Here is a 57,671-nt window from a genome sequence, read left to right on the forward strand (position 1 = left end):
GCTAAGGCGGTGAATTTCATCAATAAAAATTAAAGGCTTATAAAGACTATTTTTATAATTATCTAAAATTTTTCTTAGTTCTTCGAGTTTAAAATTTCCTCCATCAAATTCATAAAAATCTAAGCCAAATTCTTTTGCTACAACTCTAGCAAAAGTTGTTTTTCCAGAACCTGCTGTTCCAAAAAAAATACTATGAGGAAGTTTTTGTAAAGCAGTAAATTTTTTGAAAATTTCTATAAGCTCATATTGTCCTAAAATATCATCAAAATTTTCAGGGCGAAAGGTCAAAGCTAGGCTCATTAATTTAAATCCATATTTGAAAATTCACTACCATTAATTTTTAGTTGAGGATTGGCCAAGCTATCATAAGATAAATTTAGAAAAAAGTTATTATTTTCTTTTAAAAAATATTGATTTAAACCTCCATAATCCTTTGTCCAAGGAAAAATTTCATCAGGCTCATCTGAACTGATAACTTGTAATTTTGCTTGATAAGAGTTGTTAATATTTAAATTGCCTTGTAAACTGATATTTTGTTTATTTTTTTCAAGAATTAAATTTTGTATTTCTAGATCAAGATTTTTTTGAATAAAATGAGAGATATTGAAATTTGAGTTAAGAAATTTATTTATGGTTATATTAAATTTTGTTTTGTCAAAATTTAAATTCTGACCCAATAAAGATTTAAGATCAATATCAATTTCATTGGATTTTCCTTGTATGTTTAAGTTTATTGTTGAATTTTCTTCATTAAAATTTACTAGATTTTTGCTATAAAAAGAATTGATTTTATTGTTATCTAACACAAGATAATCAAAGTTGATTTGTTGTTGGCTTTTGCTAAATAAATTTAATTCATAAAATTGTACAGGATTGTTAAAAAATTGTTCGTAATTTAAATTTTGCAACACAAATTTAGTATAAAATTGAGAAAAATTAATCATATCAAAATGTATTTTAATGTTTTTAATTTCTAAATTTTTATTCATTAAAGCTTCAATATATCCGCCGTTTATGATGGTATCTCCACCTTCATTGCTTAAATTTATATCTTTAATATTTAGAAATATTTTAGAGTTGTTATCGTGTAATTTGAGAGTAAAAGTTCCTAATTTATTGTTTTTTAACACTTTATCTAAAAAATCAAAAGGATTTGTAAAATTTCCTTTTATAATTTTATTTAACAAAAAATAATTATTAAATTTAAGGTCGATTTTGGTTGAAAGCTGTGTATGAGAGTGATTTAAAGTAAAACTTCCCTTAGAAGTTAAAAAACCTTTTTTGAAGTAAATATCTGTAATTGTATAATCAGGATTGCTGTTTTTAATAAATTTATTAAATAAAAGTTCGTTAGTGTATCCTATATAAAATATATGAATAATAAAACCTAATATAAAACAAAAAACAATAAAAATCCATTTTTTCATTATTTGCCTTAGATGAAAATATAAGTGTTATTTTATAAATTGCTTGTTAAAAAAGAGTTTAAATTTTTATTTAAGAGTAATGAAGTAGTTTGCCGAAGAATGATTTTTATAAATCCCTTGTTAAGGGATTTATATTAATAAGCTTTTTTATAACATTGAATTTCAATTTTTCTAGCTACTGGAATAGCCTGAGTATTTGGTGTAGCAGGTGTTCCATAAGAAATTTTACTTTCTAAAAAATTTCCAACCTGTAAATCTTTAAAAGTTCCATCTTTATCTGTTCCAAAAATACCACAATCATCCATTTCTATTTCGGTATTTGGTAGAACTTTTATAGCCATTTGTCCGCCATAAATAGAGTCAATAAGCAAGGTTTTATTGTTATCATAAATTTGTGCAATAGTACCTTCAAGTTTTAGACTATCTGCAAAAAGCATTGAGCTAGCTAAAAGTGCTGATGTGAATAAAATACTTTTTTTCATAATTATTTCTCCTTAATGTAAAGTGATGACATTATAAAATTTTTAAGTGAAGTGAATGTGAAATTAAAAATTTTTGACTTTCATAAAATTAATACGCTTTAATTATTTTCAAAAAAAGCTTGTGGAAAAAGATATAAACCTTCATTAAAAGGAGCTTTGATTAGAGTATATTGAAGATGAAATGGGGTAATGGAGTTAATAGATTGTTCTAAAAAAAGTAGTGCAGTAAAAAGCATCTTTATCTGTACTTATGATAAATTTTCTGCCTAAATGTTCCAAAGCTTTAGCAACTATTTTTTGTTTGGTTTTTTCATCAAATTTTAATCTTTTAATAGCAATTTTATGACTCAGTTTTAAAAAATCATCCATAGAGCTTAAGATAACTTGGTCTTTAGCATTTTTGTCATCATCTGTTGTAGCATGTATGAGTATAGTTGGAGAAGTTTTAACTACCATAGCGATATGAGAATAAGGGCTTTGACTTAAATTTTCTATTAAAAAACTTTCACTTCCTATTCCTGCACGAAAGACAAGATCACCTATTTCAAGAAAAGGTAGATAGGGTTTTTTGATGATTTGATTTGAAGGATTGGAATTTATAAAGAAACCCAAAATTCCAATCAATAAAAATAAAATTAAGAAAAAATATAAAATTTTATTTAAGTAAAACAAGCTATTTTCTATCTTTTTTAGCAAGAAAAACATTGCTGCTTTGATTATTATCATTGTTAAATAACACTAAAACTCTGATTTTAGCAGAATCTTTATTGATTGTTTTTTCTTCAATTTGAATATTTTTAACACCACCCATTCTTTTTGCTTTGGCTGCATTTTCAGCAACAACTTGAGTGATTTTATCACTAACAAATGTTTTTTCTTCATCGCTTTTAGCTTCGCTAAGATCAATGTAACTCATAACAGATTTAGTATTACCACTGTAAAGATCTTTTGTAAAATTTTTAGCTAAATCTTCAGGATTTGAAGAACCGCAAGCCACTAAAAAAAGGCAACTAAAGCCAAGAAAGAAAGTTTAAAAAATTTCATTTTTTTCTTTTGATAGTATAAATTAAAATATTCATAATTATAGCAAAATAATTCAAAATTATTTTTTTATTCTTGTTTATAATGGTTACATTAGAAAATATATTTTTTTTAAAAAGCTATAAATTTAAACACATATAAGTTGGAGTTAAAATATCCTATTTTATTATCGAATAAAAATGATACAAAAGGATAGGATATGGAAATTTTTTTAGCTTTATTGGGTTTTTTCTCGTTAGGATTGATAGTTTGGCTTTTGCTAAAAGATTATACTACTCCAGCACTAGCTTTTATAAGTGTAAGTATTAGTGTAGCTTGTATTTTACTTATTCTTGAACGGCTTGGTTTTGGCGTGGGTGTAGCTTTAGGGGTTAAAGGAGGTGTTTTTGATATTAAAACATTGGTTGTTTTTATTAAAGATGGAGTCAAAAGCGTAACGGATACGGCAGCTTTGTTTGTTTTTTCTATACTCTTTTTTAGTGTTTTAAATGCAAGTGGTTTTTTACTAAAATTTTAAATGCATTTTTATCAAAAATGAAAGCTAATATATATCAAGTTTGCATTCTTACTGTTTTTATTGCTGCTGCTGTACATTTAGATGGTTCGGGTGCTTCTACTTTTCTTATTGTAATACCTGCATTATTACCTATTTATGAGCGTTTAAGTATAAGAAAGACTTCAATGTTATTGATTATTACTTCAGCTATGGGGGTTATGAATGTTATTCCTTGGGGTGGTCCTACTTTAAGAGCGGCTACTAATATAGGAATGGATGCAAATTTGCTTTGGCACCATATTATACCTATTCAGATTGTAGGTTTAGTATTATCCCTTCTTTTGGCAATTTGGATTGCTAAGATAGAAATAAAAAGAGGCGCAGGCGCAGGTAACTTGTCGGGAATAAAATTAAATATAGAAAAAAGCGAGCACCATAATGAAAAATGGTTTTGGTTAAATTTACTTGTAACTATTGGGGTTATTGGGCTTTTAATTAGTGGTATTATTCCTAGTTATATTTGCTTTATGATAGGGCTTGTAATAATTTTACCGCTTAATTATCCTAATTTAAAAATAGCTAAAAAAGTTTTAGATCGTGCAAGTGCTGGTGCAATGCTTATGTATATTACTTTAATTGGTGCTGGGATATTAATAGGCGTATTTGATAAAAGTGGTATTATGGAGAAAATGGGTGTTTTGATTTTAAATTTCGTTCCAGATTATTTAGGTGCTTATATTCCTTTAATGGTAGGGATATTGGCTGTTCCAATGGCAATTATTTTTTGTACGGATTCTTATTTTTATGGAGTGATGCCTATAGTTTTGAGTGTAACTAAGGCTTTTGGTGCTGAACCTTTGACTATAGCTATTATCATGGTGATAGCAAGAAATTGTGCGACATTTATTTCTCCTGTTGTGCCTGCAACTTTGCTAGGTTGTGGTTTAGCAGAGGTTAATATTAGAGATCATATCAAAAGAAGCTTTTTTTATATATGGGGTATAAGTATTATTTGCTTGATTTTTGCTGAGGTAGCTGGGATAATATAATTAAAATAAAAGAACTTTTGATTTTTCAATGATTAGCTCATTGTTTTATGATATTTTTGAGTCAAAAATTTATAAAAATATAAGCGTTTTTTTGTATTATTTTATTTTACTTTAGAGAAAAATTATAAATTTAAACTTATAAGAATATTTTTTAAGTTGAAGGTAAATTTTAAAACGGAGAAATGATGTACAAAAAACAAAATTTACCAGAACTTACCTTAAGGGGTTTGATTTTGGGAAGTATTTTAACTATTATTTTTACAGCTTCAAATGTATATTTGGGGTTAAAAGTGGGACTTACTTTTTCATCATCAATTCCAGCTGTGGTCATCTCCATGGCGGTTTTGAGTCTTTTTAAGACTTCAAATATTTTAGAAAATAATATGGTTCAAACTCAAGCTTCAGCAGCAGGAACTTTATCATCAGTTATTTTTGTTATCCCAGGGCTTTTTATGTGTGGGTATTGGAGTGAATTTCCACTTTGGCAAACTTTTATGATATGTCTTTGTGGTGGCGGACTTGGAGTGCTTTTTACTATACCATTAAGAAGGACTATGGTGGTTGAAAGCAAGCTTGCTTATCCTGAAGGTAGAGCTGCAGCTGAAATTTTAAAAGTAGCCAATAAAGATCAGAGTAGTAAAAAAGGAAAACAAGGCATTAAAGAAATAGCATTAGGCTCTTTTATAGCTGCTATTTTTAGTTTGTTAAGCAATGGTTTCAAGCTCGCTGCAAGTGAGAGTAATTTTGCTTTTATTTGGAATAAAATGGCTTTTGGTTTTTCTATGGGATATTCTTTGGCACTTTTAGGGGCAGGTTATTTAGTTGGTTTAGCAGGTGCTATAGCTCTTTTTGTAGGTATGTTTTTAGCTTGGGGTATTTTTACTCCCTATCTTTCAAATTTTGAATTCGATAGTGCAAAAAATGCTGTAGATTTAGCTTCTAGTGTATGGAGTTCTAAAGTAAGGCTTATAGGAACAGGAGCTATTGCTATAGCAGCGCTTTGGACTTTAATAGAACTTTTAAAACCCGTTATTGAAGGTATTAAAGAAATTGTTAAAAATGTTAAAATTACTAATCAAGAAAAAAATGAAAGAACAAATATAGACCTTTCTTTAAAAAGTATTTTTATACTTTTTGTTTTAATGGTTGTGGGTTTATTTATTACTTTTTATAGTTTTGTTGAAGATGCTAACTTAAGTATTTATTATCAAATGCTATTTTCATTTGTTGGAACTTTAGTTTCTGTTTTAATAGGTTTTTTTGTTGCAGCAGCTTGCGGATATATGGCAGGACTTGTAGGATCTTCTTCTAGTCCTATTTCTGGAATCGGACTTATTGGTGTTATTATTTCTTCTATTGTTTTTTTGGTTTTAGGTGTGGAACTTTTTCAAGATCCTATGCTTTCTAAATTTGCAGTAGCATTAGCTATTTTTACTACTAGTGTTATTTTAGCTACAGCTGCTATTTCGAATGATAATTTACAAGATTTAAAGACAGGACATTTAGTCGGAGCTACTCCTTGGAAACAACAAGTTGCTTTACTTGTAGGCTGTGTTTTTGGTGCTTTGGCTATAGTTCCTGTTTTAAATTTGCTTTATCAAGCCTATGGTTTTGTCGGAGCAATGCCAAGAGAAGGTATGGATGCTTCATCAGCTTTAGCAGCACCGCAAGCAAATTTAATGAGCACTATCGCCCAAGGAATTTTTCATCACAATATAGAGTGGGGTTATATGGCTTTTGGTGTATTTGTAGGAATTTTAATGATTATTATAGATAAAATTTTAAAAGGAACACAGAAAATGTCTTTGCCGCCTTTAGCCGTTGGAATAGGTATTTACCTTCCCCCTGCTGTAAATATACCTTTAGTTATAGGCGGAATTTTAAAATATATTGTAATGCAACACTTGACTAAAAAATATGCAAAAAATTCTCATAAAGAAGAAAAACTTGCAAGTTGTGAGCAAAGAGGCACGCTTTTTGCTTCAGGGCTTATAGTGGGTGAAAGTATTTTTGGGGTAATTATCGCAGGAATTACTGTATTTTCAGTAAGTATGGGTGGTAGTGAAAATCCTTTAGCTTTAAATTTAGCAAATTTTCATGATAGCGAGCTTTTCGCACTTATCTTTTTTGTGGGAGTTGTATTATATTTCATTAAGCGTATTGTTAAAAAAGATGCTTAATTTTTGGGGTTAAAACCCCATTTAATCCATTCTGATATAATTTTTCTTTTGCAATTATCATTCAAGGATTAAAATGGAAAATTTATATGCTTTAATACTTGGAATTATAGAAGGTCTGACTGAGTTTTTACCTATTTCTTCAACAGGACATATGATTTTAGGTACGACTATTTTAGGTATCGATATAGATGAGTTTTGGAAAAGCTTTTTGATTATCATCCAGCTTGGTTCTATTTTGGCGGTCATTTTTGTATTTTGGCGTAAATTGTTTCAAGGGCTTGATATTTGGTTAAAACTTGCAGTTGGATTTTTTCCTACCGGAGTTATAGGGCTTTTTGTGGCAAAATACTTAAATGCTTTATTTAATGGTTGGGTTGTGGTTGGAATGCTCATTTTTGGCGGTGTTGTGTTTATTCTTATAGAACTTGCACATAAAAATAAACAATATCGTATCAATTCTTTAGAAGAAATAAGTTTTAAACAAGCTTTTTGCATAGGTATTTTTCAATCTTTAGCCATGATTCCTGGTACTTCAAGAAGTGGAGCAAGTATTATTGGTGGACTTTTGCTAGGATTTAATAGAAAAGTTGCGGCTGAGTTTAGTTTTTTGCTTGCCATTCCAACGATGATTATCGCTACAGCTTATAGCATTTATAAAGAGCCTGAGCTTCTTAGCAATGCAAATTCTTTAATTCCTTTAGGCATAGGTTTTATCACTGCTTTTATTGTTGCAGTTTTAGTTATAAAATTTTTCTTAAAATTTATTTCTAAATTCGACTTTATCCCTTTTGGAATTTATCGTATTATTTTAGGATTTGTTTTCTTTTATTTGTATTATAGTGGGATTTTAAATGCTGGAAGTGAATTTAAGCTATAAATAAATATTAAATTTATTCTAAGATTTTTTTAAAAATAAGCTGAATTTCAAAAATAATTAAGTCTTAGAAAGTTAAAATTAGAACTTTATAAACACTCACAGGGTAAGTGAGCGACAAAGGGTTAAAAATATGGAAAAAGAAGTTATTGCGTATTTGGACAATGAGACAATAATTGACTCTCAAAGTGTGAAAAATACAAATTTAAAAGAAATTTATTTTGATAATTCTAAAGAAAGTTTAGAAGTAATCCGTCATTCTTGTGCGCATTTAATGGCACAGGCGATTAAGAGTTTGTATCCTGAGGCTAAATTTTTCGTTGGTCCTGTTATAGAAGATGGATTTTATTATGATTTTCGTGTGGAAAGTAAGATTGGCGAAGAAGATTTAGTAAAAATTGAAAAAAAGATGAAAGAACTTGCTGAAGCAAAGATTGAAATTTTAAAATATGAAATCACAAAAAACGAAGCTTTGGCTAAATTTCAAAATGATGATTTAAAACAAGAAGTTTTATTGCGTATTCCTGATGGAGCTGTAAGTATTTATAAACAAGGTGAATTTGAAGATTTGTGTCGTGGTCCTCATGTGCCAAATACGAAATTTTTACGCTTTTTTAAACTCACTCGTGTTGCAGGAGCGTATTTAGGTGGTGATGAAAAAAGAGAAATGCTTACTCGAATTTATGGTACCGCTTTTGCAGATAAGGAAAGTTTAAAAGAGTATTTAACCATTATTGAAGAAGCTAAAAAACGCGATCATAGAAAGCTTGGAACAGAGCTTAAGCTTTTTACTTTTGATGATGAGATCGGAGGAGGTCTTCCTATTTGGTTGAGTAACGGTGCAAAACTTAGATCTAAACTTGAACATATGCTTTATAAGATCCATCGTTTACGTGGTTATGAGCCTGTGCGTGGGCCTGAACTTTTAAAAGCAGATGCATGGAAAATCAGTGGGCATTATGCAAACTATAAAGAAAATATGTATTTTACACAAATTGATGAACAAGAATATGGCATTAAGCCTATGAACTGTGTGGGACATATTAAAATTTATCAAAGTGATGTAAGAAGTTATCGTGATTTGCCTTTGAAATTTTTTGAATACGGCGTGGTACATCGTCATGAAAAAAGTGGCGTTTTGCATGGACTTTTTAGAGTGAGAGAATTCACTCAAGATGATGCACATATTTTTTGTATGCCAAGTCAGATTAAAGAGCAGGTTTTAGAAATTTTAGCTTTTGTGGATAATTTGATGAAATTATTTGATTTTAGCTATGAAATGGAAATTTCAACTAAACCTGAAAAAGCCATAGGTGATGATGAAATTTGGGAAATAGCGACTAAGGCTTTAAAAGAAGCTTTAGATGAACAAGGTTTAAAATACGGTATTGATGAAGGTGGCGGGGCTTTTTATGGGCCAAAGATTGATATTAAAATCACCGATGCTTTAAAAAGAAAGTGGCAATGTGGAACCATACAAGTAGATTTTAACCTGCCAAGTCGTTTTAAACTTGAATACACTGATAGTGATAATGAAAAAAAACAACCTGTAATGTTGCATCGTGCGATTTTAGGTTCTTTTGAAAGATTTATAGGAATTTTAACCGAGCATTGTGCGGGTGAGTTTCCGTTTTTTATCGCACCAACTGCGGTGGGTATAGTGCCAATAGGCGAAGCACATATTGCTTACGCAAAAGAAATTCAAAAAGAATTATTAGAGCTTAATATCGATAGCGAGGTGTATGAAAAAAATGAGAGCTTAAGTAAAAAAATTCGTATCGCTGAAAAGCAAAAATTACCCATGATTTTAGTTTTAGGCGATGATGAGGTGGCAAAGCGTAGCGTTGCTTTAAGAGATAGAAGAGCTAAAGAACAAAAAAATCTTAGCTTGGACGAATTTATTAAATTAGTTAAGGAGAAAATGAGTGAGGTACACTTTTGAGTAAAGAAAAAGAAGTATTGCTCAATGAAGAAATAAGAGCGGATGAAATCAGATGTGTTGGCGATGATGGCAAAGTTTATGGTATTATCAGTAGTGATGAAGCTTTAGAAATTGCAAATCGTTTAGGACTTGATCTTGTAATGATAGCTGCAGATGCTAAGCCACCTGTTTGCAAGATCATGGACTATGGTAAATTCCGTTATCAACAAGAGAAAAAACAAAAAGAAGCAAAGAAAAAACAAAAAGTGATTGATATAAAAGAAATCAAACTTTCTGTAAAAATTGCTCAAAATGATATTAATTACAAGGTAAAACATGCTTTAGAATTTTTAGAACAAGGTAAGCATGTGAGATTTCGTGTGTTCTTAAAAGGACGTGAAATGGCAACTCCTGAAGCAGGTGTAGCTTTGCTTGAAAAAATTTGGACTATGATAGAAAATGAAGCTAATCGTGACAAAGAGCCAAATTTTGAAGGTCGTTATGTAAATATGCTTGTAACTCCAAAAAAAGCTTAATCCACTTTTGTGGATAAGGCTTTTAAAGGTTTTAAATTTTGAAAGAAAATCCTTCTTTTTTAAAAGAGCAAATTATAACTTATCTTGGAAATAAAAGAGCACTTTTAAGTTTTTTAAATAATGGCTTTAAGGTAGCTAAAAAAGAACTTGGTAAAGATAAATTTAGTTTTTGTGATATATTTAGTGGCTCAGGTGTTGTAAGTCGTTTTGCAAAAGCACACTCAAATTATATTTTAGCCAATGATTTAGAAGATTATTCAAAACTCATCAATGAGTGTTATCTTGCTAATAAAGACAAAGATTTACTTCAAAATATAAAAAAGTATTATAAAAATTTAATCCAAAATTTAGATTTTCAAAAAGGTTTTATCAGTGAGCTTTATGCTCCAAAAGATGATGATGATATTAAAAAAAATGAAAGGGTTTTTTATACTTTTAAAAATGCTTTATATCTTGATACTATAAGGCAAAAAATCGAAAATGAAATTCCAAAAGAATTGAGGCATTTCTTTATAGCTCCTTTGATTTATGAAGCCAGTGTTCATTCAAATACTAGCGGAGTTTTTAAAGGTTTTTATAAGGGTAAGGATGGCATCGGAAAATTTGGTGGCGAAGGACAAAATGCACTTAAACGCATTAAAGGAGAAATAGAGCTTAAAATGCCTATTTTTTCAAATTTTTCTTGTGAATTTGAAGTGATGCAAAAGGATGCAAACATGCTTGCAAAAGAACTTGATTTTTTTGATGTAGTGTATCTTGACCCCCCTTATAATCAGCACCCTTATAGTTCTAATTATTTTATGCTAAATTTAATTGCAAATTATAAAAAACCTGAAGAAATTTCTAAAATCAGTGGCATTCCAAAGGATTGGAACCGCAGTACTTTTAATAAGTCAAAATTTGCCCAAGATGCTTTATTTGAACTTATTAATGATTTAAAAGCAAGAGTGATTTTACTTTCTTATAATTGTGAAGGTTTTGTAAAAAAAGAAATTTTTTTAAAGCGCTTAAGCACTCTTGGAAAATGCCGGATTTTAGAGCAAAAATATAATACTTTTAGAGCTTCTCGCAATCTTAAAAATCGCAACATCCATCTTCATGAGCAACTTTATATTTTAGTTAAAAATTAGTTTTTCGTGCTAAAATTGCACTTAAAAATGAGGAGGGATTTATGAAACTAAAATTATCTTTTTGTGCATTAATGGCATTTGGTTTTTCTAACTATCTTTTTGCTTCAGCTATTGATCCAAAGTTATTTTCAAGAATATCTTGATTTTGCCAGTAATAAAGGCAAATTTCAAGTAGGTCAAATTGGCTTTTAAATTTTAGCAAAAAATCCTAGTCAAAATATCTCTTTTAATGTGCCTATGATTGATTTTTCTACTTCAAATCGTGGAGGAAAATTCCAAGGAGAATTTACCAATATAGGACAATCTTATATAGTCAGCGCTTCTCATATGAGTACAAGTTTAAATACTGGGAAGTAGATAAAGGCTATGTGAAACAAGGTAGTGTTTTACACTTTGGAGGGGTAGCAAATAGAATCGTAAGCTCAAGTGATAATTTTACTTATAAAAAAGAAAATGTGGATTTTGCTGTTTTAAAAATGAGTAAGATTAGTCTCAATAAAAGTGCAAATTTGAGTAAAGATTTAAATCTTATTGAAAAAAATTCTGGCGATGGTGGAGATATTTATGAATACAAGGATCCATTTTGGGATAGTTGTCAAAGTGGAAAATGTGATTATTCAAAAGGTAAAGGCAAGCTTTTTGATAGTTCGCGTTATGAGTACTTTGCAAGAGAGGGAAGTGGTATTGTAGCTTTAGGTTTTGAAGATACAAATAAAGTACCCATTAAGATTTTTGATTCTAATGAAATCAATTTAGGAGGTTTTGTCAGTTTAACTCCTAAAAATACTGAAGATAAGCGTTTTAAGTTGCAATTTCTTAATTATACCAATGATAAAAGAAATTCTTTTACAAGTTCTTCAATATCCTGGGATTCTGGAAGTGGAGTTTATGTTTATGATAAGATGGATAAAAATGGTATTTAGTGGGTGTGGTAAGTACGAGTAATTGTAATGTCCATTTTACTATGGATATACTTGTTTACAGGTTGATTATGCTTTGATCAATCAAGTAAAGATCAATGAATTTTAAAATGCTCATAAAGTAGCCATAGGATCTGGAACTTATACACTTAGTAGCGATGGTTTGGTGAAAGATGGTAAAAAAATAGAAAATGTAAGTTTGATTTCTAAGACTAATGTGGGTTATGTAAGCTATAAAAATTCTTTTGATGATAAAAATAATTGTGATAAGAGAATTGAAGAAATGCAAAATAGCAAGGATTTGTATTTTTCTCAAAATGGAAGTATAAATTTAAATAGCGATGTGGATTTAGGCGCTAGTGTTTTAAATTTGATAAAAATTCAAATTGGCAAATAACAGGCGATAAATGGCTTATACATGGCGGAATTTATGCTGATAAGGGTTCAAGGTAGAATATAATGTTAAAACCAAAAAAGATGATTTTCTTTATAAAATGGGTGAAGGAGAGCTTGTTGTCAAAAGTCAAAGTGTGGATACAGGACTTAGAATGGGTGAGGACCAAGGTAAGTCTTGAGGGTGAAGGTTGAAGTTTTGGCGAAATTTATATGAATGGCAGAACTTTGGATTTATCAGGCTTAACATTAAATTTTGATCAAATTAAAACTGACTCTAATAATGTTTTTATCACAAGTTCTTAATCAGGAATACATTTAAATTTAGAAAACAAGCAAGATTATCTTTATCATGGCAATATCTTTTCAGATGAAGCTGTAACAATGAGTGCCAATACAGACAAAGCTTTGATTTTTGATGGTAATATTTACAATAAAGAAGGTGTTTTTAGGACAGAAAATGCCAAGTTAAATTTTCAAGGACATGCTAGAATACACGCTTATGTAAGCAAAGAACAAGCTAAAAAACTTCAAGAACATGGTTTAAGTGCTTTAACTAAGCCTGTAAGTTTTACACAAGAAGATTGGGAAGATAGGGTTTTTGTTTTAAAAGAGCTTAATTTAGAAAAAAAGCGAGTTTTATTTAGGGCGTAATGTAAGCTTAAAAGTAGAAAACCTTAATGCTAAAAATTCCAAAATAGAGCTTGGAAGTAAAAATTTGTGGATCGATGAAAAAGATGGGGAAAATATTATTGATAAGACTGATGATTATTCTTATGGAGATGTTGTATAAACAGGAGTTGGCAAAGAAATGGCTTTTGAGCAAAAGCTTTAAAATACCCAAAATGCTAAGATAGAAAAGGTTTATTTTAGTGTAAATTTAAATCTTGATCATTCTGATGTTACTTTGCAAAACACATTTTTTAGTGGTAATATCAAAGGTATCAATGATACGCAAAAAAAATCTTGCGATTAAAGATTCTTTGCTTGAGTCTCATATATAAATGAGCAATCTTCAAGTAGAAAAAAGTGCTATTTATAGGAAAGTTGATGCAAAAAAATTAAGTGCAAATAATACAATATTTAAAATCAATGCGGATTTTGAAAATTCTAAAGCAGATTATATTAATTCTAAGGAAAGCACACAAGGAGTAAATAATACTTTAGTATTAATTTTTCTTAATAATCCTAGTAAAAAGCGGGTTTAAATATCTTACTAGCTCATTTAAAAGATGAAAATAAACATTTAACAAAGGAATTTTTTACTATGCCAAATGTGAGCAAGGTTTTAGTACGTATACCCCAAATGTTGTTTTTTCTCATAATGAAGAAAATTTTGCCCAGAGTGGAATTTAGAAAAAATTGATTCTAAGATTAAAGATGAATATTTTTTTACTAATGATAATACTCAAGCTATTGTAAAAACTAAATCTATACTTGCTCAAGCTATTTTAGGCTCCATGATAGGAGTGGAATAATATGCATAAAAGAATGGGGGAATTACGCAATAATCCTTATGAAAGTGGTGTATGGTTAAGAACTTTTGGATGGGGTACGAGTGATGAGTATAATAGTGGAAAATACTTTGAAATTCAAAGCGGACATGATAAATTAAACGAGTATTCGAATTTCGAGCTTTACAGTGGAGTAAGGTTTTTATAGTGATTTTGTTTTAGATATATTTATTATCAAAATGAAATAAATGCAAATTTTATTCCAGGAAATCAAGGTAGATTAGATGATAATGATGGTTCGCATAATATTATCTTAAGTGCTGAGTTAGGTTATAGAAAAGCTTATGATAAATTTTATCTTGAGCCGAGTTTGGAATTTATCAGTGGTTATGTAGGAGCTATGGATCTAAAAGGAGATATTGCTAGTTTAAAACGATTTTCTTATATTCCTTTAGTCGTAAAAACAGCATTTTTCATAGGAAGTCAAAATTAAAATTTAAATTTTAGAACAGGACTTGGTTTGTATGCGGATCCGATTAAAGCAGGAGATCAAATCTTGGAGGATCAAGCAAGTCAGAGAAGATATGAAGGAAAAAAGATCAAAGAATGTTTATAAATTTAGGAAATGATTATAAGCTTAACGATAAAACACGCTTTAGTTTTGAATTTGAAAAGACATTTTTTGGCGATTTAAATGTAGATTGGAGTGCAAATGCTAATTTAAGATATAGTTTTTAAATAAAAAATAATTTAAAAATTGTATTTTTATTTTAAGCTTTTTTGTTTATAATACTTGCTTTTACATTTAAAGGATAAAGATGAAAATAAAAGTTGGGATTTTAGGAGCGAGCGGTTATGCGGGAAATGAACTTGTTCGCATTTTGCTTAATCATCCCAAGGTTGAAATTTCTTATTTGGGTTCGAGTTCTAGCGTGGGGCAAAATTATCAAGATCTTTATCCTAACACCCCTTTAAATTTATGTTTTGAAAATAAAAATTTAGATGAACTTGAACTTGATCTTTTGTTTTTGGCTACTCCGCATGAATTTAGTGCTAAACTTTTAAATGAGAATTTATTAAAAAAGATGAAAATCATTGATTTAAGTGCGGATTTTCGTCTTAAAAATCCTAAAGATTATGAGCTTTGGTATAAATTCACTCATCCTAATCAAGAGCTTTTGCAAAATGCGGTTTATGGACTTTGTGAGCTTTATAAAGAAGAGATAAAAAAAGCAAGTTTAGTGGCAAATCCAGGTTGTTATACCACTTGTTCTATCTTAAGTCTTTATCCGCTTTTTAAAGAAAAGATCATTGATTTTAGCTCAGTTATTATTGATGCAAAAAGTGGAGTAAGTGGAGCAGGAAGAAGTGCAAAGGTGGAAAATCTTTTTTGTGAAGTTAATGAAAATATCAAAGCTTATAATTTAGCTTTGCATCGCCATACTCCTGAAATTGAAGAGCATTTAAGCTATGCAGCCAAAAAGAAAATCACTCTACAATTTACCCCTCATCTTGTGTCTATGCAAAGAGGAATTTTAATCAGTGCTTATGCAAATTTAAAAGAGGATTTGCAAGAACAAGATATACGCGATATTTATACAAAATACTATCAAAACAATAAATTCATAAGGCTTTTACCGCCGCAGTCGCTTCCGCAGACTCGGTGGGTTAAATCAAGCAATTTTGCGGATATAAATTTTAGTGTAGATCAACGCACAAAGCGTGTTATTGTGCTTGGTGCTATTGATAATTTAATCAAAGGTGCAGCAGGACAAGCTGTTCAAAATATGAATTTAATGTTTGATTTTGATGAAGATGAAGGACTTAAATTCTTTGCAAATTTGTAAAGGATAAAAATGTTAATACGAGCTATGCAAAAAAGCGATTATCAAGCCGTTTATAAGCTTTGGTGTAAGATAAAAGGCTTTGGGATAAGAAGCATTGATGATAGCAAAGAAAATATAGAAAATTTTTTAGATAGAAACCCAAATCTTAGCGTTGTAGCAGTGATTGATGAAGAAATTGTAGGAAGTATACTTTGCGGGCATGATGGACGCACAGGAGGATTTTATCATGTATGTGTACATAAAGATCATAGAAAAAAGGGCATAGCGCACGAGATGACAAAATTTTGTCTTGAGGCTTTAAAAGCTCAAAAAATCAATAAAATCGCCCTGATCGCTTTTAAAAACAATGATTTAGGCAATGAGTTTTGGAAACATTATGGTTTTACTTTAAGAGAGGATGCGAATTATTACGATCTTTCTTTAAATGAGTATAATCAAACTAGCTTTAATGCTTAAGGAATGATCATGCAAAAATATTTAGAAAAAGCCAATGTCTTAATCGAAGCTTTGCCTTATATACGCAAATTTAATTCTAAGATTATACTTATAAAATACGGCGGATCAGCTATGGAAAATGAAGAGCTAAAGCATTGCGTGATGCAAGATATAGCTCTTTTAAAACTCGTGGGTTTAAAGCCTATTATTGTACATGGTGGGGGAAAAGATATTTCTGCTATGTGTGAAAAATTAGGCGTAAAGAGTGAGTTTAAAAACGGTCTTAGGGTTAGTGATAAAGCCACTATTGAAGTAGCCAGCATGGTTTTAAATCATATCAATAAAAATTTAGTCCATAGTTTGCAAAATTTAGGAGTTAAAGCCATAGGGCTTTGTGGTAAAGATGGCGCGCTTTTAGAATGTGTGAAAAAAGATGAAAATTTAGCTTTTGTTGGCACGATACAAAAGGTAAATTCGAAAATTTTAGAAGAGCTTTTGGAAAAAGATTTTTTACCTATCATTGCTCCTATTGGCATGGATGAGAATTTTAATACTTATAATATCAACGCTGATGACGCAGCTTGTGCGATCGCTAAGGCTTTAAGGGCTGAAAAACTTGCTTTTTTAACTGATACTGCAGGGCTTTATGAGGATTTTAATGATAAAAATTCTTTAATTTCTAAAATCAGCCTTGAACAGGCTAAAATTTTAGCTCCTAAAATAGAAGGTGGTATGCATGTAAAATTAAAATCTTGCATTGATGCTTGTGAAAATGGAGTCAAAAAGGTACATATTTTAGATGGGCGTGTGAAACATTCTTTGTTGCTTGAGTTTTTTACCGATGAAGGTATAGGCACTTTGGTGGGTTAAAGGATGAAAATGGATTATAAAGAACAAAGTCATATTGTCCCTACTTATAAGCGTTTTGATATAGTTTTAGAAAAAGGGCAGGGGGTTTATCTTTTTGATGATAAGGCTAAAAAATATCTTGATTTTTCAAGTGGTATAGGTGTTTGTGCTTTAGGATATAATCATGCTAAATTTAATGCTAAAATCAAAGCTCAAGTGGATAAACTTTTACATACTAGCAATTTATATTATAATGAAAACATAGCCGCTGCAGCTAAAAATTTAGCCAAAGCTAGTGCTTTAGAGCGTGTTTTTTTTACAAATTCTGGTACAGAAAGTATAGAAGGAGCGATGAAAACAGCTAGAAAATACGCCTTTAACAAAGGTATTAAGGGTGGACAATTTATCGCTTTTAAGCATTCTTTTCATGGGCGTACTTTAGGGGCTTTATCGCTTACTGCTAATGAAAAATATCAAAAGCCTTTTAAACCTTTAATTTCAGGGGTTAAATTTGCAAAATATAATGATATTTCAAGCGTTGAAAAACTGGTGAATGAAAAAACTTGTGCCATTATCTTAGAAAGCGTGCAAGGAGAAGGTGGGATAAATCCTGCAAATAAAGATTTTTACAAAGCCTTAAGAAAGCTTTGCGATGAAAAAGATATATTATTAATCGCTGATGAAATTCAATGTGGCATGGGTAGAAGTGGAAAATTTTTTGCCTATGAGCACGCACAAATTTTGCCTGATATCATGACTTCAGCTAAGGCCTTAGGTTGTGGGCTTAGTGTGGGTGCTTTTGTAATAAATCAAAAGGTAGCAAGCAATTCTTTAGAAGCAGGCGATCATGGTAGTACTTATGGTGGAAATCCTTTAGTTTGTGCAGGAGTGAATGCAGTTTTTGAAATTTTTAAAGAAGAAAAAATTTTAGAAAATGTCAATAAACTCACGCCTTATTTAGAGCAAAGTTTAGATGAGTTGATAAATGAATTTGATTTTTGTAAAAAACGCAAAGGCTTAGGGTTTATGCAAGGGCTGAGTCTTGATAAAAGTGTAAAAGTAGCTAAGGTCATTCAAAAATGTCAAGAAAATGCACTTTTATTAATAAGTTGCGGGGAGAATGATTTGAGATTTTTACCTCCTTTGATTTTACAAAAAGAACATATTGATGAAATGAGTGAAAAGTTAAGAAAGGCTCTAAAGAGTTTTTAATAAATTTTGTAAAAAAATTTATTCTTTTCCATCTACTATAGGCACAAATAAACATTCTTCTAAAATTTCTTTTTGTAAATTTGTGCCATTTTTTCTAAGGCGTGTGATGAATTGTTTGCCATTGTGTAAAATAGGAGCGACTAAAATACCGTCATCGCTTAATTGATCAAGTAAAATTTCAGGAATTTGTGTCGCATAAGCAGAAAATAAAATCCTATCATAAGGAGCATAATTTTTCCAGCCATTTTGTCCATCATCAAATTTTACATTGATATTAAAAAGTTCTAATTCTCTGAAAGTTTGAGCGGCTTTTTTGGCTAAATTTTCTATGCGTTCTATGGTAAAAACACGCCTTATGACTTTGCTTAAAATCGCAGCTTGATAGCCACTTCCACAACCTATCTCTAAAATACTATCAGCATTTTTAAAATCTAAAGCCATAGTCATTTTAGCTACAGTTAAAGGTGAACTAATCCATTGAGAATTTGCTAAAGGCAAAGCATCAAGGCGATAAGCATGGGCTTTTAAAGGAGAAAAAATTTCACGCGGAATTTGACAAAAAGCATTAAAAAGCTCTTCATTGATAAAAACTTTTTGTGCAATTTCTTCAGCCATATTTTGACATCTTTTTTGTTCAAATGCGTTCATTACTTCTCCTATAAATTTAAATAAAAATTGTAACTAAAAAAGTTGAAATAGAGTTAAACTTAGCTATACTTAAATAAAAAGGAAAAAAATGCTTATAAAATTTAAAAATCATAGTCCCAAACTAGGTCAAAATGTTTTTGTTGCAGAGGGCGCTAAAATCATAGGAGAAATAGAAATAGGAGATGAAAGTAGTATTTGGTTTAATTGTGTTTTAAGAGCCGATGTTAATTTTATAAAAATTGGCAAAAGAACCAATATTCAAGATCTTAGCACAGTTCATGTTTGGCATAGGGAATTTGATGAAAAAGGAAAGTTAAAAGATGCTGGTTTTCCTACAATAATAGGAGATGATGTAACTATAGGACATAATTGCGTTATCCATGCTTGTGTGATAAAAAATCGTGTTTTAATCGGAATGAATGCTGTTATCATGGATAATGCTTTGATAGAAGAAGATAGCATAGTGGGTGCTGGAAGCGTTGTAACAAAGGGTAAAAAATTTCCGCCACGCTCTTTGATACTTGGAAATCCTGCAAAATTTGTGCGTGAATTAAACGATGAAGAAGTCAGCTTTCTAAAACAATCCGCTTTAAATTATGTGGATTTTAAAAACGAGTTTTTAAAAGATCTTCAGTGATATTTTGAAGTTTAGGCGAGAGTTTTACTTCAAATTTCACAAAACGATCAAGATCTAAAAAACTCTCATCGAGTTTTGAAATTTGCTCTTTTGTATAATCTTGAATAGTATTTAAAGATGACTTTTTAAGAAGTCTTTTTTCTTTGTAGACTAATTCTAAAAGTTCTTTGCGTTCTAAATTTTCATCTTGATTTGGGTTTTCGTCAAAAACATAAAGCTCATCAAAAAGGATTTTTTGCGTGTTTTTATCATAAACCCTAAAAAGCTTTTTAAAATGAGGTAGGGTTGATTTTTCGTTATTTTCGCTGATTTTGATTTTAGGTTTTATGCCTTGATCTTCTAAGGCTGCGAGTTTATAAACGCAACTAAAAATAGGGTCACTTGAAGCAGTGATCAATCTTTCACCTACACCAAAGATATCAATAGGTGCATTTTGTTCTTTGAGTTTTTTAATGCTCCATTCATCAAGTGCGTTAGAAACTATGATTTTACATTTTTGAAGTCCTGCTTGATCAAGTTCTTGTCTGATTTTCAAACTCAACTCAAGTAAATTTCCAGAATCTATTCTCACGCCGCCTTCTTGAATATCAAATTCTTTAAAAACTTTAATCGCATTTTTAAGTCCGCTATTTAGACAATCATAAGTATCGATCAAAAAAACAGGATTTTTTGGATAAATTTTCACATAAGCTTTAAAAGCTTCAAGTTCATTTTCAAACATTTGCACCCAAGAATGTGCCATAGTTCCATTGATAGGGATATTATAAATTTTTCCTGCTAAAGTACAAGCACTTCCTATGCAACCTCCTATAAAAGCTGCTCTTGCTCCTTTTAAGGCTGCTTCACTTCCTTGTGCTCTGCGTGAACCAAATTCTAAAATTTTACTGTCTTTAGCTGCACGCACGATACGATTGGTTTTGGTAGCAATAAGGCTTTGGTGGTTTAAACTTAAAAGTAAAAAAGTTTCTAAAAGCTGTGCTTCTATGGTTGTAGCTTTAATACATAGCAAAGGTTCGTTTGGAAAAATCACTTCTCCTTCACGCATAGCATAAATTTCACCCTTAAATTTAAAGTTAGTTAAAAAATCTAAAAATTCTGTATCAAAAATACCTTGTTTTCTTAAAAATTCTATATCTTCTGCATCAAAACTCAAATTTTCAACAAAGTCTAAAATATCTTCAAGACCTGCAAAAATAGCAAAAGATCCTGAATCTGGAATTTTTCTAAAAAATATATCAAAATAACAAATTTGATCTTTTTTATTGTTTTTGAAATAGCCTTGAGACATTGTAAATTCATAAAAATCACAAAGCAAGGTTAAAGAAGTTTTAGAAGTCATCAAAGCTTATACTACCCTTAGAATAATTCGTTACTTTACTTTCAAAGAAATTGCTCTTTTGATCGTTAAATTTTGAAAAATCATCTACCCATTTAATAGGATGTTTTGCATTGTATAACTTATCTAAATTGATCGCGCTTAATCTTTGATCTACAAGATAATGGATATATTCTTCTATGATATCATCAGTAAAGCCCATGATTTGATTTTGAGTGATGTATTTACCCCATTTGATCTCAAGATCTCCAGCTTTTTTAAACATATCATAAATTTTATTGATATTTTCATCATGGAATAAATCAGGTCTTTCTTTGCGTACTGAATTGATCATATTTTGAAATAATAAAAGATGTGTGATTTCATCTCTTTGGATAAAGCGGATCATTTGTGCTGAACCTAGCATTTTTCCTGCACGTGCAAGTGCGTAAATGGCAGTAAAACCACTATAAAAATATACTCCTTCTAAAATTTGATTTGCCACCATAGCCAAAAGAAGTTTATTATCATCTACATCGCCTGCTAATTCTTCATAAATGCTTGAAATAAAGTCATTTTTTTCACGCAAAGTTTCATCATGCTTTTCCATTTCATAAATCAAATCTGTATTATCGCAAATCGCTTCTACCATAACAGCGTAAGATTTTGAATGGTTTGCCTCTTCATAAGCTTGGCGTGCCAAAACCGCATTGATTTCAGGAGCTGTGATGTAAGGGTTGATATTATCTGCTAAATTATTGGTTTGAAAACTATCCATAGAAATAAGCTGACTCCAAACCAAATCATACATTCTTTTTTCACCTACAGTTAAATTACAGCGATAATCAAGTGCATCTTTAGTTGTATCCACTTCTTTTGGAAACCAAGTATTTGCCTCCATTAAATCCCAAAGTTTTAAAGCCCAGGTATATTTTGCCTTAGTGAAATTTAAAATTCCATGTGGGTTACCATCAAAAATTTTACGATCTCCTAGGGTTTCGTTTGAACTTGGATTGTAAATTCTTTTTCTTTGCATTTTTAACCTTTCTTTATGCTTTTAGTAGCTATACAACTTTGAGTTAAAATATCGTGTAAATTTAAACGATCTTTTCTTACAAAACTGACAAATAAACCAAAGAGTAAGCCAAAACTTATAATAAATATCACATATCTTAGTAAAATTCTAAGAAAACTTAGTTTCTTTCCCGTTTTTATATCAATAAGATATAAATCATATGCTTTAAGACCTGGGCTTTGTGCCTTTTTTGTTAAAAAAATAGCTTGAATCAAGCCAAATAAAAAAGTACATAAAGTTGTGATAAAATGGTTGTTTAAAAAAGCTTCTTTAGAGCCTAATAGAAAATAAAATAAATACAAAATAGGAATATAAATAAGAAAAATATCTATAAGCAAAGCTCTAAATCTTAGCCATCTAGAGCTAATTTTTGCTTTAGTTTTCATTTAATTTCCACGGCTTCCTGGTTTTATAGCTTTACTCCCTTTTTTACAAAGTGGACAATTTGTTTCATCGTAAATTTCAAATTCAAAATTTCCTAGAGTAAAGAGTGGTAAATTTTCAGGTAATTTCGCATTATCTTTTCTTGGAGATTTTAAATTTTCTACTGCACAAAAACCACGATTTGCCAATGCTGCAAAACCTACAACAATGCCACCTAAACTTTCAATGATTTTTGCACTCTCTAAAGCACTACCACCTGTAGTAATGATATCTTCACAAATTATAAATTTTTCACCCTTTTTCACCTCAAAACCACGTCTTAAAGTCATTTCTTTATTTACTCTTTCAGTGAAGATAAAACGTTTACTACAAGCTCTCGCAAGCTCATAACCTGCTAAAATTCCACCTAAAGCAGGAGAACAAATGCTATCAAATTTTATCTTATAGCTTGCAATAATCTTTGCAAGTTCATCACAAAGTTTTGCTGCTAATTTTGGATTCTCTAAAACTTTTGCACTTTGAAGATAAAATTGCGAATGTTTACCTGAACTTAGTAAAAAATGCCCTTCTAAATAAGCACCACAACCTTTATAAATTTGCTCTAAATTCATCGTTAAACCTTTAAAAGTTCACTTTCTTTACTTTTTACACTCTCATCAATTTTTATTGTGTAGGCGTCGGTAAGTTTTTGCACTTCATCATAAGCTTTTTTTGCTTCATCTTCGCTTATTGCCTTATCTTTTTCTAGTTTTTTAACTGCATCGTTGGCATCTTTGCGTATATTTCTTATAGAAACTTTTGCCTTTTCACCCATAGCTTTAGCTTGCTTTACATTTTCTTCTCTTTGCTCTCTAGTCATCGGAGGGAAAAATAATTTTACACTTTCGCCGTCATTGTTTGGATTTACACCGATATTTGCAGCTGCAATAGCGCTTTCTATGGTTTTTAGTAAAGGTTTTTCCCAAGGAGTGATGCTAATAGTTGAAGCATCACTTGCTAAAACAGTTGCTACTTGATTTAAAGGAGTTTGAGTTCCATAATAATCCACTGTAATATGATCTAAAATATGGGTATTAACTTTTCCAGTTCTTAAAGTGGTGAAGTCTTTTTTTAAGGCTTCTAAAGATTTTTCACTTTGGGTTTTTTGTTTGTTAAAAATTTCATTTAGCATTATCATTTCCTTTAATTATTTACTTGAATTAACATCGCTTGGAAGTTGTGGTGCACTTGGAGCGATAGAATTTGTGTTTGGGGTAGCAGGCACAATAGGAGCACTTGGAATAGTAGTATTGTTGTTTTCTACTTTAATTTTCTCTGCTAGAGAGTCTTTGCTAGCTTTATTGTATAAATAACCAAGACCAATAGTATTTGCAATAAGTAAAATTCCCATAACAAAGGTAAATTTTGCCAAAAATCCAGCTGGTCCTTTGGCGCCAAATAAACTTTCATTGCTTCCACTATAAGCTCCAAGTCCTATACTTGAACTTTTTTGAAGTAAAACTGCTATACAAATAACTACAACGATGATAAATTGTAAAATGATTAAAAGAGTGATCATTGAAAATTCCTAAAAGTTAATTTTTAAATGATTATTTTAGCTAAATAAAACTTGAAAAGTTTTGAAACTTGAAAAGTTTTTGTGAGAAAAATCCCACAAAAATTTATCTGCTATTGAAGCTTCTTAAGATATTAAGTAAAGATACGAAAAGATTAACAAAATCAAGATAAAGTGCTACTGCACCTTCGATTGGAGTTTCATAATTTCCGCGGATAATATTTTGCGTATCATAAAGAATGTAAAATGAAAATAATATTGCAGCTACTGCTGAAATAGCTAGATTAACTATACTGCTTTGGAAGAAAAGGTTTAGTAAAGATGCTGCTACAATAACGATTAATACTATAAATAAAGCTTTACCCATAACAGTAAAATCTTTTTTTGTATTCATAGCAAATACACTAAGTCCTGCAAAAGCAACTGTTGTTAAAGCAAAAGCTTGAGCGATGATAATTCCTCCAGCTGGTAGAGCTAACACTGAAATAAGCAAAGGTGTAAGCGTTAAACCTGAGCAGAAAGTAAAACCAAAAAGCAAAACAAGATTTAATGGAGCCTCTCTTTTTTTCCATTGCAAAGCAAATAAAAGTCCGATTTCAACAGCAAAAAGGATCCAAAAAGTTACTTGTGATTGTATAAAAAATGATGCTAAAGCAAAAATTCCTACATACGCACCTACTGTTGCAGCTAATAATGAAGCAGCAAAAAGTTGATAAGTTTGTTTAATAAAAATACTTAATTCGCTTGAGCGTGTATTTTCAAATTCTTTTGATCTTGAGTAGTCTCTATCATAAAGACTCATAAAATTCTCCTTGCAAAATTGTTAGATTTTTTAAAATCTTGAGCGAAATCTAACATATTAGACTAAATAAAAAGTTAATTTATATAATATCTTTATGATTAAATGAAATCTTTGCTGAAATTTTGTTATAATTTCAAGATTTTAGTTTCAGGTTGGTTTTATGGAAAATCTTATTAGTGGGGCGATTAAGTTTATGCAAGAAGACTTTAAGGAGCATGAAGAACTTTTTGAAAGTCTAAAAAATAAGCAAAATCCCCATACTCTTTTTATAGGTTGTTCCGATTCTAGAGTAATTCCAAATTTGATCACCAATACGGGTCCAGGTGAGCTTTTTGTAATACGAAATATTGCAAATATAGTTCCACCTTATCGTATTGGGGAAGATTACTTAGCGACAACTTCAGCAATAGAGTATGCTTTAAATTCATTGCATATTAAAAATATCGTCGTTTGTGGCCATAGTAATTGTGGAGGTTGCAATGCTCTTTATTATTCTGATGAAGAGTTAAATAAAATTCCTAATGTGAAAAAATGGCTTACTATGTTAGATCCGATAAAAAAAGATGTAATGATTTTTGCAAGAGACGATTTGGCTATGCGTTCATGGCTTACAGAAAAATTAAATTTAGTAAATTCTTTGCAAAATATACTTACTTATCCAGGCGTGCAAGAAGCTTTAGATGAAGGAAAAATAGAAGTACATGCTTGGTATTATATTATAGAGACAGGTGAAATTTATGAGTATGATTTTAAAGCAAAAATTTTTACTTTAATACAGGATAGGAAAGTTTAATGAAAAAAATTATTTTTAGTTTATGTTTTTTTATTTTATACCTTGGAGCACAAGAATTTAAATTTATTGATGCAAATATTAGTAAAGAGGATGAAGGAATTTATGCTTTAGTTGAAAAATATGTTGATCTTAACAATCAAATTAAAGAATTTAAGAAAAACAATGATGAAAATTCAAGCACTTTTAATGGTATTTTAAGTGAATTTGAAAAAGACAAAAAGACTATTTTAGCAAAAATACCCGATATGATAGTAGGACAAAAGATTAATGAAGAGGCAGTGGCTAGATTTTTAAAAGCAAAAGAAAAATTACTAGATGTTCAAAAAAAGAATATTAATAAGCCTTATATTTATACAGATGCCACTCTTAATCTAGTTTATTTTAATATTGTGGAAAGTTTTTATTCTTCTTTGTTTGAATTGGAAAAACTTTTTAAAAATACAGCAAGCAGTGAAGATTTGATTGCTACTGTTGATAAGGCAATGGAAAATTTACAAAATTCTTCTAATGTTAATTTAGATAGTTTTAAAAGCAAAATTACAAATTCAGAAGAATTAGAAAAAATTACCCTAAAAGAAAGATATATCAGTAATGCTGTAGATTCTTATTCTGAAATTCTTAAGTATTTACGCTCAAATGCAGATTTGCTTGAAAGTAATTATATTTTTTCATTACTCGAGCTTCAAGTTTGGATAGATCGTATAAATGAGGCAATTGGGGTAAGTTTTGTTAATATCGGAAAAATAGTAATTTCTGCTTTGGTTTTAGTATTTTTTATATCTTTAAGACGTTTTTTTGCAAATATAGTATATTTTTTCCTTGTTCAGTTTTTTTATAGAAATAAAAATGATGTAGATGATATTAAAGTCATTTTTATTGAGAATATTAAAAAACCTGTAGGCTTCTTGTTGATTGTCTATGCTATTTCTCTTTGTCTTACTATAGCAACTTATCCTGCACCTTTGAGTGTAAATTTAAGTAATTTTTTTCATATAGTTTATGCAGTTTTAATTGCATGGCTTATTTTAAGAATGCTTGATGGTTATGGCGTGGTATTGGTTTCTAAACTTGCTCAAAAAAGTGGAAAAAAAGAAGTTGTAAATTTAATTATTAAAATTTTATATTTTGTCATTATTATTATAGCTTTATTATATATTCTTGCTCAACTTGGTTTTAATATTTCGGCTATTATTGCATCTTTGGGAATTGGTGGTTTAGCTGTTGCTTTAGCGGCGAAAGATATCATTGCAAATTTCTTTGCTTCTATACTCTTACTTTTTGATAATAGCTTTAATCAAGGAGATTGGGTAGAGGTTTCAGGCATAGAAGGAACCGTGGTTGAAACAGGACTTAGAAAAACTACTATTAGAACTTTTGATAATTGTCTTGTATTTTTACCAAATTCAACTATTATGGGAGCTAATATCAAAAATTGGAGCAAAAGACGCATGGGTCGCCATGTTAGAATGTATTTGGGTGTTGGTTATGATGCTACTCCTGAAAAACTAGAACAATGTGTAAAAGATCTAAGAGAATTTTTGCATACAAGTGATTTAGTAGCTCACGATGAGGATAGCGCATTAAAATATGGCGATCATACAACAAAATATCGTCAAAATCTTGTATCTATTAATGATTTAGAAGGCTATAAAAATGCTTGTTATGTGGCTTTAAGTGAATTTGCAGATAGTAGTATTAATATAGAGCTTTATTTTTATATCAAAGAAATAGGTGGAAAAGATTTTAGAGAAGCTAGACAAAGTTTAATGCTTGAGTTTATGCGTATAATTGAAAAAAATGGTTTAACCTTTGCTTTCCCAAGTCGTAGTATTTATATAGAAAATTTACCACCCCTTGATTTGCAAGCAAAAGCTATAAAATAGCAAGATTTTATCTTGCTATTTTTTAAACCGGCATAACGCGTATATTTGGACTTAATTCTTCTTGTAAAATTGTTTCAATAGCATAAAGTGTTGCACCACTTCCACTAGAACAACCACTACAAGCACCAAGATAACGAATATAAACATCAATTGCTGCACCTTCAGCCTTTTGTATATCAATCACTTCCAAATCTCCACCATCATTATGAAGCATAGGGCGAATTTCAGCATCTAAAACACTTTCAACTGCTTTTAATTGTCCCACTACGGTCATTTCATCAAAAGCTACATCACTTTTCATTGTATTTTTGAGTTTTTCTCTATCTATTTCAGCTCTAGTTTCAGCTAAAATATCTACAAGGTAATAATCTCTTTTTTCATGTCCGCCTGGTTTGATACAGGATTTACAAAAAGCACCCGCTTTAGTATATTGTGTGATTTCTTCTACGCTATGCAAATCATTAAGTTTAATCACTTCTTTAATAGTTCCAAGACTTACCCTAGCGCACTCGCAAACTATAATTTGATCTTCAAAATCTTCAGGACTTATACCTTTATAATGCGCTGCTGCTTGTTTGATTACATCATAAGCCATAACCGAACAGTGCATTTTTTGAGGTGGAACAGCTGGAATTTCTGGATTATCACGCATAGCAAATTCCACATCTAAATTTGTGATTTTTACTGCTTCATCTACAGTTTTTCCTATACAAAGATCCACCATAGTATCACTACTTGCTATAGCTGTACCACAACCAAAACTTTTAAATTTTGCATCGATAATTTTATCAGTTTTTTCATCTACAAGCCAAAAAAGTCTTACCGCATCGCCGCAACTTTCTGCACCAAAATCAGCTACGATCAATTTTGCATTGCGTGCTTTAGCATCTTCTTCACTAAATTCTCCCATATGTTGAGGATTATTCATTCTATCTTGAACTTTTTGTGAATACTCATCCCAAATGGATCCACCAATTAAACTATTTTTTCCCATTTTTCATCCTTATTTGTAATTATTTGGATTATAAGCATAAGTACAAGAAATTGCTCTTAATCTCTGTGTTGCATTTTTAATTTGTTTTGCTGCATAATCAATTTCTTCTTCAGTGTTAAAACGTGACAAAGAAAGCCTTAAAGCTGTATGCGCTAAATCATGCTCCGCACCGATAGCTTCCATAATAGGATTGCTTTCTAAAGCTTCACTTGCACAGGCTGAGCCCGTACTTGCAGCTATACCATTTTTATTTAAATCCCAAAGCATTGCTTCGCCTTCAACTCCTTTAATACTTGCTAAGATTGTATTAGGCACACGGTGTTCTCTTTTTCCAACCACTGTTGTATCAGGCAAGGCTAAAATTTGATCTTCTAGTTTATCTCTTAAACGGCGTATATGAGAATCTTCAAAATCAAGCATAGTATTTGCAATACGCAAAGCCTCACCCATAGCCACTATATAAGGCACATTTAAAGTCCCGCTTCTACGACCACCCATGTGTTCTCCACCGTGTAAAAGTGGAGTAAGCTTAAGTCCTTTTTTTATAAAAAGTCCACCCACACCCTTTGGTCCATGAAATTTATGTGCCGAAAATGAAGCAAAATCAACTCCTACTTGAGTTAAATTAACCTTTATTTTACCTACTGCTTGAGTAGCATCTGTATGAAAAAGAGCACCAAATTCATGCGCAAGTTCTGCCATCGCTTTAATATCAAAAATCATACCTGTTTCATTATTTGCCCACATAACACTTACAAGTGCTGTTTTATCGCTAATCACTTTACGCAAATCTTCTACAGTAGAAACTCCTTCTTCGTTTACAGGAAGTTCTATGACTTTTACTCCAAGACTTTTTAAAAAATAAGCAGCAGCAGCAACAGCAGGGTGTTCTACGCTAGAAACAATCACTTCATTGCGCTCTCTATCTAAAATATGATCAAAATACACACCCTTAAGCACCCAGTTAATGCTTTCTGTCGCACAGGAGGTTATAACTATGTCATCTAAGTCATTTGCTCCAAGCCCTGCATAAAGTTTATCTAAAGCTTCTCTTAAAGCAGGATGTGTTGCGCTTCCATATTGATGAAGGCTATTTGGATTTCCATATATATCCTTTAAAAAAGGTAGCATCAACTCATAAGCATTAGGATCAAGCATTGTCGTTGCGTTGTTATCTAAATATACTTTCACTTTAAAATCCTTAATTTATCCTTAATTTTAATTAGGATATTTTTTATCTTTATTTAAAAACGGATAATAACAAAAATTTATAAAAATTAGGTTAAAAATTATAACAAAAATAAAATGCTAAAGTAAAATTTTAAAGTGAAATATTTTGTGAATTTTATATAGCAAAAATGAGAAATACTATTTCTTAAATTTTTCTTCGTAATACTTTACTATTTTTGAATCTTCTTTGGCTGTATGTTTAAAGATAAAATCTTGAACAACGAGATTTAATTTTTCGGTCATTATATTTACAAATTTAGCTTCACTGATGATAATTTCTTCAATTTCTAAGATAATTTTTCTGTGAATTCTTGTATGATGGTTGATATAAGGATATTCTATTTCTCTCATAAAGGCTTCTTCATCTGAAAAATGTCTATTGATCATTATTAACAACTCTCTTAAGACAATTTTTAATTCTTTTGTTCCAACATGACATTGGTTCATTAAAGAGAGTTTTTAGAAATTTCAAAAAGTTCTTTATGTTGATGATCTAAAAGATCATTATTCATTGAAATAATTTTTTCATTATAAATCATGGTTTTGAGTACTTTTATATTTATATTTTTCGAGAGCGGATTATAATGCTATAATACTTAAAATTTTATTAATTAATTATATAAAAATTATTATTAAAGTATTTATAATTTATATATTTTTAAAAAAATTATTTTAAACCATCACAGACATATAAGAGTTTAAAATTTTATTTATATTTGCTTGTTTTTGACGACGATCTAAAAAATTTTCTATAGAGCTAGAACGTAGTTGATTTGCTTCTTCTAATCTTTGCGTATCTTGACTTTGGTTTTGATATTGTTTTTTAAGAGCATCAAAATCATTGCGATTTTGATCGATATAAATTTGAAATATTGAACTTGAATTTGCAAATTCTCTTAAATCCATATCTTTTTGGTAGTTAATATATTGTTGAAAAAATACAGATAGTTTATCTTGAGTACTTGTTTTTTTATCTACGCCATTCACATAAAGATAAAGATCAAAACTCATCTTTTTTTCATTTTCTTTTTTGATGTAATCTTCTATATCTGTTTCGCCCTTGAGAATTTTTTGTAAATTTTGATGAGAGCTTAGTTCTAAAGTGGCAGGTTTCATAAAAAAGTTAAATTCTTTTTCGTTTTGAGTTTTTATATCATGGTAGATAAAATTCATTAAAAGACCAGATTTTGATACTTCTGCATTTTTAGTTAAATAAGGTTTTAAAATTTCATTAGAAGAAGTGTTTTCTATGGCTTTATCAAAGTGAAAATTAGTTATTTTATTATCTAACATTAAAGTATTTAAATTTGTGATATTACTTAATGCCAAATCAATTTCTTCTTGATTGTTGTAAATTCTTGAAATTTGGCCTAAAAATTCTCCATTATCTGTTGAAAAACCTGATGATAGTTTTGAAATAAGATCGCGACTTAAATAAGCATTATCATCTTGTAAAAATTCTGAATTTATAGATTTTAATGAACTATGATAGCTATTTAAAAGATAAGGTAGATCAATTTTATTGTAGTTTAAATTTTCATCTTGTTTTGCGAGTTCTTTCGCTATGCTTCTAACGCTTTTAATGTTGATATCATAAGATTCTGGTATATTTGCAATTTTATTTAAATCTTTATCAAAAAAACCTTCTTCATTGATTCTAAATCCAAATTCACTAGCATAAGTGATATTATTAAAAATATAACTTAATTGTTCTAAGCTATTTTCATTTCCTTTTTGATCTAAGGCTTTGCTATCTTTAATCAAATTTAGAGCAGAGCTATTCTGCAAAGGATTAGATAAGGTTAAATTTTGATATGGATTTGCCGAATTTATAGTCATTTTAAATCTTTCCAAAATATTGCTGATTTTTTTATAAGCAAAATGCGTGCCAAGTTTTTTAAAAATTAAATTCAGTCAAAAATTAGAAAAAATTTGATAGTATTTATCTTTTCTTTTAAAGTTTGAAAAATAAAAATTTATCTAAATAAGGAAAGCGTATGCCAAAGATGAAAAGCGTTAAAAGCGCAGTTAAACGCTTCAAAGTAGGTAAAAATAAAATCAAAAGAGGCTCAGCTTTTAGAAGTCATATTTTGACTAAAAAACCTGCAAAAAGAATGCGTGATCTTCGCACAGCTAAATATGTGCATAGCACAAATGTAAAAGCTGTTGAAAAAATGCTAGGAATTTAAGTTTTTGACTAAAAGTCATTCAAACTCCCCTCTGAGATAAAATTTCAAGGGCAAGCTCCAAATTTGGACGCCACTTTATGAAAGGAAATAAAAATGGCAAGAGTAAAAACAGGTGTTGTTAGACGCCGCAGACATAAAAAAGTTTTAAAATTAGCGCGTGGTTTTTATAGTGGACGACGCAAACATTTTAGAAAAGCAAAAGAACAACTAGAAAGAAGTCTAGTCTATGCTTATCGTGATAGACGCCGTAAAAAAAGAGACTTCCGCCGTCTTTGGATTGTGCGTATCAATGCTGCTTGCAGACTCAATGATTTAAGTTATTCAAGATTTATCAATGGTCTTAAAAAAGCAGGTATTGAACTTGATAGAAAAATTCTGGCAGATTTAGCTATGAATGATGCTGCTGCTTTTGCAAAAATTGCAGAGGCTGCAAAAAAAGCACTTTAATTTTTTAGTGTAAGAATTTCAAGATTTTTGATTCTTGAAATTCTTAATTTTTTAGTATTAATTTAATTTAGCTAGAACATCTTCATAACATTTGAGTTGATTTAAGATTATTTTATTAATCTCATTTGTCATTTCTAGTTTTTGACCTTTTATATTAAGATAATAGTATTTAAAATCACTGTATTTTTGTATGAAAGTTTTTAAATATCTAGGTTTGAAATCATTAAAATTTTTAACTTCATAAAAAAATATTGCCACTAAACTTTTTGCAATTCCCGCTCCATAAATTTCTCCAAAACTAGAAAAACCAACTATGGGAAAATCATTAAAATGGATTTGATTTAAATGTTCTTTGTTGTGAAGTCTTCTTAAGATACAATCGTTAAAAATTGCTCCTAGTGGTTTTGGTTCATTAAGAGAAAATTTTTCATAATCTTTTTTTATAGCTTCAATAAAATTTGTTTTTTTAAGCAAGCTTAATTCCTGAGCGCTTTCTATATCACAATAACTAAATAATGTTTTATCTGGGTTGATTTCCATAGGGGAAATAAGATAGTCTTCTCCAATTTTTAAAGCAAAAGTATATTCTTGCATTTTATTTTTAAGTTCTTCAAAAGTACAGTTAAAATAATTACATAAAGCTTCAACCGCGTTGATGGATTGAAAGGTTTTTTATTAATAAATTCGCGTACGGTTTTATCATATAAGCTTACATCAAGTATGGTAAAGGTAATGTTGCTTTGAGGATTGAAATTTTGAGACTTCATTAAATTAAAACGGTATTTAGGTTTAAATTGAACATGTATGCTTAAAGCTTGATTTTTAATATTTCTCCGTTATAAAATATAAATGCTCCGCTAAAGTCCATGTTTCCGCTAGACCCACCCCCTACTAAAGCACAAGGATAGGGGTTGTGTTTGTACAAAAGTTCTAAAAGAGAACTTTCGCTTTGACTTAAACCATCATAAATTAAATAATGCAAAGTATTTATGCAGTGTGCTTCAAAAGGTATATTTATAAATAAAACTTCTTTTTCTATCAGTTTTTTTCTTTCTGTATAATCTTTTATATCACTAAAAAGCTTGATTTTATTTGTGCAAAGATTTTCTATCATATCTTCACTAAAAAGTATCAAGCTTATTCCTTGGATATTTTGTTTATAAGGACTGTTTTCAATGTTTGAGTTAGAATCAAGGTTGCATAATAAATCAGTAGCACTGCTTAAGATGATATCACATTGCTCATTTATAGAATTTTGAATCTTATTTCCTATGATCGCTAGATTAAGTTGATTGACACAAAGCCTATAATTAATTTTGGCTTGATGTTTATTTTTTTTAATTTTTCTTCAAGTTCATTTTATTGAAGATATGGAGCTTCTAAAACTTTTTTACTTCTTCTTTTTTTGTTGAGCTTTTATTTTTAAAATTAAAAAAACATCAATTTAACTCCATTAAAACTATTTTTTAATTACTAGTTAACTAAATCAAGACACCATAAATTCGGCATTTATTTGTAATTTTTATTATACCTTAAGTCATAAAAAATGCAATAAGTAAATTAAAATTTAGATATAATTGCAAATTATAATAATATTAATTAAGGATAAATTAAATATGATTGGAGATATGAATGAGCTTTTATTAAAAAGCGTTGAAGTATTGCCACCTTTACCTGATACTGTAAGTAAGTTAAGAAAATATGTGAGCGAGGCTAATTCAAATATAGAAACTATGAAAGTTGCTGAAATCATTTCAAGCGATCCGTTGATGACGGCTAAGCTTTTGCAATTAGCAAATTCTCCTTATTATGGTTTTACAAGAGAAATTACAACCATAAATCAAGTGATTACTTTATTAGGCGTTGGTAATATCATCAATATAGTTATGGCTGACTCCATTAGAGATAATTTTAAAATAGACGTTTCACCTTATGGTTTAAATACTCAAAATTTTTTAAAAACGTGCAATGAAGAGGCAACTTTTATCGCAAATTGGCTTAATGATGAAGATAAAAAACTTTCTCATCTTTTAGTTCCTTGTGCAATGCTTTTAAGGCTTGGTATTGTTATTTTTTCAAATTTTCTTATACAAAATCATAAGGATAAGGATTTTTTAGCTTTTTTAAATAAAAGTGAAAATCTTGCTTTAGCGGAGAATGAATTTTTAGGCGTAGATCATATTTCTTTCTTGGGATTTTTGTTACATCGTTGGAATTTTGATGATGTTTTGATTGAAAGTATATGTTTTGTTCGCACTCCTCATGCTGCTCGCGAAAAAGTGAAAAAATCCGCTTATGCTTTAGCAATAACAGATCATCTTTTTGCTCCGCATGATGGCTCTTCTCCATTTAACGCAAAAGCTGCAGTTGCTTTACTTAAAGAGGCAAAAACTCAAGGAATTAATTTTGATTTAAACAATCTTTTATCTAAGCTTCCTAACAAAGCTAAGGAAAATTTAAACAAAGAAGATTAAAGAGCCTTTTTAAGGCTCTAAATTGTAGTGATGAAAAGTTTAATCTTACCTCCTAATGAATTTTTAGATCACTATATTTTAAACGCTGAATTTCATCGTTTTGCTGGAATTTCAAAAAATGCTTATAAATTTTGGAAAAATGTAGAAATAGGTAGATATCAAGGAACAAGAATTATATTTTTGCATAGAAATTGCATTTTAGAAAAACATCAGCAAGCTTTAAGGCAATGTAGTGGTTTAAATGGTTTTGTATTGGCAAGTGCTTTTTGTTCTTTTACTGGATTAGCCCCCTCTCATTTGGTGGAAAAAAATAATTCTTCTATTTACAAACTTTTAGAGCTTAAGGAGATTTGTGGGATTAAATTTGTTAATCTAAAAAAATTTTATGATTTTTTAGGGCTAAATTATCATCAGCATATTTATATAGAAAAATGCCATTTTTTTAGCCCAGCTCCTTTTGAAAAGCGTATTAAAATCACTGAGAGTATGTGCGTTGGGTATTATTAAGATAAGAAAAAATAAATGCACATAGCAAAGCTATAATAGCCAAAAAGAAAACATAAATTCCCAAAGAAAAACGCCAAAAATTACTTAAATTATTTAAGGCAAAACTATGCAAGAAAAAAGCAAGTTGCGGAGTTAAACCTCCAGCTATAGCATAAGCAATATTATATGAAAAAGAAAGTCCTGAAAATTTAATTTTTGCATCAAATACTTCACTCATTATTAAAGGGCAAAAATTCATCACTCCGCTAAAAAAACATACAAGTAAATATAAGCAAGCTACTAGGTTAAAATCAGCATTTTGTCTATATAAAGTATTAAAATAAAGCAAGCTTGCAATTCCAAAAAAAACACTAAAAAATACACAAGATTTAATAACGCCTATTTTATCCGCTAAAATTCCACTTATAATACACCCTAGGCAAATAAGCAAAATTCCACCTATTTGAAGATAGGTTTGTATAGAAGTATTAATTTGAAGTATTTTTGCCATATAACTAGGCATAAGTAAAATCATTACAACAATACAACCTGTCAAAACCCAAGTAATCATCATAGAAAGAACAATTCCCATTTTAGCTTTTTTAAACACTTCTTTTAAAGGAAATTTTTCTAAAGCCTTGTCTTTTTTCATTTGTTCAAAAACAGGAGTTTCTCTTAAAAATTTTCTCAAATAAGCAGAAATAATCCCAAAAATTCCACCTAAAAAGAATGGAATTCTCCAAGCCCATTCATGAAGTTCTTCTTGGGTATAAATTTTATTCATAATTAAAAAAACTAAACTACCTAATAAAATTCCACCTACAACCGAAGCGGTTAAAATTCCCAAATAAGTTCTTTTTTGACCTTGTGGTGCGTGTTCGTATACAAAAACCCAAGCTCCAGGGAGTTCCCCGCCTATAGCTATACCTTGACAAATGCGTATAAAAACTAAAAATACAATGCAAAGAAAACCTATGCTTTCATAATTTGGAATAAAAGCTAGAGTAAAAGTTGGAATAACCATTAACAAAATACTAATCATAAACATTCTTTTGCGTCCAAATTTATCTCCAAAATGTGCCAGTATCACACCCCCTAAGGGACGCGCTAAATATCCAGCTGCAAATATTCCATAAGTATTAAACATTTGCCAAAAACTACTTAAATCTTTTGGAAAAAAGTTTGTTGAAATATAATTTGCAAAAAATACAAAAATAATAAAATCATAAAATTCTAAAGTTCCACCTAATGATGAAAGTCCTAAAACTTTTATATCTTTTTGGTTAAGGGTTTTGTTCATTCTTAATCTCCATCTCATAAAAATCATCATCATTGTTATCATCATCGTATTCATAATCATCATCATCATAATTATAATTTTTATGGTGATTTTGTGTATATTCTTCATCTTCATTTTCATAATCATCGTAATTTAAATCTTCTTCATCTTCATAAGCCATTGTTTTCTCCTTAAATAAAAATACAAAGCTTATTTTATCTTAAATTTGTTTGGTTTTGCTATAATTTTTATAATTTTTTAAAAGGTGAATTTATGAAATTAAGTCATTTAGATGAAAAAAATCATCCTAAAATGGTAGATGTAAGCGATAAAAATATTACTTCAAGAATAGCCACAGCTAGTGGTATGATATATATGAGTCAAGAAGCTTTTGATGTAATTAAAAACAATACCGCAAAAAAAGGTCCTGTTCTTCAAACAGCTATTATTGCGGCCATAATGGGGGCTAAAAAAACAAGTGAAATTATTCCTATGTGCCATCCTTTGATGCTTTCTAAAGTTGAAACTAATATTGTGGAATTTGTTAAAGAATGTGCATTTAAGCTTATTGTAACAGTTAAGTGTGAAGGTAAAACAGGTGTTGAAATGGAAGCTTTAAGTGGAGTTAGTATAGGACTTTTAACTATATATGATATGATCAAGGCTATAGATAAATCAATGAGAATTACGGATATAGTGCTTGAAAGCAAAGAAGGAGGTAAAAGTGGTAAATTTGTGCGATCTTAAAAAAGAACCTCAGATCAATTATCCTACTTTTTGGGATTATAAGGTGATTTTTGAGGTGCATATTAAGGCAAGTGAAATTTTTGAAGAAATTTTAGGTCAAAGAGAATATAAATTTGAACATTCGAATTCAAGTGCGAGTGGAAAATATCAAAGTTATTTGTTAAATGTTTATGTTGATAGCAAAAAAGATCGTTTGGATATATTTGATAAATTAAAAGCTAAAGCAAAATTTGTACTTTAAGAAAGAAGGAAAAATGAAAAATACTTTAATTATTTTTGAAAATTCTTTATCAAATCTCGGTAAAGATGAAGCAAGTGATTTACTTGAAGACTTGAGTTTTAATCTTGCGTATAAGCAAATTTCACATAATCCTCATGAAACAAAAAAAGTTTTAAATTCTCTTTTGGTTGAATTTTTAACTATTTTGAAAAAACTTGATTTTTTTGATGATGAAAATGTTACAAAGGTTATCAAAGCTTTGGTTAAGGCGAGTATTGTAGATGCTCAAAATTCACTTTATGGGTATATTAGCGAAGCTGAATTATTAAACAAACAGATTGAAAATCAAAAGAATTTGATTAAAAATCAAATCAGCGATAATTTTTTTGAATTCGAGAATATTTTACAAGAATGTTCTTTTTGTGATGAATTTAGTGGTGGTTTAAATGATGCTATTTTATTTGATATAGAAATGCTTGGAATTTTAAAAGAAACCGCTGAAAGTGCTTTTTTAACTACATTAGAAAAGGCTGAAGATATAGAACTTACAAGTAGTGAAATAGCTAAAAATCTCGTATATAATGCCATTTGTGAAGCTCATTTTGAAAAAGAAAGAATTTTAAAAATTTCAAGTATTATTTTAAATACCGCTTTTGAAATAGCTAATGAATCTATGGCTTATGCAAAAGATCTTTGTTTAGGAGTGATTAAAGGCACAAGGGATGGTATTGTTTTGGCAATGGAAAAATTTAAAGCTTCATTAACTTATGCAAATTTTGAAGAAGATGTTAGTTTAAAAAGCAAAGAACTAATAGGTATAGAAGATGATTTTATTGCTCTTTTAAAAAAAGAGATTCAATTACAAAATGATCCTTGTAAGAGTATAGTTGAGAATTTGCTAGAACATGAACTTGATAATCTTTTTGCTAAATTTAGACGTCTTGCAGGTGAAAGCAGAGAGCAACTAATATTAGTTTTAAATGATATTAAGAAAAATCCAAAGATTAATGATTTTAACAAACTTACTCAAAGAAAATTAAATCGTTTTAAACAAGAAATTTTTGAATTAGAAAAAATTGCTAGTGAAAAATACAAAGATTTAAATTCCAAAAAAGCTAAAAAGCTCGGTGTAAGACTTTGGGAAAAAGCAAAAAAATTCGTTAAAAAATAATATCCCATTTTTGGGATATTAAATATCTATTTCTATACCTACAGGTGCGTGATCAGAGCCAAAAATATCATCTCTTATGAAAGCGTTTTTAAGTTTATCTTTTAAACCCTTTGAAATGAAAAAATAATCAATCCTCCAGCCTACATTTCTTTCTCTTGCTTTCATTCTATAGCTCCACCACGAGTATTTTTCTTTGATTTCACCATTAATTTCTCTAAAAGTATCTATAAAACCAAGCTTTAGCAAATCATCAATCCAAGCTCTTTCTATAGGTAAAAAACCTGAAGTGTTGGCATTGGCTTTTGGATGAGTAAGATCGATTTCTTTATGAGCGGTATTGACATCACCGCAAATGATAATTTCAAATCCATCCTTTAAAAGCTTATCCAAATACACTAAAAAATCTGCATAAAATTGCATCTTAAAATTTAAACGCTCTTCATCTTTTTGACCATTTGGAAAATAGATATTAAAAAGTGCAATATTTTTAAAGCGGTGTTCTAAAACCCTACCTTCTTCATCATCAAAAAATTCGCATTTTTTTACTTCGCTATTAAAATTACAAAGACTCATTACCCCAGAATACCCCGCTCTTTTAGCAGAATTAAAATACATGTGTTTAAAAGGATATTCATAAATTTTTTTAGGAAATTTATCTTCATGTGCTTTGATTTCTTGAAAACCTATAAAATCAATTTGTTCTTGTGCTATCCAATCAAGTGCATTTTTATCACAAATAGCTCTTAAGCCATTGACATTCCATGAAAGTAGTTTCATTATTTTCCTTAAAATTTTCATTAAAAGTGTAAATCATAACATAAAAAGATTTAAAACTACAATCCATTTAAAAAAATTCAATAAAATTAAAAGCTTAAATTTGGAGGTGGGATTTATATGCTTAGATTAACTTGGCTTCAGTTTACTTTTTTTAATTCTTTGATGATTGTATTGTTGAATTTTAATTTATTTTATTTTGTGTATGAAAAAAATACACAAAACTGGTTTATAACTTTTGTTTTTATTGTGGCCTATTTTGCCCTTGTTCACGTGATTTGCTCTTTGCTTTTTATAAAGTTTTTTACTAAATTTTTTTCTATATTATTTATAATATCATCTTTTTTAAGTGTTTACTTTATTAGTTTTTATGGGGTGCTTATAGATTCTGATATGATACAAAATGTTGTTCAAACAGATATCAAAGAAGTAAAAGATTTGTTAAATTTAAAATTAATCTTATTTGTTGTTTTGGCTTTATTGTTAGTTTTTTATGTTGTTAAAGTAAAAATTGATTATTATGGTAGTTTTAAATCCCATCTAAAAATTAAAATTATCAATATAATATCAGGTTTGATTGTTGTTTGTGCGGTTTTAATCCCTTTAAGTAAAACTTTCTTGCCTTTTTTTAGAAACTATAATGAAATAAGAATGTATAATACTCCTTTTTATCAAATTTATGCCGTATATCGCTATTATGTTCGTTTTGTAAAAGCTAAGCCAGAATTTAAAACTATAGCTAATGATGCTTATAGAGAAAACAATCACACTAAAAAACTTTTAGTTTTGGTAGTGGGTGAAACCGCTAGAGCGGCAAATTACTCTTTGGGTGGATATGCTAAAAATGATACCAATTTTTATACCAAAAAAGATAATGTAGTGTTTTTTGATAATTTTTCATCATGTGGAACAGCAACAGCGGTAAGTTTACCTTGTATGTTTTCTATTTCTAAGCGTGAAAATTATTCAAGTTCAGAATTTCAAGAAAATGCGATGGATGTGCTTTATAAAACAGGTGTAGATACTGCATGGTTTGATAATAATTCTGGTGGTTGTAAAGGGGTTTGTGATAGATTAGCTTATAAGCAAAAGCTTTCTAGTGATTTGGATGAAAATTTACTCGCCCCTTTTAAAGAAAAATTAAATCATTTAAGTGATCAAAATATAATAGTTCTTCATTTGCAAGGTTCCCATGGGCCAACTTATTATAAACGCTATCCAAGTGAATTTAAAAAATTTACTCCAACTTGTGATACTAATGAACTTTCAAAATGTGATAGCGAGGCTTTAATCAACACTTATGATAATACTTTGCTTTATACAGACTATCTTTTAAGTGAGATTATAAAACTATTAAAAGAGCAAAAAGATTATGAAAGTTCTTTGTTTTATCTTTCAGATCATGGTGAAAGTTTGGGTGAAAATGGTATTTATCTTCATGGTATGCCTTATGCTATAGCGCCAAGTTATCAAACCCGTATTCCTGCTATTTTTTGGAGCAATGATGAAAAATTAATGAATTTAGCTAAAGAGCATAAAGGTTTAAAACTTTCTCAAGATAATCTTTTTAGTACTCTTTTAGGATATTTTGATGTAAAAACAAGTGTTTATGAGCCAGAATATGATTTATTAAATCCTAAACTTAAGGCAAATCCATGAAGCCTAAATATCATTTTTTAAATAATGCAAGATATGCTTTAGAAGGGATTTTTGCTTTATTTAAAAATGAAATGGCGTTTAGAATTGAACTTTGTATTATTATCCCTGCGATAGTTTTTAGTTTTTTCTTAAAAGTTAGTTTTTTGGAGCATTTATTATTGGTAAGTGTTTTAATGCTTATTTTAATTATAGAGGCTTTAAATTCGGCTATTGAAGCTTGTGTTGATTTGATTACAAATGAATGGCATGAAAAGGCAAAAATTGCTAAAGATTGTGCGAGTACGGCAGTGTTTTTTAGTGTGCTTTTAGCTCTTTTTGTTTGGAGTTTTATTTTATATAGCATTTACTTATGAAATTTGAAAAATTAATACAAGAAATTTTGGGAAAAAAGCGTTTTGAATTGTTAAAATTTTTATGCGAAAATGCCGATGAAAATGGTTTTATTATGATTAAAATCAGTGAGCTTGAAGAAAAATTAAACCAAAGCAAGCCCACTATCATCGCTACTTTTAAATTTTTAGAAGAAAAAAAGCTTTTTAAGCGTCTTAAAAATGGATTTTATCAGCTAAAAATATAGGAGATAAAATGAAACTTAAAAACCCTTTGGATACGCATTTACATTTACGCGATGAAAGTATGCTTGCGCTTGTAGCTCCTTTTAGTGCAAAAGACTTTAAGGCAGGGGTTATCATGCCAAATTTAATCACCCCGCTTACTGAAATAGATGTATTAAAAGCTTATAAAGAACGCATTTTAAAAGCATGTAAAAATGAAGATTTTACGCCTTTGATGACTTTATTTTTCAAAGACTATGATGAGCAATTTTTAGAAAAAGCTAAAGACGAGCTTTTTGCTATCAAACTTTATCCTGCAGGTATCACTACCAACTCAGATAATGGAATTTCAAGTTTTGATATAGAAAAGTTAAAACCTACATTAATTACTATGAGCGAATTAAACATACCCTTACTTGTGCATGGAGAAACCAATGATTTTGTCATGGATAGAGAAGCAAATTTTGCCAAAATATATGAAAAATTAGCTAAAAACTTTCCAAAATTAAAAATTGTAATGGAGCATATTACCACTAAGGTTTTGTGTGATTTATTAAAAGATTATGAAAATTTATACGCAACTATCACTTTGCATCATTTAATGATAACGCTTGATGATGTAGTGGGTGGTAAAATGGATCCGCATTTATTTTGCAAGCCTATTGCAAAACGCTATGAAGATAAAGACGCTTTATGTGAGCTTGCTTTTAGTGGCTATGAAAAGGCTATGTTTGGAAGCGATAGCGCGCCTCATCCATTGCACACTAAAGAATGTTGTGGTTGTGCGGCTGGAGTTTTTAGCGCACCGGTGATTTTACCTGTATTAGTTGAACTTTTTGAAAAACATTCAAATGAAACAAATTTACAAAAATTTATTTCAGATAATGCTTGCAAAATCCATAATCTTAAATTTGAAAAAGATAAAATCGTCATCTTAGAAAAACAAGAATGGCAAGTAGCGCAAAAATACGGCGATGTAGTGCCATTTATGGCAGGGAAAACTTTAAATTTCAAAGTCGCAAATTAAAGGAAATTAATGCTAAAAGCTTATCTAGAAAACATAAAAGATATTTCTACAAACGATAAAGAACACACACATAGAACAGCTTTGCAAAATTTATTGCAAGCTATAAAAGATAATCAAGACAAGCAAAATAAAATCTCTATCAAACAAGAACCAAATAACGACAAAGAAGGTAGAGGTGCTCCGGATTTTTTGATTACAAAAGATTTTTTAACACTAGGTTACATAGAAAACAAAAGAGTAAATGCAAATCTTGATAACATCATAACAAGTGATCAAATTTTAAAATACACAAAATTAAGCCCAAATATCATTCTCACAGATTATTTAAGATTTATATTATTAAGTTTAAATGATAAAAATGAAATTATCATTTGTAAAGAAGTAAAAATTTGCTCTCTTGATGAGATTAAAAGCATTGTTAAAAATCAATCTTTGCTAGATACTAAAACACAAGAGTTAAACGAACTTTTTAGCATATTTTTTTCTAAAATCCCAAATCCCATAAATTCAGCTTTAGATTTTGCAAACCATCTAAGCCTAAGAACAAGAATTTTAAAAGATGAGCTTTTATTATCAAGCAAAAATGAAACTTTATTAAGTTTATTTAACACCTTCAAAGAAACACTTTATAAAGAATTATCCTATGAAGAATTTTGCGATTCTTTTGCACAAACTTTAACTTATAGCTTATTCTTAGCAAAATTAAATAACGATACCGCAAAAGAAATAGATCTAAACAATGCTAAAAAATTCATACCAAAATCATTTCCATTAATCCGTTCTATGAGTGGATTTTTAGATGATAGTTTTGAAAATTTAGAAAATATAAAATGGCTTTTAGAAGAAATCATAAACATTATAAATCACATAGACATTACAAGCATTATTAAAGAATTAAACAAAACAGGCGAGAAAGACTTATTTAATCGTCCTACTATTTTATCTACTCACAAAGATCCTTATTTGCACTTTTATGAAACATTTTTAGCAAGTTATGATCCAAAGCTTAGAGAAGTAAGGGGAGTATATTATACTCCTGCGCCTGTAGTAATTTTCATCATAAATGCCATAGATGAAGCTTTAAAACAAGATTTCAATCACAAAAAAGGATTAAGTGAAGCTTTAGATAAAAATATAACCTTACTTGATTTTGCCACAGGCACTGGCACCTTTTTACTTGAAGCTTTTAGAAAAGCTTTAGAACCTATAAGCAAAAATAGCGTTAATTACAATCCAAAAGCTTTGATAGACAAATTTTGTGGTTTTGAATTTTTAATAGCCCCTTACACCATAGCACATTTAAAAATTTCTCAAAGTTTTAAAGAAGAATTTAACTCTCCATTAAACGATGATGAAAGTCTTAAAATAGCACTAACAAATACTTTATATTCTAAAAGCATATCCAAAGAACAAAATGATCAAAACACGCTTTTTACTCTCATTGATCTAACAAAAGAATTCAAAAAAGCACAAAAAATAAAAGAAGAACAAATTCTAATCATCACAGGCAATCCGCCTTATAGTGGAGCAAGTAGCAACAAAGGCTTATACGAAGATGAGATCAAAATAAGCTATGGTTTAGAACCAAGCAAAGCAAATCTTAATAATGAACAAAAAAAGTGGATAAGCTCGTATTTTAAAGAAAAATCCAAACAAAACACAAGTACTTTTAAAGCCATATATGAAAAACACAAACTAGAAAATGAAAAAAATCCAAAAGTAATGCTTGATGACTATGTAAAATTCATACGCTTTGCCCAAAGTAAAATCGACTCTCAAGAAAGCGGAATTTTTGCTTTTATTTCAAATAATAGCTTTTTAGATAATCCTACCTTTAGAGGTATGAGATATTCTTTAATGCAAAGCTTTGATAAAATTTATATACTTAATTTACACGGCGATACTAGAAAAAAAGAAAAAGCTCCTGATGGAAGCAAAGATGATAATGTCTTTGATATCATGCAAGGTGTGAGCATAAATATCTTTATAAAACAAAATTCAAAAGCTAAAAATACAAACATTTATTATCATGATTTATACGGCAAAAGAAAGGATAAATACGAATTTTTATATGAAAATGACTTAAATTCTATAAAATGGACTTTGGTAAAAAACAACGAGCCTTTTTATCTTTTCTTACCACAAAATAATGATTTATTAGAAGAATACAACAAGGGCATAAGCGTAAAAGATATTTTTATGCTTTCAAGCGTAGGAATTGCAAGCTCTAAGGATGCTATATTAATCTCAACGAATAATAAAAAATTAGAACAACAAGTTTATAATTTTTATAATGAATTTGATAAAAAATACATCAAAGAAATAGCATATAAACCTTTTGATACGCAAAAAATTTATTATGATATAAAAAAAGTGGAAAGACCAAGAATTGACATAATGGAACATTTTTTGGGGTATGAAAACATAGGTTTGATTTATGATAGAGGCACTAATCTAAAAGAAATTTCAAATTTATTTATAAGCTCAAAAGTTATAGATAAACATTTAGTCGGAGCAAATAGCTATGTTTCTCCACTTTATCTTTATCCTACAACTAGAAGTAAAAAATTCCTAAAAAAAGAAAATCCAAATTTTAACGAAGAAAATTTCACCTCAAAAATAGAAAATTTCAAAGAAAGCTTTAGAACTTTCATAGATGAGCTTTATAAAGAAAAATTCTCACCAGAAGACATACTAGGCTATATTTATGCGGTGCTTTTTCATAAAATTTATAGAGAAAAATATCTTGATTTTTTAAAAATTGATTTTCCAAAAATTCCTTTTACAAAAGATAAAAATACTTTTAAAAATTTAAGCAAACTAGGCTTAAAACTTGTAAATTTACATTTATTAAAAAATGATGAGTTAGATTTTAATGTAGGTGAAGCCTTGTTTAAAGACATTAAAAATAAAAATTTCAAAATACAAAAAATCAAATACAACAAAGACGTAAAAGAACTTTTCATAAACGAAAGTTTGTATTTTAATAAAGTAAGTCCTGAAATTTATGAGTTTAAAATAGGCGGCTATGCTGTGCTAGATAAATACCTAAAAAGCCACAAAGAAGAAGACATAGATCATAAGTATTTTACCTTGATCATACAAACTTTAGATGAAACTTTAAAAATTCAAGATGAAATTTCAAAAATCAATCTTAGCTAGTATAACTAGCTAATGATTAAAAGTTTTATCTTAGCTTCTATAATCTCTTCTACTTCATCTTTTACAAAGCTTTCTAACTCTTGTTTGTTTGTATTAATACCATTCATACTTAAATGCCACAAAGCATTTTCTATCGCACTTTGTTTGTCTCTTTTTACCACTCTAGTTTCGTTAAAAATTTCACACTCATAAGGGATATTTTGTGTATTTAAAAAACCTTGCAAATCACTTTCATAAAAACCTTTAAAATGAGTGTTAAAATGCTCAAATATAGGATCTAAAAAGCTACTTTTACGCCTACTTGCCCAGCCTAAATACACTTTTTTAGAAGCTAAGTTTAAAAAAGCTTTATAGTCTTTTTCATTTTGTAAAGCAGGAGACATACTTAAAAAGGCTAAGTCAAATTTTGCGTTATTATTTTTATAAAAGCTTTCAAAGTCTAAATTCAGGGTTTTTACATTTGATATGGTATGAGTTTTTGCATTTTCTTGTAAAATTTCAAGCATAACATTTGCACTATCTAGAGCTAAAATTTCTTTAGCTTCTTTAGCTAAGTGTAAAGTCCAAACCCCAGTTCCACATCCTATATCTATAATGCTTTTATTTTGAAAAGAAATATTTAAATTTTGTAAATATTCAAAAGTTTGCTTTTGTATGGTGTTTAAAGTGTTTTGATATCTTGCGTAAGTTTTGGCCTTTTTATCCCATAAATTCATATATTTTCCTTGATAAAATATATAAAATCATAGCATAAATTTTTAAAATTCAAGCCCAAAGAAAGGGCTTGAATGATTAATTAAAACCTTTTCTTCTTAACATCTTCTAAGATATTATTAGCTATATCACTTACTGTACTAGAAATAATAGCTGATTCATTAGCAATTTCAACATTATCTTTAGTAGTTTGATCAATTTGAGCTACGCTATCATTGATTTGAGTGATACCTGCAGTTTGTTCTTTAATACTTTCTGCCATATCATTGATAGATTGAACAAGTAAATTAGTATTAGCTTCAATTTCTGATAAAGACTTTTGAGTTCTTTCAGCTAACTTTCTAACTTCATCAGCTACCACTGCAAAGCCTCTACCATGTTCTCCAGCACGAGCTGCTTCAATAGCTGCATTTAAAGCTAAAAGATTGATTTGATCTGCAATATCACCTATAATACCTGTAACATTTTTAATCTCTTCAGATTGAGTGATAACATCACTAGTTTTAACTGAAACATTTTGCATAGAAGAAGTGATCTCTTCTAAAGCTGCTGCAGTTTCTTCTAAAGATTGAGCTTGAGAATTTGAAGAAGTGGTTAAGCTTTGAACAGCAGTTTGTAATTTTCCACTTTCATTAGCTAAAGCATTAGCAAAGTCTGAACTTTGTTTTAGCATTTTAACTATTTCATCACCTAAAGCATTAGTAGTTAATTCTACACTACCGCTAGCATTTTCTAATTTATTTCTAAAGTCTAAGCTTTTGTATTCTTCAAAAATTTTATGAATAGCATTCATATCAGAACCTACTCTAGCTTGTAAAACATCAAGAAGTTTATTTAGAACATTTTTAAGTTCAATAAGTTGTGGGTTTCTTGGATTAGCAGTAATTCTTGCTGTTAAATTACCACCTTCTACAACTGATACGGTTTGAACTGATTCTTTAACGGCTTGATTGTCTTGTTCTAAGCCTCTTTTAGTAGCAAGAATGTTTTCATTGATAGCATTTGAGATTTGTCCAAATTCATCATTGCTTTTTACTTCTATAGTAGAAACATTTTTTGTTTTATAGTTGATAAAATCAAAGAATGAAGTTAAACCTGTTTGGATAGCTGCAAGTGGGGAGAGGTATTTTGATACGATGAAATAAAGGAGGATGATGCTAAGAATGCTTGCAAAAACAACAATCACAGTTTGTATAAATGCAATTTTATAAACTGGAGCTTCTATTTGTTCTATTGGCTCTCCAACGCAAGCAGTATAAATTCCAGAAACCTTTGTGCATACAGCAAATCTTTCATTACCATCTTTTGGTCTAGTATACTCAAAAGGTTCAAGATCCTCTTTAGTTTTAGCAAGATTTGCAATAGTACTAATATCATAACCTTGTTGCAAAAGAGTTTTGTCTGTAGAAACAAATACTTTATTTTCTTCATCAAATACAAAAGTTCTACCTGGTAAATTTTCAAATTCAGCTTGCAAATCTGCCGCAAGAATATCTACAGCCAAAACCCCTATAAATTTACCATCTTTATAAAGCGGAATAGAATATGTAAAGCAAGGTAAATTTGTAGTTACATCAATATAAGATGGGGTAATATAAAGTTTATTTGTTTTAACTGCTTCTATATAATACTCTCTTGTTCTAGCATCATAATTATCAGCTTTTCCATAAGTTCCAAAATCTAAATTTTTAGCATCAGAGTCTGGATCGCTTACAACAAGTTCGCCATTTGGTTGAGCAATATAAACTGCTAAGAATCTTCCAGCATCTCTAAAATTCTTTAAATCTTTTCCAACATAATGCATTAAAGCATCTTGACTATCTAACTGTTCTATAGGATGCTTTAAAATACTTTTAGCTAAACTTTCAAGAGCTAAAGAATTTCTTGCCTTAAAAGACTCTATAGAATTTTTAGCCGTTTTAACATAATTTATTTCAGCATTCACAACTTCATGAAAAATTGCTTGCTTTACAAATATAAATGTTACAACACCTAAAATTATCAAACACACTACTGCGATTAAATTTGCAATCAGTGAAACCTTCAATTTTACACTTTTCATAATTTAAGCGCTCCTTTCTAATATTATTTTATAGAGATATCTACATAAAGTTTTAGAATTATAAATTAAAAAATCTAGATTTTTACTTAAATATAAAAGTAATAAAAAATTTTATTTAAATAAAGCTCGTTAGTATATCAAAAAAAATAAAATTAATATAAAATTATTTTTTATAGATGTTTTAAAACTATTTAACAATATCAAATACATTTTAAGGTGTGATAAAATTCAGGATTATTAAAAGTTGGAGGAAAAGGAACGCTAGCTCTAAATTCTTTATAGGTATTACCCGGGAGTGTGTCTATGATTTCTATAGTATAAGAAACACTTGTATTTTGCATTTTAGCGTTACGGATATTTTTATCATTGAAAATTTCACCTCCTACTTGTTGTTGGTTTAATATGCTAAGTATCAAATAGCATTTTTTGATTTCAAATTTAGTAAGATTTTGAACTTTTCCATTTACTATAACGCTTTCATGTCTTAGATCTCTTGTATAGGTTAGTTTGCTAAGATCGGCTTGAGTGGTGAATTGATTGATTGTCAGAAAAATAGAATATATCAAAAGTGCGGTAAAAATAGTAGCTATGGTATAAGAAATCAAAGCCATTTCTTTTTGTTTGACTTTTAGAAAGATTAAAATACAAATCAAGGCAAAGCAAATAAGTAAAATGATAAAAACTATAATATGAAAAATTGTAAAATGCATTAAAAACACTCCGAAACTAAGCGTATGGTATAGTTATTTTCATAGTTAAAATTTTCAAAAGCAATTCTTTGAAATTGGGTTGCGTTTTTCTTTAGATCTTTAATTTCTCTACTTTTTTGTCTAAAAGGGATAAATTTCTTTTTATATTCTTCTATGATATTATCATTAGGTATTTTATCTGCAAAAATTTTAGCTGTAATTTTACATTCTTTAAAATTATTTTTTGAATTATTTGTAATGTTAAAATCAACAATTAAATCATTTGAGCTTTGTATCATTTTTTGATCTGTAATAGCGATTTTTCGAGTTCTTACTTCATTGTCTATTAGTTTATACCCATAGATATAAACTAAAAAACAAATAATAATATCAAATGCAATAATAAAAAGTGCTGCTATAGGTCTATGGCGTAAAAATACGCAAAGAAGTAAAACACAAGTGAAGAGAAAAAAAACTAATAAAATCAGCATATAATCTACTAAATATAAATGAGTAGTGTAAAAAAGCACAATTTCTCTTAGTTTCTCCACTTGCGTATCCTTTTAGTTTATGTTGGCAGAACTTTGCTTTTTAGCATCTTTGGTATCAACCCAAATGTTTGGCACTGCTCCACCTGGAGTTAAGAAAATTTTAGCATCTTGATTGACTTTTAAGGCTTCATTAAATTCTTTTTGAGTTTCAATTTGTTTTAAATTTAGCAAAGGGGTGTTTAAGCTGTTTGCGATTTCTTTATTAGAATAAGCTTGTGCATCTGCTTCTATCTTAACAGCCATAGCTTTACCTTTGGCGCTGATTATGGTTGCATTTGCTTCCCCTTCAGCTAAAGCAGCTTTTTTTAAGGCTTCTTGATTAGCTCTTTCTACTTCATATTTAGTTCTTTCAGCCTCTTGTTTTGCAATTTGCACGCGTTCGATTTGTTCTTTTACTTTTGAAGGTAAAATAATTTCTCTAAGTTGTACAGCGCGAAGTTCTACAGGTTCGTTTGGTTGGGCTTCTATGGTTTTTCTTATACCTTCTTCTATTTGAGTGGCTATTGTATTACGATTAGTAGGAAGTTCTTCGGCTGTATATTTTCCTACAACACTTCGCACTACATCACGAACAACTGGATCGATAATTTTATTTTCCCAATTTAAGCTCCAAGTAGCTATAGTTTGAGGAACTTGCAGAGGATTTAAGCGGTATTGTACTGTAACATCAATAGATACAGGCAATCCACGAGAGTCAAGCACAGAAATACTATTTTTATTAATAACACCTGAACCTGAAGATAAATTTTCATTACTTCCCTCTATAGAAGCATAGTTGATTTGTCTTACTCTAGTATCGATTATGGTTATTTTTTGTACAAAAGGTAAGAAAAAGTGAAGTCCTGGTTCTAATGGATTTGGGTCATATTTACCTGTTGTTGATTTAATCCCCATTTCCCCAGAATTTATCACCATAAAAGGTTTTGCAACGATTAAAAATAAGATAATAATAATCACCCCATAAATAAATGGAGAGAATTTTCCAAAACCTTTAAAATTAAATTCTGGTGCTTTGAAATTGAAATTTTGACGGTTGTTGTTTCCGTTATTGTTAGAATTTCTATTTTTTTTATTGAAATAATCATTTAAATCAGCTGGCATTTATTTCCTTTTTAAATATAAGTTAGCATAGATGCGTATTTTTCATTGCGTCCATAAACTACATTAAAATAAGCATCTTGAAGTTTTTTGGTTACAGGTCCTCTTAAACCATTTCCTATTATTCTTGCATCAATGTTGTTAATAGGTGTGATTTCAGCGGCTGTTCCGGTAAAAAATGCTTCATCAGCAGTATAAACTTCATCTCTTGAAATTCTTTGGCGAAGCACAGTGATACCAAGATCATGAGCTATTTTAAGCACTGTATTTTGAGTAATGCTTTTTAAAGAAAAATCATTTGGAGGTGTGATTAAAACCCCGTCTTTTACAATAAAGAAACATTCTCCTGTTCCTTCTGCGATAAAACCTTCTTCATCAAGCATTAAAGCTTCTTCATAGCCTGCTTCAATAGCTTCAAATTTTGCAATTTGAGAGTTAAGATAATTTGCACTTGCTTTAGCTTTTCCCATGCATGACTTAACACTATTTCTTGCAAAAGACGAAATTTTTACTTTTATGCCTTTTTCTAAACCTTCTTCTCCAAGGTAAGCACCCCATTCCCAAGCTGCAATTCCAACTCTTACAGGAGCTTTTATATGATAAAGTCCCATAACTCCATCGCCTAAGAAAATCAAAGGGCGGATATAGACATTGCTTTTAAAGTTGTTTGCTTTTAAGAGTTCAATTTGTGCATTTTCAAGCTCTTTTTGGGAAAAAGGACAATTTAAAAGAGTAATTTTTGCAGACTCTAAAAGTCTTTTGGTGTGATCTTCAAGTCTGAAAATTGCCAAGCCTTTATCTGTTTTATAGGCTCTAGTTCCTTCAAAAACAGCATTGCCATAATGCAAAGAATGGGTTAAAAAGTGCAAAGTTGCATCTTTAAAATCAACTAATTTTCCATCCATCCAAATTTTATCTGCTGAGATCATTTTTTTACCTTTTATAGTTGTTTATTTCTTAAAAAATATTATTTTAAGAATAAATCGGGATTTTATCAAAAATATACTAACAATAAGCTTTTATTAAATTAAGGTTTTTTGTTAAAAAAAATATTAGGTATTTTTTGAAATAATTATGAAAAATTATCGTTAAAAAAGGAGAAATTATGCCATTGGTAAATATTAAATTAGCAAAGCCGTCTTTAAGCAAGGAGCAAAAAGCAGAACTTATAGCTGATATTACCAAACTTTTAAGCACGAAATATAATAAAAGTAAAGAAAGAGTTGTGGTGGTTTTAGAAGATGTAGAAAATTATGACATAGGCTTTGGCGGAGAAAGCGTTGAAGCTATTAAAGCAAAGGCAAGTAAATGAGTTTAAACATAGGAGATAAAGCGCCTCAGTTTGAGCTTTTAAATCAAGATGGGGTAAAAATAGCATTAAAAGATTTTATTGGCAAAAAGGTGATTTTGTATTTTTATCCAAAAGATAATACCCCAGGTTGCACTACAGAGGCTTGTGATTTTAGTTTAAATTATGATAAATTTGGTGGTAAAAATGCAGTGATTATTGGTATCAGTCCTGATAGCGTGGCAAGTCATGAAAAATTTATCTCTAAATTTGATTTAAAACATATTTTACTTAGCGATAGTGAAAAAGAAGTTGCTAAAGCTTATGGAGCTTGGGGGCTTAAAAAAAATTACGGAAAAGAATACGAAGGTCTTATTCGCTCTACTTTTGTTATTGATGAAATAGGTAGGATTGCTCAAATTTATAGTAATGTTCGTGTAAAAGATCATGCTTTAAAAGTGCTTGAAAGTCTTTAATGTTGGTGCATATTTGTTGCAGTGTGGATAGTCATTATTTTATTGAAGAACTTAGAAAAACTTATCCTAATGAAAAAATCATAGGATATTTTTATGATCCAAATATCCATCCTTTAAGCGAATACGAACTAAGATTTTTAGATGTAAAAAGATCTTGTGATAAACTTGGCATCAAGCTTTATAAAGGTGAGTATGAGTATGAAAAATGGCTTAATGCTGTGCGTGGTTATGAAGATGAGCCTGAAAAAGGTGCAAGGTGTGAAATTTGCTTTGATGTAAGAATGGGATCTAGTGTTAAATTTGCTGCTAAAATAGGAGAAAAAAAGCTTACTACTACGCTTTTAACCAGCCCTAAAAAAGATTTAGAACAGTTAAAAAATGCTTTACAAAAAGAATGTGAGCCTTATGGGGTAGAGTTTTTAGCTCCTGATTTTCGTAAAAATGGCGGCACTCAAAGGCAGTTTGCTTTAGCAAAAAAAGAAATGCTCTATCATCAAAATTATTGTGGTTGTATTTATGGACTTAAAAAACAAAAACAAGATAAGAATTTTATTGATGAATTAATGTCTCCTGTAAATAAGCAAATTTTACCTGCAAGTATAGAAGCAAGAATAGCCCTTTATAAAAAAGTAGTTTTATGGGAAAAAAAAGGTATAAAATTTGAAATTTTAAGAGAGAAATTTTTAAATTATCGTCTTTTAAGTGCTTCGATAAAATTAGATAAAAAGCCTGTTAAATCTCATATTTTATTTTATTCGCATTTTAAAAACGCTTATACAAGATTTTCTTTAAATGAAGAAAGCTTAAAACAGAATTTAAAAGAAGGTTTTTATAGAAGTACTAAAGATGAAATGGTTTTTGTGGAATTTTGGCGTTTTAATACATTTTTTAAAAACAAATGGAAAAATTTTGAAGATTTTTTAAAAAGACCTTTGAGTGTGCAAGCAGAAATTAAATGGCGCAATAAATTGTTTGGAACTTATAATCTTAGCCCTATTATCATCCTTGAAAATATTTTACCTTCAAGATATGAAGTGATAGCAAAAAGTGAAATTTATCATGATAATCAAGAGGTGCTTGTAGAAATTTAAGAAATTTATTAAGAAAAACTTTTTTTGTTAATGTAATTTTTAATGATTTTTTTATATAATAAAATTTTTAATTGTTTTCAAGGTTAATTTAATAATGATAGATGTAATGCAAATTCAAGAAATCTTACCACACCGTTATCCTTTTTTACTAGTAGATAAAATTACAGAATTAAAAGTTAAAGAAGTGGTTCGAGGATATAAAAACATCAGTATAAGTGACCATGTTTTTATGGGACATTTTCCAGGGCATCCTATTTATCCTGGAGTTTTGATTTTAGAAGGTATGGCTCAAACAGGTGGAGTTTTAGCTTTTGAAAGTATGGAAGATAAAGTGGATCCAAAAAGTAAAGTAGTTTATTTCACAGGCATAGATGGAGCAAAATTTAGAAATCCTGTGCGTCCTGGAGATAGGCTTGATTATGAAATGAGCGTGGTTAAAAATCGTGGTAATATGTGGATTTTTAAAGGGCAAGCTTTTGTAGATGGAAATTTAGTTGCAGAGGCCGAGCTTAAAGCTATGATAGTGGATAAATAATGAAAAAAATTCATCCAAGTGCGGTGATTGAAGAGGGTGCACAACTTGGTGACGATGTTGTAGTAGAAGCTTATGCCTATGTAAGCAAAGATGCTAAAATAGGTAATGATGTTGTCATCAAACAAGGTGCTCGAATTCTTTCAGATACAACTATAGGTGATCATTCTCGTGTATTTTCTTATGCTATAGTAGGCGATATTCCTCAGGACATATCTTATAAAGAAGAGCAAAAAAGCGGTGTTGTTATAGGAAAAAATGCAACTATTAGAGAATTTGCAACGATAAATTCAGGTACAGCTAAAGGAGATGGTTTTACTCGTATAGGCGATAATGCTTTTATTATGGCTTATTGTCATATTGCTCATGATTGTCTTTTAGGTAATAATATTATTTTAGCTAATAATGCAACTTTGGCAGGACATGTAGAGCTTGGAGATTTTACGGTTGTAGGCGGGCTTACACCTATTCATCAATTTGTCAAAGTAGGTGAGGGTTGTATGATAGCAGGAGCAAGTGCACTTTCTCAGGATATAGTACCGTTTTGTTTAGCAGAAGGAAATCGTGCAAGTATTAGAAGTTTAAATTTAGTAGGTACTCGTCGTCGTTTTGATAAAGATGAAGTAGATAGACTTAGTAGAGCTTTTAAAACTTTATTTAGACAAGGAGATTTAAAAGAAAATGCTAAAAATTTGCTTGAAAATCAAGAAAGTGAAAATGTTAAAAAAATGTGCCATTTTATATTAGAAACAAAGCGTGGAATTCCTGTCTATAGGGGTAAAAATAATGCCTAGAAAATGTAGTTTTTGCAATGAAGTGGAGAATCCACAAAGAAGAATTTTAGCAAATGAAAATGATGATGCTTTTATTTGTGAATATTGCGTTGAAGGTGCTTATAGTATTATTTATGGAGAAGAAAAAGAATTTAAAGAACCTAAACAAAGTCATAATACAGAATTTAAAGATATCACTCCAAAAGAATTAAAAGCTTATTTAGATCGTTATGTCATAGGACAAGATAGAGCTAAAAAAGTTTTTAGTGTTGGAGTATACAATCATTATAAAAGACTTTTTAAAGCTGAACTTCAAGATGATGATACAGAGCTTTTTAAGTCAAATATTTTACTTGTTGGGCCAACAGGAAGTGGAAAAACTTTATTGGCGCAAACTTTAGCTAAATTTTTAGATGTACCTATAGCAATTTGTGATGCAACTTCTTTAACTGAAGCAGGATATGTAGGTGAGGATGTAGAAAATATTTTAACACGTCTTTTACAAGCTGCAGATGGAGATGTGCAAAGAGCTCAAAAAGGTATAGTTTTTATTGATGAGATTGATAAAATTGCCAGAATGAGTGAAAATCGTTCTATTACTCGTGATGTAAGTGGAGAGGGTGTGCAACAAGCTTTACTTAAGATTATCGAAGGAAGTTTGGTAAATATTCCACCAAAGGGGGGGAGAAAACATCCAAATCAAGAGTTTATACAAATTGACACTTCAAATATTTTATTTGTTTGTGGTGGAGCTTTTGATGGTTTGGAAACTATCTTAAAAAGAAAACTTGGAGATAAAGTTGTAGGTTTTTTTGATGATGCAAAAGAAGAAAATAAAGCTTTACTTGAGAAAATTGAACCTGATGATTTGGTGCATTTTGGTTTGATTCCTGAGCTTATAGGTCGTTTGCATGTGATTGCATCTTTAAATGAGCTTAATGAAGAAGATATGGTAAGAATTTTAACTGAACCTAAAAATGCCATTATTAAGCAATATCAAAAGCTTTTTGCTATTGATGGGGTAAATTTAAAATTTGAAGAAGATGCTCTAAGAGCTATCGCACAACTTGCATTGGAGAGAAAAACAGGGGCTAGGGGGCTTAGAAGTATTATAGAAGAAATGATGGTAGATTTAATGTTTGAGTTACCAGAGTATAAAGACTATGATATTGTAATAACCAAAGAAGTTGTTAAAGACAATGCAAAGGCATTATTAATAAAAAGAAAAATAAGTTAAAAAGGATAGAAATGATATTAGATCAACTTATAGGATTTTTTTCTAGTGATATGGGGATTGATTTAGGAACAGCTAATACGCTAGTTTTGGTAAAAGATAAGGGTATAGTGATAAATGAGCCTTCTGTTGTGGCAGTTGAAAGAGAAAGGTATGGTTCCAAAGCAAAAATTTTAGCCGTAGGTAAAGAAGCTAAAGATATGGTGGGAAAAACCCCAGGTAACATCGAAGCTATTCGTCCTATGAAAGATGGCGTGATTGCAGATTTTGATATGACTGAAAAAATGATCCGCTATTTTATAGAAAAAACACATCGTAGAAAAAGTTTTTTACGCCCTAGAATTATTATTTCTGTTCCTTATGGTTTAACTCAAGTAGAAAGAAAAGCGGTAAGAGAAAGTGCTTTAAGTGCAGGTGCAAGAGAGGTATTTTTGATCGAAGAGCCTATGGCAGCAGCTATTGGTGCAAGTTTACCTATACAAGAACCTAAAGGAAATTTGGTAGTAGATATAGGGGGTGGAACTACTGAGATCGGAGTGATTTCTTTGGGTGGACTTGTGATTTCAAAGTCTATTCGTACAGCTGGAGATAAGCTTGATATGAGTATAGTTAATTATGTAAAAGAAAAATACAATCTTATCATAGGTGAAAGAACAGGCGAAGAGATCAAAATCACCATAGGTTCAGCAATACAACTTCCAAAAGAACTTTCTATGGTGGTAAAAGGACGCGATCAAGTAAGTGGACTTTTAAGTCGTATTGAACTTACAAGTGAAGATGTAAGAGAAGCAATGCGTGAGTATTTAAAAGAAATTGCTGATGCTTTAAAAATGGTTCTTGAAATGATGCCGCCTGATTTAGCAAGTGATATAGTAGAAAATGGTGTAGTTTTAACAGGTGGTGGAGCATTGATTCGTGGTTTTGATAAATACTTAAGTGAAATTGTACGTTTGCCAGTTTATATCGCAGATGAACCGCTTTTAGCTGTAGCAAAAGGAACGGGTAAAGCTTTAGAGGAAATTTCATTATTGCAACAATTAACCAATGAAGAATAAGATTTTTTATGTTCTTGTCTTAGCCTTTTTGGTTTTTATATCTTTTTATTATGGAGGACTTATCAAGCAAAATGTTCTCAGTGTTAATGATTTTGTTATAGGTAATTTTTATAATATTAAAGATTATTTGGGAAAAAAAATTTCAGAACACTTTAATCAAGCAAATCAAATTCAGCAACTAAAAGCTAGAAATAAAGAATTAGAAGATATTGCTGTAAAGGTAACTAGTTTTGCAAATCAATTAAATCGTATTTTAGAGGATCAAAATTCTACAAAATATTTACCTCAAGTTTCTTTAACTAGAGTTATTTCTTACGTTCAATTGAATGATTATAAAAAATTATGGTTAGATTGGAG

The 57,671-nt window shown here is 29.7% G+C and carries 56 protein-coding genes and 6 pseudogenes (2 of these 62 running past the window's edge); 34 read left to right on the top strand and 28 right to left on the bottom strand.

Annotated elements, in window-relative coordinates; genetic code table 11:
• The 5 genes and pseudogenes from OT390_RS01245 to OT390_RS01265 form a co-directional block, all read right to left on the bottom strand.
• Positions 1 to 300, bottom strand: partial view of a replication-associated recombination protein A gene (locus OT390_RS01245; RefSeq protein ID WP_002868214.1) — the start only. 882 nt of this gene lie to the left of the window's left edge; the window shows 300 of its 1,182 coding nt (coding positions 1-300); its start codon is at positions 298 to 300; its stop codon lies off the left edge, out of view.
• Complete coding sequence (locus OT390_RS01250) at positions 300 to 1,427, bottom strand: hypothetical protein (RefSeq protein WP_002869499.1); 1,128 nt, start codon at positions 1,425 to 1,427, stop codon at positions 300 to 302. The genes OT390_RS01245 and OT390_RS01250 overlap by 1 nt, the downstream gene beginning before the upstream one ends.
• 134 nt (positions 1,428 to 1,561) lie before the next feature.
• Entirely contained in the window at positions 1,562 to 1,909 is a 348-nt protein-coding gene (locus tag OT390_RS01255) for a hypothetical protein (RefSeq protein ID WP_002861010.1), read from the bottom strand.
• 98 nt (positions 1,910 to 2,007) lie between these two features.
• Positions 2,008 to 2,581, bottom strand: a pseudogene (locus tag OT390_RS01260) (YiiX/YebB-like N1pC/P60 family cysteine hydrolase).
• Between the two features lies 1 nt (position 2,582).
• On the bottom strand, positions 2,583 to 2,906 hold the full coding sequence (locus OT390_RS01265) for a DUF4878 domain-containing protein (RefSeq protein ID WP_002854421.1): 324 nt from the start codon (positions 2,904 to 2,906) through the stop codon (positions 2,583 to 2,585).
• A 243-nt stretch (positions 2,907 to 3,149) separates the two neighbouring features.
• Here OT390_RS01265 and OT390_RS01270 point away from each other — a divergent pair.
• The 11 genes and pseudogenes from OT390_RS01270 (at position 3,150) to OT390_RS01320 (ending at position 18,246) form a co-directional block, all read left to right on the top strand.
• Positions 3,150 to 4,495 (top strand): annotated as a pseudogene (locus tag OT390_RS01270) (CitMHS family transporter).
• 182 nt (positions 4,496 to 4,677) lie between these two features.
• Positions 4,678 to 6,675 (top strand): OPT family oligopeptide transporter, encoded by a 1,998-nt coding sequence (locus tag OT390_RS01275; RefSeq protein ID WP_072227264.1) that lies wholly within the window; start codon positions 4,678 to 4,680, stop codon positions 6,673 to 6,675.
• A gap of 73 nt (positions 6,676 to 6,748) precedes the next feature.
• The gene (locus OT390_RS01280) at positions 6,749 to 7,552 is read left to right on the top strand and encodes an undecaprenyl-diphosphate phosphatase (protein WP_002854708.1); all 804 of its coding nucleotides are present in this window, start codon (positions 6,749 to 6,751) and stop codon (positions 7,550 to 7,552) included.
• 130 nt (positions 7,553 to 7,682) lie between these two features.
• The gene (gene thrS / locus OT390_RS01285; protein WP_032586640.1) at positions 7,683 to 9,491 is read left to right on the top strand and encodes a threonine--tRNA ligase; all 1,809 of its coding nucleotides are present in this window, start codon (positions 7,683 to 7,685) and stop codon (positions 9,489 to 9,491) included.
• On the top strand, positions 9,488 to 10,006 hold the full coding sequence (gene infC / locus OT390_RS01290; protein WP_002851726.1) for a translation initiation factor IF-3: 519 nt from the start codon (positions 9,488 to 9,490) through the stop codon (positions 10,004 to 10,006). Before thrS ends, infC begins: the two co-directional genes overlap by 4 nt.
• A 38-nt stretch (positions 10,007 to 10,044) precedes the next feature.
• A complete protein-coding gene (locus OT390_RS01295) occupies positions 10,045 to 11,136 on the top strand; it encodes a DNA adenine methylase (protein WP_002857221.1) in 1,092 nt (363 codons plus the stop codon).
• A gap of 41 nt (positions 11,137 to 11,177) precedes the next feature.
• Positions 11,178 to 14,641: pseudogene (vvfC, locus tag OT390_RS01300) on the top strand (autotransporter serine protease VvfC).
• 80 nt (positions 14,642 to 14,721) lie between these two features.
• Positions 14,722 to 15,750: an N-acetyl-gamma-glutamyl-phosphate reductase gene (gene argC, locus OT390_RS01305; protein WP_002857251.1), complete on the top strand. Its 1,029-nt coding sequence runs from the start codon at positions 14,722 to 14,724 to the stop codon at positions 15,748 to 15,750.
• Positions 15,751 to 15,759: 9 nt separating this feature from the next.
• Entirely contained in the window at positions 15,760 to 16,206 is a 447-nt protein-coding gene (locus tag OT390_RS01310; RefSeq protein WP_032586642.1) for a GNAT family N-acetyltransferase, read from the top strand.
• Positions 16,207 to 16,209: 3 nt separating this feature from the next.
• Entirely contained in the window at positions 16,210 to 17,055 is an 846-nt protein-coding gene (argB, locus tag OT390_RS01315) for an acetylglutamate kinase (RefSeq protein ID WP_002864194.1), read from the top strand.
• A 3-nt stretch (positions 17,056 to 17,058) separates the two neighbouring features.
• Complete coding sequence (locus OT390_RS01320) at positions 17,059 to 18,246, top strand: aspartate aminotransferase family protein (protein WP_074470996.1); 1,188 nt, start codon at positions 17,059 to 17,061, stop codon at positions 18,244 to 18,246.
• Between the two features lie 18 nt (positions 18,247 to 18,264).
• Here OT390_RS01320 and OT390_RS01325 read toward each other — a convergent pair whose 3' ends face one another.
• The gene (locus tag OT390_RS01325) at positions 18,265 to 18,894 is read right to left on the bottom strand and encodes a protein-L-isoaspartate(D-aspartate) O-methyltransferase (protein ID WP_002851780.1); all 630 of its coding nucleotides are present in this window, start codon (positions 18,892 to 18,894) and stop codon (positions 18,265 to 18,267) included.
• Positions 18,895 to 18,982: 88 nt separating this feature from the next.
• On the opposite strand from OT390_RS01325, the gene OT390_RS01330 reads away from it, so the two are divergent.
• On the top strand, positions 18,983 to 19,531 hold the full coding sequence (locus OT390_RS01330; RefSeq protein ID WP_002851622.1) for a gamma carbonic anhydrase family protein: 549 nt from the start codon (positions 18,983 to 18,985) through the stop codon (positions 19,529 to 19,531).
• Here OT390_RS01330 and OT390_RS01335 read toward each other — a convergent pair.
• From OT390_RS01335 to OT390_RS01365, 7 genes are all read right to left on the bottom strand, one after another.
• A complete protein-coding gene (locus tag OT390_RS01335; RefSeq protein WP_074470919.1) occupies positions 19,500 to 20,873 on the bottom strand; it encodes a nicotinate phosphoribosyltransferase in 1,374 nt (457 codons plus the stop codon). The genes OT390_RS01330 and OT390_RS01335 overlap by 32 nt on opposite strands.
• Positions 20,860 to 21,882, bottom strand: a complete 1,023-nt coding sequence (locus OT390_RS01340) for a ribonucleotide-diphosphate reductase subunit beta (RefSeq protein WP_002860621.1) — start codon at positions 21,880 to 21,882, stop codon at positions 20,860 to 20,862. The genes OT390_RS01335 and OT390_RS01340 overlap by 14 nt, the downstream gene beginning before the upstream one ends.
• A gap of 2 nt (positions 21,883 to 21,884) precedes the next feature.
• The gene (locus tag OT390_RS01345) at positions 21,885 to 22,307 is read right to left on the bottom strand and encodes an RDD family protein (protein ID WP_002867136.1); all 423 of its coding nucleotides are present in this window, start codon (positions 22,305 to 22,307) and stop codon (positions 21,885 to 21,887) included.
• Positions 22,308 to 22,916 (bottom strand): orotate phosphoribosyltransferase, encoded by a 609-nt coding sequence (gene pyrE / locus OT390_RS01350; protein WP_406611501.1) that lies wholly within the window; start codon positions 22,914 to 22,916, stop codon positions 22,308 to 22,310.
• 2 nt (positions 22,917 to 22,918) lie between these two features.
• A complete protein-coding gene (gene frr / locus OT390_RS01355; RefSeq protein WP_074470918.1) occupies positions 22,919 to 23,482 on the bottom strand; it encodes a ribosome recycling factor in 564 nt (187 codons plus the stop codon).
• 9 nt (positions 23,483 to 23,491) lie between these two features.
• Positions 23,492 to 23,863 carry a preprotein translocase subunit SecG gene (gene secG, locus OT390_RS01360; protein WP_002854650.1) on the bottom strand — a complete coding sequence of 124 codons (372 nt, stop codon included), beginning with the start codon at positions 23,861 to 23,863 and terminating at the stop codon, positions 23,492 to 23,494.
• 103 nt (positions 23,864 to 23,966) lie between these two features.
• Complete coding sequence (locus OT390_RS01365; protein WP_002851668.1) at positions 23,967 to 24,662, bottom strand: Bax inhibitor-1/YccA family protein; 696 nt, start codon at positions 24,660 to 24,662, stop codon at positions 23,967 to 23,969.
• A gap of 160 nt (positions 24,663 to 24,822) precedes the next feature.
• Between OT390_RS01365 and OT390_RS01370 the strand changes: the two genes are divergently transcribed.
• On the top strand, positions 24,823 to 25,455 hold the full coding sequence (locus OT390_RS01370; RefSeq protein ID WP_002854509.1) for a carbonic anhydrase: 633 nt from the start codon (positions 24,823 to 24,825) through the stop codon (positions 25,453 to 25,455).
• Positions 25,455 to 27,338 carry a mechanosensitive ion channel family protein gene (locus OT390_RS01375; RefSeq protein ID WP_002854654.1) on the top strand — a complete coding sequence of 628 codons (1,884 nt, stop codon included), beginning with the start codon at positions 25,455 to 25,457 and terminating at the stop codon, positions 27,336 to 27,338. The genes OT390_RS01370 and OT390_RS01375 overlap by 1 nt, the downstream gene beginning before the upstream one ends.
• 22 nt (positions 27,339 to 27,360) lie before the next feature.
• Here OT390_RS01375 and OT390_RS01380 read toward each other — a convergent pair whose 3' ends face one another.
• The 4 genes and pseudogenes from OT390_RS01380 to OT390_RS01395 form a co-directional block, all read right to left on the bottom strand.
• Positions 27,361 to 28,332: an iron-sulfur cluster assembly scaffold protein NifU gene (locus tag OT390_RS01380; protein ID WP_032587475.1), complete on the bottom strand. Its 972-nt coding sequence runs from the start codon at positions 28,330 to 28,332 to the stop codon at positions 27,361 to 27,363.
• A 9-nt stretch (positions 28,333 to 28,341) separates the two neighbouring features.
• A complete protein-coding gene (locus OT390_RS01385) occupies positions 28,342 to 29,523 on the bottom strand; it encodes a NifS family cysteine desulfurase (RefSeq protein WP_002859404.1) in 1,182 nt (393 codons plus the stop codon).
• Between the two features lie 177 nt (positions 29,524 to 29,700).
• Positions 29,701 to 30,101, bottom strand: a pseudogene (locus OT390_RS01390) (hemerythrin domain-containing protein).
• A 133-nt stretch (positions 30,102 to 30,234) separates the two neighbouring features.
• A complete protein-coding gene (locus OT390_RS01395) occupies positions 30,235 to 31,401 on the bottom strand; it encodes a hypothetical protein (protein WP_002860616.1) in 1,167 nt (388 codons plus the stop codon).
• A gap of 158 nt (positions 31,402 to 31,559) precedes the next feature.
• Here OT390_RS01395 and rpmI point away from each other — a divergent pair, with 158 nt between their 5' ends.
• Together rpmI and rplT are read left to right on the top strand one after the other, a co-directional pair.
• Positions 31,560 to 31,751 carry a 50S ribosomal protein L35 gene (rpmI, locus tag OT390_RS01400; RefSeq protein WP_002777995.1) on the top strand — a complete coding sequence of 64 codons (192 nt, stop codon included), beginning with the start codon at positions 31,560 to 31,562 and terminating at the stop codon, positions 31,749 to 31,751.
• 93 nt (positions 31,752 to 31,844) lie between these two features.
• Complete coding sequence (gene rplT, locus OT390_RS01405; RefSeq protein WP_002851731.1) at positions 31,845 to 32,198, top strand: 50S ribosomal protein L20; 354 nt, start codon at positions 31,845 to 31,847, stop codon at positions 32,196 to 32,198.
• A gap of 57 nt (positions 32,199 to 32,255) precedes the next feature.
• Here the strand turns inward: rplT and OT390_RS01410 are convergent, their stop codons facing one another.
• Both OT390_RS01410 and OT390_RS01415 read right to left on the bottom strand, forming a co-directional pair.
• A complete protein-coding gene (locus OT390_RS01410; RefSeq protein ID WP_032587478.1) occupies positions 32,256 to 32,792 on the bottom strand; it encodes an FIST C-terminal domain-containing protein in 537 nt (178 codons plus the stop codon).
• A pseudogene (locus tag OT390_RS01415) lies at positions 32,768 to 33,333 on the bottom strand (FIST N-terminal domain-containing protein). Before OT390_RS01415 ends, OT390_RS01410 begins: the two are co-directional and overlap by 25 nt.
• A 481-nt stretch (positions 33,334 to 33,814) precedes the next feature.
• On the opposite strand from OT390_RS01415, the gene cheP reads away from it, so the two are divergent.
• Both cheP and cheQ read left to right on the top strand, forming a co-directional pair.
• Entirely contained in the window at positions 33,815 to 34,672 is an 858-nt protein-coding gene (gene cheP, locus OT390_RS01420; RefSeq protein WP_002860614.1) for a cheVAW transcriptional regulator CheP, read from the top strand.
• Between the two features lie 27 nt (positions 34,673 to 34,699).
• On the top strand, positions 34,700 to 35,179 hold the full coding sequence (cheQ, locus tag OT390_RS01425; protein WP_002854628.1) for a cheVAW transcriptional regulator CheQ: 480 nt from the start codon (positions 34,700 to 34,702) through the stop codon (positions 35,177 to 35,179).
• Here cheQ and OT390_RS01430 read toward each other — a convergent pair.
• Together OT390_RS01430 and OT390_RS01435 are read right to left on the bottom strand one after the other, a co-directional pair.
• Positions 35,148 to 36,458 (bottom strand): MFS transporter, encoded by a 1,311-nt coding sequence (locus OT390_RS01430; protein WP_394535982.1) that lies wholly within the window; start codon positions 36,456 to 36,458, stop codon positions 35,148 to 35,150. The genes cheQ and OT390_RS01430 overlap by 32 nt on opposite strands.
• Positions 36,442 to 36,618: a highly acidic protein gene (locus tag OT390_RS01435; RefSeq protein WP_002865818.1), complete on the bottom strand. Its 177-nt coding sequence runs from the start codon at positions 36,616 to 36,618 to the stop codon at positions 36,442 to 36,444. Before OT390_RS01435 ends, OT390_RS01430 begins: the two co-directional genes overlap by 17 nt.
• 92 nt (positions 36,619 to 36,710) lie before the next feature.
• On the opposite strand from OT390_RS01435, the gene moaC reads away from it, so the two are divergent.
• From moaC to OT390_RS01450, 3 genes are read left to right on the top strand one after another with little or no spacing between them, the layout of a single operon-like run.
• Entirely contained in the window at positions 36,711 to 37,184 is a 474-nt protein-coding gene (gene moaC / locus OT390_RS01440) for a cyclic pyranopterin monophosphate synthase MoaC (RefSeq protein WP_002865819.1), read from the top strand.
• A complete protein-coding gene (locus OT390_RS01445) occupies positions 37,162 to 37,425 on the top strand; it encodes a DUF493 family protein (RefSeq protein ID WP_002867797.1) in 264 nt (87 codons plus the stop codon). The genes moaC and OT390_RS01445 overlap by 23 nt, the downstream gene beginning before the upstream one ends.
• A complete protein-coding gene (locus OT390_RS01450; RefSeq protein ID WP_002859413.1) occupies positions 37,415 to 38,575 on the top strand; it encodes a hypothetical protein in 1,161 nt (386 codons plus the stop codon). Before OT390_RS01445 ends, OT390_RS01450 begins: the two co-directional genes overlap by 11 nt.
• Positions 38,576 to 38,593: 18 nt before the next feature.
• On the opposite strand, the gene OT390_RS01455 is transcribed toward OT390_RS01450, so the two are convergent.
• Positions 38,594 to 39,352 (bottom strand): exodeoxyribonuclease III, encoded by a 759-nt coding sequence (locus OT390_RS01455; RefSeq protein WP_002851821.1) that lies wholly within the window; start codon positions 39,350 to 39,352, stop codon positions 38,594 to 38,596.
• A 117-nt stretch (positions 39,353 to 39,469) separates the two neighbouring features.
• On the opposite strand from OT390_RS01455, the gene eptC reads away from it, so the two are divergent.
• The 5 genes and pseudogenes from eptC to OT390_RS01480 all read left to right on the top strand — a co-directional run bounded on the left by eptC (position 39,470) and on the right by OT390_RS01480 (position 45,751).
• Positions 39,470 to 41,008 carry a lipid A/FlgG phosphoethanolamine transferase EptC gene (gene eptC / locus OT390_RS01460; protein ID WP_002874076.1) on the top strand — a complete coding sequence of 513 codons (1,539 nt, stop codon included), beginning with the start codon at positions 39,470 to 39,472 and terminating at the stop codon, positions 41,006 to 41,008.
• Positions 41,005 to 41,361 carry a diacylglycerol kinase gene (locus OT390_RS01465; RefSeq protein WP_002859416.1) on the top strand — a complete coding sequence of 119 codons (357 nt, stop codon included), beginning with the start codon at positions 41,005 to 41,007 and terminating at the stop codon, positions 41,359 to 41,361. The genes eptC and OT390_RS01465 overlap by 4 nt, the downstream gene beginning before the upstream one ends.
• Positions 41,358 to 41,602: pseudogene (locus OT390_RS01470) on the top strand (replication/maintenance protein RepL); the annotation flags it as partial. The gene OT390_RS01465 and the pseudogene OT390_RS01470, both read left to right, overlap by 4 nt.
• On the top strand, positions 41,594 to 42,589 hold the full coding sequence (gene pyrC / locus OT390_RS01475) for a dihydroorotase (protein WP_002891976.1): 996 nt from the start codon (positions 41,594 to 41,596) through the stop codon (positions 42,587 to 42,589). The pseudogene OT390_RS01470 and the gene pyrC, both read left to right, overlap by 9 nt.
• A 9-nt stretch (positions 42,590 to 42,598) precedes the next feature.
• The gene (locus OT390_RS01480) at positions 42,599 to 45,751 is read left to right on the top strand and encodes a type ISP restriction/modification enzyme (RefSeq protein ID WP_394535981.1); all 3,153 of its coding nucleotides are present in this window, start codon (positions 42,599 to 42,601) and stop codon (positions 45,749 to 45,751) included.
• Between the two features lie 5 nt (positions 45,752 to 45,756).
• Here the strand turns inward: OT390_RS01480 and OT390_RS01485 are convergent, their stop codons facing one another.
• From OT390_RS01485 to ilvE, 6 genes are all read right to left on the bottom strand, one after another.
• Positions 45,757 to 46,467 (bottom strand): class I SAM-dependent methyltransferase, encoded by a 711-nt coding sequence (locus OT390_RS01485; RefSeq protein WP_002867805.1) that lies wholly within the window; start codon positions 46,465 to 46,467, stop codon positions 45,757 to 45,759.
• A gap of 80 nt (positions 46,468 to 46,547) precedes the next feature.
• A complete protein-coding gene (locus OT390_RS01490) occupies positions 46,548 to 48,527 on the bottom strand; it encodes a methyl-accepting chemotaxis protein (RefSeq protein ID WP_052816913.1) in 1,980 nt (659 codons plus the stop codon).
• 200 nt (positions 48,528 to 48,727) lie between these two features.
• Positions 48,728 to 49,237, bottom strand: coding sequence for a DUF2393 family protein (locus tag OT390_RS01495; RefSeq protein WP_002867731.1), 510 nt, complete (start codon positions 49,235 to 49,237; stop codon positions 48,728 to 48,730).
• Positions 49,237 to 49,767: a DUF2393 domain-containing protein gene (locus OT390_RS01500; RefSeq protein ID WP_002867732.1), complete on the bottom strand. Its 531-nt coding sequence runs from the start codon at positions 49,765 to 49,767 to the stop codon at positions 49,237 to 49,239. Before OT390_RS01500 ends, OT390_RS01495 begins: the two co-directional genes overlap by 1 nt.
• A gap of 12 nt (positions 49,768 to 49,779) precedes the next feature.
• The gene (locus tag OT390_RS01505; protein ID WP_254414096.1) at positions 49,780 to 50,868 is read right to left on the bottom strand and encodes a prohibitin family protein; all 1,089 of its coding nucleotides are present in this window, start codon (positions 50,866 to 50,868) and stop codon (positions 49,780 to 49,782) included.
• Between the two features lie 11 nt (positions 50,869 to 50,879).
• Complete coding sequence (ilvE, locus tag OT390_RS01510) at positions 50,880 to 51,794, bottom strand: branched-chain-amino-acid transaminase (protein ID WP_002826902.1); 915 nt, start codon at positions 51,792 to 51,794, stop codon at positions 50,880 to 50,882.
• Between the two features lie 176 nt (positions 51,795 to 51,970).
• On the opposite strand from ilvE, the gene OT390_RS01515 reads away from it, so the two are divergent.
• The 8 genes from OT390_RS01515 to mreC form a co-directional block, all read left to right on the top strand.
• On the top strand, positions 51,971 to 52,177 hold the full coding sequence (locus tag OT390_RS01515) for a 4-oxalocrotonate tautomerase family protein (protein ID WP_002860331.1): 207 nt from the start codon (positions 51,971 to 51,973) through the stop codon (positions 52,175 to 52,177).
• Positions 52,174 to 52,629 (top strand): thioredoxin-dependent thiol peroxidase, encoded by a 456-nt coding sequence (gene bcp / locus OT390_RS01520; RefSeq protein ID WP_002873457.1) that lies wholly within the window; start codon positions 52,174 to 52,176, stop codon positions 52,627 to 52,629. Before OT390_RS01515 ends, bcp begins: the two co-directional genes overlap by 4 nt.
• Positions 52,629 to 53,720, top strand: coding sequence for an epoxyqueuosine reductase QueH (locus OT390_RS01525; protein ID WP_052800338.1), 1,092 nt, complete (start codon positions 52,629 to 52,631; stop codon positions 53,718 to 53,720). The genes bcp and OT390_RS01525 overlap by 1 nt, the downstream gene beginning before the upstream one ends.
• Positions 53,721 to 53,814: 94 nt before the next feature.
• Positions 53,815 to 54,255 carry a 3-hydroxyacyl-ACP dehydratase FabZ gene (fabZ, locus tag OT390_RS01530; protein ID WP_002851782.1) on the top strand — a complete coding sequence of 147 codons (441 nt, stop codon included), beginning with the start codon at positions 53,815 to 53,817 and terminating at the stop codon, positions 54,253 to 54,255.
• Positions 54,255 to 55,046: an acyl-ACP--UDP-N-acetylglucosamine O-acyltransferase gene (gene lpxA / locus OT390_RS01535; RefSeq protein WP_052797881.1), complete on the top strand. Its 792-nt coding sequence runs from the start codon at positions 54,255 to 54,257 to the stop codon at positions 55,044 to 55,046. The genes fabZ and lpxA overlap by 1 nt, the downstream gene beginning before the upstream one ends.
• Positions 55,039 to 56,262 (top strand): ATP-dependent Clp protease ATP-binding subunit ClpX, encoded by a 1,224-nt coding sequence (clpX, locus tag OT390_RS01540; RefSeq protein ID WP_002864582.1) that lies wholly within the window; start codon positions 55,039 to 55,041, stop codon positions 56,260 to 56,262. Before lpxA ends, clpX begins: the two co-directional genes overlap by 8 nt.
• Before the next feature lie 11 nt (positions 56,263 to 56,273).
• The gene (locus tag OT390_RS01545; protein ID WP_002857495.1) at positions 56,274 to 57,314 is read left to right on the top strand and encodes a rod shape-determining protein; all 1,041 of its coding nucleotides are present in this window, start codon (positions 56,274 to 56,276) and stop codon (positions 57,312 to 57,314) included.
• Positions 57,304 to 57,671 carry the beginning of a rod shape-determining protein MreC gene (gene mreC, locus OT390_RS01550; RefSeq protein ID WP_052800337.1) on the top strand. It continues 382 nt past the right edge of the window, so 368 of the gene's 750 nt are visible here — the first part of the coding sequence; the start codon lies at positions 57,304 to 57,306; its stop codon lies off the right edge, out of view. Before OT390_RS01545 ends, mreC begins: the two co-directional genes overlap by 11 nt.

The organism is Campylobacter sp. CFSAN122748 (assembly GCF_045277125.1).
In the GTDB taxonomy this organism is placed as follows: Bacteria; Campylobacterota; Campylobacteria; order Campylobacterales; family Campylobacteraceae; genus Campylobacter_D; species Campylobacter_D jejuni.

What these genes read in the sequence shown, in the direction of transcription:
- fabZ (WP_002851782.1), top strand. Translation starts at nt 53,815, where the DNA reads ATGATAGATGTAATGCAAATTCAAGAAATCTTACCACACCGTTATCCT.
- OT390_RS01505 (WP_254414096.1), bottom strand. Translation starts at nt 50,868, where the DNA reads ATGCCAGCTGATTTAAATGATTATTTCAATAAAAAAAATAGAAATTCT.
- OT390_RS01465 (WP_002859416.1), top strand. Translation starts at nt 41,005, where the DNA reads ATGAAGCCTAAATATCATTTTTTAAATAATGCAAGATATGCTTTAGAA.
- pyrE (WP_406611501.1), bottom strand. Translation starts at nt 22,916, where the DNA reads ATGAATTTAGAGCAAATTTATAAAGGTTGTGGTGCTTATTTAGAAGGG.
- OT390_RS01250 (WP_002869499.1), bottom strand. Translation starts at nt 1,427, where the DNA reads ATGAAAAAATGGATTTTTATTGTTTTTTGTTTTATATTAGGTTTTATT.
- OT390_RS01455 (WP_002851821.1), bottom strand. Translation starts at nt 39,352, where the DNA reads ATGAAACTACTTTCATGGAATGTCAATGGCTTAAGAGCTATTTGTGAT.
- lpxA (WP_052797881.1), top strand. Translation starts at nt 54,255, where the DNA reads ATGAAAAAAATTCATCCAAGTGCGGTGATTGAAGAGGGTGCACAACTT.
- OT390_RS01340 (WP_002860621.1), bottom strand. Translation starts at nt 21,882, where the DNA reads ATGCAAAGAAAAAGAATTTACAATCCAAGTTCAAACGAAACCCTAGGA.
- OT390_RS01395 (WP_002860616.1), bottom strand. Translation starts at nt 31,401, where the DNA reads ATGACTATAAATTCGGCAAATCCATATCAAAATTTAACCTTATCTAAT.
- rplT (WP_002851731.1), top strand. Translation starts at nt 31,845, where the DNA reads ATGGCAAGAGTAAAAACAGGTGTTGTTAGACGCCGCAGACATAAAAAA.
- OT390_RS01430 (WP_394535982.1), bottom strand. Translation starts at nt 36,458, where the DNA reads ATGAACAAAACCCTTAACCAAAAAGATATAAAAGTTTTAGGACTTTCA.
- OT390_RS01275 (WP_072227264.1), top strand. Translation starts at nt 4,678, where the DNA reads ATGATGTACAAAAAACAAAATTTACCAGAACTTACCTTAAGGGGTTTG.
- OT390_RS01480 (WP_394535981.1), top strand. Translation starts at nt 42,599, where the DNA reads ATGCTAAAAGCTTATCTAGAAAACATAAAAGATATTTCTACAAACGAT.
- OT390_RS01375 (WP_002854654.1), top strand. Translation starts at nt 25,455, where the DNA reads ATGAAAAAAATTATTTTTAGTTTATGTTTTTTTATTTTATACCTTGGA.
- OT390_RS01380 (WP_032587475.1), bottom strand. Translation starts at nt 28,332, where the DNA reads ATGGGAAAAAATAGTTTAATTGGTGGATCCATTTGGGATGAGTATTCA.
- OT390_RS01255 (WP_002861010.1), bottom strand. Translation starts at nt 1,909, where the DNA reads ATGAAAAAAAGTATTTTATTCACATCAGCACTTTTAGCTAGCTCAATG.
- OT390_RS01485 (WP_002867805.1), bottom strand. Translation starts at nt 46,467, where the DNA reads ATGAATTTATGGGATAAAAAGGCCAAAACTTACGCAAGATATCAAAAC.
- OT390_RS01515 (WP_002860331.1), top strand. Translation starts at nt 51,971, where the DNA reads ATGCCATTGGTAAATATTAAATTAGCAAAGCCGTCTTTAAGCAAGGAG.
- OT390_RS01490 (WP_052816913.1), bottom strand. Translation starts at nt 48,527, where the DNA reads ATGAAAAGTGTAAAATTGAAGGTTTCACTGATTGCAAATTTAATCGCA.
- OT390_RS01330 (WP_002851622.1), top strand. Translation starts at nt 18,983, where the DNA reads ATGCTTATAAAATTTAAAAATCATAGTCCCAAACTAGGTCAAAATGTT.
- OT390_RS01370 (WP_002854509.1), top strand. Translation starts at nt 24,823, where the DNA reads ATGGAAAATCTTATTAGTGGGGCGATTAAGTTTATGCAAGAAGACTTT.
- argC (WP_002857251.1), top strand. Translation starts at nt 14,722, where the DNA reads ATGAAAATAAAAGTTGGGATTTTAGGAGCGAGCGGTTATGCGGGAAAT.
- clpX (WP_002864582.1), top strand. Translation starts at nt 55,039, where the DNA reads ATGCCTAGAAAATGTAGTTTTTGCAATGAAGTGGAGAATCCACAAAGA.
- OT390_RS01545 (WP_002857495.1), top strand. Translation starts at nt 56,274, where the DNA reads ATGATATTAGATCAACTTATAGGATTTTTTTCTAGTGATATGGGGATT.
- OT390_RS01310 (WP_032586642.1), top strand. Translation starts at nt 15,760, where the DNA reads ATGTTAATACGAGCTATGCAAAAAAGCGATTATCAAGCCGTTTATAAG.
- OT390_RS01495 (WP_002867731.1), bottom strand. Translation starts at nt 49,237, where the DNA reads ATGCATTTTACAATTTTTCATATTATAGTTTTTATCATTTTACTTATT.
- rpmI (WP_002777995.1), top strand. Translation starts at nt 31,560, where the DNA reads ATGCCAAAGATGAAAAGCGTTAAAAGCGCAGTTAAACGCTTCAAAGTA.
- cheP (WP_002860614.1), top strand. Translation starts at nt 33,815, where the DNA reads ATGATTGGAGATATGAATGAGCTTTTATTAAAAAGCGTTGAAGTATTG.
- OT390_RS01435 (WP_002865818.1), bottom strand. Translation starts at nt 36,618, where the DNA reads ATGGCTTATGAAGATGAAGAAGATTTAAATTACGATGATTATGAAAAT.
- bcp (WP_002873457.1), top strand. Translation starts at nt 52,174, where the DNA reads ATGAGTTTAAACATAGGAGATAAAGCGCCTCAGTTTGAGCTTTTAAAT.
- ilvE (WP_002826902.1), bottom strand. Translation starts at nt 51,794, where the DNA reads ATGATCTCAGCAGATAAAATTTGGATGGATGGAAAATTAGTTGATTTT.
- moaC (WP_002865819.1), top strand. Translation starts at nt 36,711, where the DNA reads ATGAAATTAAGTCATTTAGATGAAAAAAATCATCCTAAAATGGTAGAT.
- OT390_RS01280 (WP_002854708.1), top strand. Translation starts at nt 6,749, where the DNA reads ATGGAAAATTTATATGCTTTAATACTTGGAATTATAGAAGGTCTGACT.
- OT390_RS01525 (WP_052800338.1), top strand. Translation starts at nt 52,629, where the DNA reads ATGTTGGTGCATATTTGTTGCAGTGTGGATAGTCATTATTTTATTGAA.
- OT390_RS01410 (WP_032587478.1), bottom strand. Translation starts at nt 32,792, where the DNA reads ATGCAAGAATATACTTTTGCTTTAAAAATTGGAGAAGACTATCTTATT.
- thrS (WP_032586640.1), top strand. Translation starts at nt 7,683, where the DNA reads ATGGAAAAAGAAGTTATTGCGTATTTGGACAATGAGACAATAATTGAC.
- eptC (WP_002874076.1), top strand. Translation starts at nt 39,470, where the DNA reads ATGCTTAGATTAACTTGGCTTCAGTTTACTTTTTTTAATTCTTTGATG.
- OT390_RS01320 (WP_074470996.1), top strand. Translation starts at nt 17,059, where the DNA reads ATGAAAATGGATTATAAAGAACAAAGTCATATTGTCCCTACTTATAAG.
- frr (WP_074470918.1), bottom strand. Translation starts at nt 23,482, where the DNA reads ATGATAATGCTAAATGAAATTTTTAACAAACAAAAAACCCAAAGTGAA.
- OT390_RS01345 (WP_002867136.1), bottom strand. Translation starts at nt 22,307, where the DNA reads ATGAAAACTAAAGCAAAAATTAGCTCTAGATGGCTAAGATTTAGAGCT.
- secG (WP_002854650.1), bottom strand. Translation starts at nt 23,863, where the DNA reads ATGATCACTCTTTTAATCATTTTACAATTTATCATCGTTGTAGTTATT.
- OT390_RS01365 (WP_002851668.1), bottom strand. Translation starts at nt 24,662, where the DNA reads ATGAGTCTTTATGATAGAGACTACTCAAGATCAAAAGAATTTGAAAAT.
- pyrC (WP_002891976.1), top strand. Translation starts at nt 41,594, where the DNA reads ATGAAACTTAAAAACCCTTTGGATACGCATTTACATTTACGCGATGAA.
- argB (WP_002864194.1), top strand. Translation starts at nt 16,210, where the DNA reads ATGATCATGCAAAAATATTTAGAAAAAGCCAATGTCTTAATCGAAGCT.
- OT390_RS01325 (WP_002851780.1), bottom strand. Translation starts at nt 18,894, where the DNA reads ATGAACGCATTTGAACAAAAAAGATGTCAAAATATGGCTGAAGAAATT.